This window comes from Campylobacter sp. CFSAN093229, from assembly GCF_011068225.1.
Lineage (GTDB): Bacteria > Campylobacterota > Campylobacteria > Campylobacterales > Campylobacteraceae > Campylobacter_D > Campylobacter_D jejuni.
In genome coordinates this window covers 1-56,966 of the sequence record NZ_JAAMXB010000013.1, presented here as the reverse complement: position 1 = coordinate 56,966, position 56,966 = coordinate 1, and the positions used below count along the sequence as shown (strand labels likewise).

General features: G+C 30.9%; 60 protein-coding genes, 1 other RNA gene and 6 pseudogenes (1 of these 67 running past the window's edge). 44 read left to right on the top strand and 23 right to left on the bottom strand.

Translation table 11 applies throughout. The features are described from left to right. A protein-coding gene (locus FBE93_RS07570; protein WP_165434342.1) for a flagellar assembly protein A crosses the window boundary here: on the bottom strand, nt 1–902 show its 5' end (the start). 970 nt of this gene lie to the left of the window's left edge; only the first 902 of its 1,872 coding nucleotides appear in the window; its start codon is at nt 900–902; its stop codon lies off the left edge, out of view. A gap of 2 nt (nt 903–904) precedes the next feature. Beyond that, nucleotides 905–1,582, bottom strand: coding sequence for a bacteriohemerythrin (locus FBE93_RS07565; protein ID WP_002933268.1), 678 nt, complete (start codon nt 1,580–1,582; stop codon nt 905–907). A gap of 187 nt (nt 1,583–1,769) precedes the next feature. Here FBE93_RS07565 and ffs point away from each other — a divergent pair. Both ffs and FBE93_RS07555 read left to right on the top strand, forming a co-directional pair. Next, an RNA gene (ffs, locus tag FBE93_RS07560) (signal recognition particle sRNA small type) lies at nt 1,770–1,867 on the top strand. A gap of 188 nt (nt 1,868–2,055) precedes the next feature. Then, a pseudogene (locus FBE93_RS07555) lies at nt 2,056–3,865 on the top strand (DASS family sodium-coupled anion symporter). 27 nt (nt 3,866–3,892) lie between these two features. On the opposite strand, the gene mnmA reads toward FBE93_RS07555, so the two are convergent. The 10 genes from mnmA to aroQ form a co-directional block, all read right to left on the bottom strand. Then, on the bottom strand, nt 3,893–4,909 hold the full coding sequence (gene mnmA, locus FBE93_RS07550) for a tRNA 2-thiouridine(34) synthase MnmA (RefSeq protein WP_002870919.1): 1,017 nt from the start codon (nt 4,907–4,909) through the stop codon (nt 3,893–3,895). Continuing rightward, on the bottom strand, nt 4,909–5,514 hold the full coding sequence (locus FBE93_RS07545; protein WP_002933921.1) for a TIGR00730 family Rossman fold protein: 606 nt from the start codon (nt 5,512–5,514) through the stop codon (nt 4,909–4,911). The genes mnmA and FBE93_RS07545 overlap by 1 nt, the downstream gene beginning before the upstream one ends. A 67-nt stretch (nt 5,515–5,581) precedes the next feature. Next, nucleotides 5,582–6,424: a flagellar motor switch protein FliY gene (gene fliY, locus FBE93_RS07540; protein WP_002860902.1), complete on the bottom strand. Its 843-nt coding sequence runs from the start codon at nt 6,422–6,424 to the stop codon at nt 5,582–5,584. Further along, nucleotides 6,421–7,500 (bottom strand): flagellar motor switch protein FliM, encoded by a 1,080-nt coding sequence (gene fliM, locus FBE93_RS07535; RefSeq protein ID WP_002851710.1) that lies wholly within the window; start codon nt 7,498–7,500, stop codon nt 6,421–6,423. Before fliM ends, fliY begins: the two co-directional genes overlap by 4 nt. Further along, nucleotides 7,500–8,192: an RNA polymerase sigma factor FliA gene (locus tag FBE93_RS07530; RefSeq protein WP_207307213.1), complete on the bottom strand. Its 693-nt coding sequence runs from the start codon at nt 8,190–8,192 to the stop codon at nt 7,500–7,502. Before FBE93_RS07530 ends, fliM begins: the two co-directional genes overlap by 1 nt. Further along, a complete protein-coding gene (locus FBE93_RS07525) occupies nt 8,173–8,529 on the bottom strand; it encodes a hypothetical protein (RefSeq protein ID WP_002933924.1) in 357 nt (118 codons plus the stop codon). Before FBE93_RS07525 ends, FBE93_RS07530 begins: the two co-directional genes overlap by 20 nt. An 18-nt stretch (nt 8,530–8,547) precedes the next feature. Further along, nucleotides 8,548–9,414, bottom strand: coding sequence for a flagella biosynthesis ATPase FlhG (flhG, locus tag FBE93_RS07520; protein ID WP_002854691.1), 867 nt, complete (start codon nt 9,412–9,414; stop codon nt 8,548–8,550). Continuing rightward, nucleotides 9,407–10,861, bottom strand: a complete 1,455-nt coding sequence (gene flhF, locus FBE93_RS07515) for a flagellar biosynthesis protein FlhF (RefSeq protein WP_002933926.1) — start codon at nt 10,859–10,861, stop codon at nt 9,407–9,409. The genes flhG and flhF overlap by 8 nt, the downstream gene beginning before the upstream one ends. Before the next feature lie 9 nt (nt 10,862–10,870). Beyond that, nucleotides 10,871–11,344, bottom strand: a complete 474-nt coding sequence (gene folK / locus FBE93_RS07510; RefSeq protein ID WP_002851803.1) for a 2-amino-4-hydroxy-6-hydroxymethyldihydropteridine diphosphokinase — start codon at nt 11,342–11,344, stop codon at nt 10,871–10,873. A 2-nt stretch (nt 11,345–11,346) separates the two neighbouring features. Continuing rightward, the gene (gene aroQ, locus FBE93_RS07505; protein ID WP_002852001.1) at nt 11,347–11,826 is read right to left on the bottom strand and encodes a type II 3-dehydroquinate dehydratase; all 480 of its coding nucleotides are present in this window, start codon (nt 11,824–11,826) and stop codon (nt 11,347–11,349) included. 90 nt (nt 11,827–11,916) lie between these two features. Between aroQ and FBE93_RS07500 the strand changes: the two genes are divergently transcribed. From FBE93_RS07500 to FBE93_RS07490, 3 genes and pseudogenes are all read left to right on the top strand, one after another. Further along, entirely contained in the window at nt 11,917–13,146 is a 1,230-nt protein-coding gene (locus FBE93_RS07500; RefSeq protein ID WP_002933932.1) for a metal-dependent hydrolase, read from the top strand. After that, a complete protein-coding gene (gene sppA, locus FBE93_RS07495; protein ID WP_165434338.1) occupies nt 13,134–14,030 on the top strand; it encodes a signal peptide peptidase SppA in 897 nt (298 codons plus the stop codon). Before FBE93_RS07500 ends, sppA begins: the two co-directional genes overlap by 13 nt. A gap of 78 nt (nt 14,031–14,108) precedes the next feature. Continuing rightward, nucleotides 14,109–15,138 (top strand): annotated as a pseudogene (locus FBE93_RS07490) (Cj0069 family protein). Between the two features lie 241 nt (nt 15,139–15,379). On the opposite strand, the pseudogene FBE93_RS08515 reads toward FBE93_RS07490, so the two are convergent. From FBE93_RS08515 to FBE93_RS07445, 8 genes and pseudogenes are all read right to left on the bottom strand, one after another. Then, a pseudogene (locus FBE93_RS08515) lies at nt 15,380–15,997 on the bottom strand (hemerythrin domain-containing protein). Between the two features lie 173 nt (nt 15,998–16,170). Then, nucleotides 16,171–16,827: a lactate utilization protein C gene (locus FBE93_RS07475; protein ID WP_002932947.1), complete on the bottom strand. Its 657-nt coding sequence runs from the start codon at nt 16,825–16,827 to the stop codon at nt 16,171–16,173. Further along, complete coding sequence (locus FBE93_RS07470) at nt 16,820–18,259, bottom strand: LutB/LldF family L-lactate oxidation iron-sulfur protein (RefSeq protein ID WP_165434337.1); 1,440 nt, start codon at nt 18,257–18,259, stop codon at nt 16,820–16,822. The genes FBE93_RS07475 and FBE93_RS07470 overlap by 8 nt, the downstream gene beginning before the upstream one ends. Further along, nucleotides 18,256–18,996: a (Fe-S)-binding protein gene (locus FBE93_RS07465; protein WP_072225814.1), complete on the bottom strand. Its 741-nt coding sequence runs from the start codon at nt 18,994–18,996 to the stop codon at nt 18,256–18,258. Before FBE93_RS07465 ends, FBE93_RS07470 begins: the two co-directional genes overlap by 4 nt. A 119-nt stretch (nt 18,997–19,115) precedes the next feature. After that, on the bottom strand, nt 19,116–20,798 hold the full coding sequence (locus FBE93_RS07460; RefSeq protein ID WP_165434336.1) for an L-lactate permease: 1,683 nt from the start codon (nt 20,796–20,798) through the stop codon (nt 19,116–19,118). A 171-nt stretch (nt 20,799–20,969) separates the two neighbouring features. Beyond that, a pseudogene (locus FBE93_RS07455) lies at nt 20,970–21,535 on the bottom strand (cytolethal distending toxin subunit A/C). 20 nt (nt 21,536–21,555) lie between these two features. After that, nucleotides 21,556–22,171, bottom strand: a pseudogene (locus FBE93_RS08370) (endonuclease/exonuclease/phosphatase family protein); the annotation flags it as partial. A gap of 10 nt (nt 22,172–22,181) precedes the next feature. After that, a complete protein-coding gene (locus FBE93_RS07445; protein WP_002932941.1) occupies nt 22,182–22,370 on the bottom strand; it encodes a hypothetical protein in 189 nt (62 codons plus the stop codon). 159 nt (nt 22,371–22,529) lie between these two features. On the opposite strand from FBE93_RS07445, the gene FBE93_RS07440 reads away from it, so the two are divergent. The 3 genes from FBE93_RS07440 to cydB are packed head-to-tail and all read left to right on the top strand — an operon-like array spanning nt 22,530 to nt 25,450. Then, nucleotides 22,530–22,763: a DUF4492 domain-containing protein gene (locus FBE93_RS07440; RefSeq protein ID WP_002860921.1), complete on the top strand. Its 234-nt coding sequence runs from the start codon at nt 22,530–22,532 to the stop codon at nt 22,761–22,763. After that, nucleotides 22,764–24,326, top strand: coding sequence for a cytochrome ubiquinol oxidase subunit I (locus FBE93_RS07435; RefSeq protein WP_002932940.1), 1,563 nt, complete (start codon nt 22,764–22,766; stop codon nt 24,324–24,326). It abuts the gene before it with no gap. Then, nucleotides 24,326–25,450, top strand: coding sequence for a cytochrome d ubiquinol oxidase subunit II (gene cydB, locus FBE93_RS07430; RefSeq protein ID WP_002932939.1), 1,125 nt, complete (start codon nt 24,326–24,328; stop codon nt 25,448–25,450). The genes FBE93_RS07435 and cydB overlap by 1 nt, the downstream gene beginning before the upstream one ends. 193 nt (nt 25,451–25,643) lie before the next feature. Here cydB and FBE93_RS07425 read toward each other — a convergent pair whose 3' ends face one another. Further along, nucleotides 25,644–26,132, bottom strand: coding sequence for a Crp/Fnr family transcriptional regulator (locus FBE93_RS07425; protein WP_260629382.1), 489 nt, complete (start codon nt 26,130–26,132; stop codon nt 25,644–25,646). Nucleotides 26,133–26,366: 234 nt separating this feature from the next. On the opposite strand from FBE93_RS07425, the gene FBE93_RS07420 reads away from it, so the two are divergent. Then, nucleotides 26,367–26,567 (top strand): DUF2892 domain-containing protein, encoded by a 201-nt coding sequence (locus FBE93_RS07420; RefSeq protein WP_165434334.1) that lies wholly within the window; start codon nt 26,367–26,369, stop codon nt 26,565–26,567. Here the strand turns inward: FBE93_RS07420 and FBE93_RS07415 are convergent. Together FBE93_RS07415 and ung are read right to left on the bottom strand one after the other, a co-directional pair. Further along, nucleotides 26,564–27,256 carry an aspartate/glutamate racemase family protein gene (locus tag FBE93_RS07415; RefSeq protein WP_165434333.1) on the bottom strand — a complete coding sequence of 231 codons (693 nt, stop codon included), beginning with the start codon at nt 27,254–27,256 and terminating at the stop codon, nt 26,564–26,566. The two genes, FBE93_RS07420 and FBE93_RS07415, sit on opposite strands and share 4 nt — an antisense overlap. A 119-nt stretch (nt 27,257–27,375) precedes the next feature. Next, nucleotides 27,376–28,071, bottom strand: coding sequence for a uracil-DNA glycosylase (ung, locus tag FBE93_RS07410; RefSeq protein ID WP_002934136.1), 696 nt, complete (start codon nt 28,069–28,071; stop codon nt 27,376–27,378). Between the two features lie 270 nt (nt 28,072–28,341). Between ung and aspA the strand changes: the two genes are divergently transcribed. The 35 genes and pseudogenes from aspA (at nt 28,342) to ybeY (ending at nt 56,950) form a co-directional block, all read left to right on the top strand. Continuing rightward, nucleotides 28,342–29,748, top strand: coding sequence for an aspartate ammonia-lyase (gene aspA / locus FBE93_RS07405; protein ID WP_002894249.1), 1,407 nt, complete (start codon nt 28,342–28,344; stop codon nt 29,746–29,748). Nucleotides 29,749–29,783: 35 nt separating this feature from the next. Further along, nucleotides 29,784–31,121: an anaerobic C4-dicarboxylate transporter gene (locus tag FBE93_RS07400; protein ID WP_002934138.1), complete on the top strand. Its 1,338-nt coding sequence runs from the start codon at nt 29,784–29,786 to the stop codon at nt 31,119–31,121. A 104-nt stretch (nt 31,122–31,225) separates the two neighbouring features. Further along, nucleotides 31,226–32,587, top strand: coding sequence for a COG3014 family protein (locus tag FBE93_RS07395; RefSeq protein ID WP_165434332.1), 1,362 nt, complete (start codon nt 31,226–31,228; stop codon nt 32,585–32,587). 9 nt (nt 32,588–32,596) lie between these two features. Beyond that, a complete protein-coding gene (locus tag FBE93_RS07390) occupies nt 32,597–32,965 on the top strand; it encodes a YcfL family protein (protein WP_002934140.1) in 369 nt (122 codons plus the stop codon). A gap of 23 nt (nt 32,966–32,988) precedes the next feature. After that, nucleotides 32,989–33,612 carry a penicillin-binding protein activator LpoB gene (gene lpoB, locus FBE93_RS07385; RefSeq protein ID WP_057042346.1) on the top strand — a complete coding sequence of 208 codons (624 nt, stop codon included), beginning with the start codon at nt 32,989–32,991 and terminating at the stop codon, nt 33,610–33,612. Nucleotides 33,613–33,693: 81 nt separating this feature from the next. Then, nucleotides 33,694–35,030 (top strand): annotated as a pseudogene (locus FBE93_RS07380) (DUF6844 domain-containing protein). Nucleotides 35,031–35,039: 9 nt separating this feature from the next. Continuing rightward, nucleotides 35,040–36,242: a CsgG/HfaB family protein gene (locus tag FBE93_RS07375; RefSeq protein WP_165434331.1), complete on the top strand. Its 1,203-nt coding sequence runs from the start codon at nt 35,040–35,042 to the stop codon at nt 36,240–36,242. A gap of 158 nt (nt 36,243–36,400) precedes the next feature. Then, complete coding sequence (rplU, locus tag FBE93_RS07370) at nt 36,401–36,709, top strand: 50S ribosomal protein L21 (RefSeq protein ID WP_002778820.1); 309 nt, start codon at nt 36,401–36,403, stop codon at nt 36,707–36,709. Between the two features lie 10 nt (nt 36,710–36,719). Next, on the top strand, nt 36,720–36,974 hold the full coding sequence (gene rpmA, locus FBE93_RS07365; RefSeq protein ID WP_002800974.1) for a 50S ribosomal protein L27: 255 nt from the start codon (nt 36,720–36,722) through the stop codon (nt 36,972–36,974). A 106-nt stretch (nt 36,975–37,080) separates the two neighbouring features. After that, a complete protein-coding gene (gene obgE / locus FBE93_RS07360) occupies nt 37,081–38,118 on the top strand; it encodes a GTPase ObgE (RefSeq protein ID WP_002934144.1) in 1,038 nt (345 codons plus the stop codon). A 122-nt stretch (nt 38,119–38,240) separates the two neighbouring features. Then, nucleotides 38,241–38,996 carry a glutamate 5-kinase gene (gene proB / locus FBE93_RS07355; protein WP_002851769.1) on the top strand — a complete coding sequence of 252 codons (756 nt, stop codon included), beginning with the start codon at nt 38,241–38,243 and terminating at the stop codon, nt 38,994–38,996. A 73-nt stretch (nt 38,997–39,069) separates the two neighbouring features. Further along, on the top strand, nt 39,070–39,987 hold the full coding sequence (gene fmt, locus FBE93_RS07350) for a methionyl-tRNA formyltransferase (protein WP_002934145.1): 918 nt from the start codon (nt 39,070–39,072) through the stop codon (nt 39,985–39,987). Next, a complete protein-coding gene (locus tag FBE93_RS07345) occupies nt 39,950–40,603 on the top strand; it encodes a biotin--[acetyl-CoA-carboxylase] ligase (RefSeq protein ID WP_002867821.1) in 654 nt (217 codons plus the stop codon). Before fmt ends, FBE93_RS07345 begins: the two co-directional genes overlap by 38 nt. Beyond that, entirely contained in the window at nt 40,600–41,385 is a 786-nt protein-coding gene (locus FBE93_RS07340; protein WP_002934146.1) for an AAA family ATPase, read from the top strand. Before FBE93_RS07345 ends, FBE93_RS07340 begins: the two co-directional genes overlap by 4 nt. 5 nt (nt 41,386–41,390) lie before the next feature. After that, entirely contained in the window at nt 41,391–42,227 is an 837-nt protein-coding gene (locus FBE93_RS07335; RefSeq protein ID WP_165434330.1) for a ParB/RepB/Spo0J family partition protein, read from the top strand. Between the two features lie 60 nt (nt 42,228–42,287). Continuing rightward, on the top strand, nt 42,288–42,713 hold the full coding sequence (locus FBE93_RS07330) for a FoF1 ATP synthase subunit B' (RefSeq protein WP_002857723.1): 426 nt from the start codon (nt 42,288–42,290) through the stop codon (nt 42,711–42,713). A gap of 10 nt (nt 42,714–42,723) precedes the next feature. Continuing rightward, nucleotides 42,724–43,236 (top strand): F0F1 ATP synthase subunit B, encoded by a 513-nt coding sequence (locus FBE93_RS07325; protein ID WP_002851681.1) that lies wholly within the window; start codon nt 42,724–42,726, stop codon nt 43,234–43,236. Between the two features lie 2 nt (nt 43,237–43,238). Then, the gene (locus FBE93_RS07320; RefSeq protein ID WP_002851861.1) at nt 43,239–43,760 is read left to right on the top strand and encodes a F0F1 ATP synthase subunit delta; all 522 of its coding nucleotides are present in this window, start codon (nt 43,239–43,241) and stop codon (nt 43,758–43,760) included. A 13-nt stretch (nt 43,761–43,773) separates the two neighbouring features. Beyond that, nucleotides 43,774–45,279 (top strand): F0F1 ATP synthase subunit alpha, encoded by a 1,506-nt coding sequence (atpA, locus tag FBE93_RS07315; RefSeq protein ID WP_165434329.1) that lies wholly within the window; start codon nt 43,774–43,776, stop codon nt 45,277–45,279. 8 nt (nt 45,280–45,287) lie between these two features. Beyond that, nucleotides 45,288–46,172 carry an ATP synthase F1 subunit gamma gene (gene atpG, locus FBE93_RS07310; protein WP_002860587.1) on the top strand — a complete coding sequence of 295 codons (885 nt, stop codon included), beginning with the start codon at nt 45,288–45,290 and terminating at the stop codon, nt 46,170–46,172. A gap of 24 nt (nt 46,173–46,196) precedes the next feature. Further along, the gene (gene atpD / locus FBE93_RS07305) at nt 46,197–47,594 is read left to right on the top strand and encodes a F0F1 ATP synthase subunit beta (RefSeq protein ID WP_165434328.1); all 1,398 of its coding nucleotides are present in this window, start codon (nt 46,197–46,199) and stop codon (nt 47,592–47,594) included. A 3-nt stretch (nt 47,595–47,597) separates the two neighbouring features. Beyond that, a complete protein-coding gene (gene atpC / locus FBE93_RS07300) occupies nt 47,598–47,987 on the top strand; it encodes an ATP synthase F1 subunit epsilon (RefSeq protein ID WP_002866728.1) in 390 nt (129 codons plus the stop codon). Next, nucleotides 47,987–48,541: a MotA/TolQ/ExbB proton channel family protein gene (locus FBE93_RS07295; protein ID WP_002854361.1), complete on the top strand. Its 555-nt coding sequence runs from the start codon at nt 47,987–47,989 to the stop codon at nt 48,539–48,541. Before atpC ends, FBE93_RS07295 begins: the two co-directional genes overlap by 1 nt. An 8-nt stretch (nt 48,542–48,549) precedes the next feature. Further along, nucleotides 48,550–48,939 carry an ExbD/TolR family protein gene (locus FBE93_RS07290; RefSeq protein ID WP_002866730.1) on the top strand — a complete coding sequence of 130 codons (390 nt, stop codon included), beginning with the start codon at nt 48,550–48,552 and terminating at the stop codon, nt 48,937–48,939. 2 nt (nt 48,940–48,941) lie between these two features. Next, a complete protein-coding gene (locus FBE93_RS07285) occupies nt 48,942–49,721 on the top strand; it encodes a TonB C-terminal domain-containing protein (protein WP_165434327.1) in 780 nt (259 codons plus the stop codon). A 9-nt stretch (nt 49,722–49,730) separates the two neighbouring features. After that, nucleotides 49,731–50,939, top strand: a complete 1,209-nt coding sequence (gene tolB, locus FBE93_RS07280; RefSeq protein ID WP_002860943.1) for a Tol-Pal system protein TolB — start codon at nt 49,731–49,733, stop codon at nt 50,937–50,939. 76 nt (nt 50,940–51,015) lie between these two features. After that, the gene (gene pal / locus FBE93_RS07275; RefSeq protein WP_002851617.1) at nt 51,016–51,513 is read left to right on the top strand and encodes a peptidoglycan-associated lipoprotein Pal; all 498 of its coding nucleotides are present in this window, start codon (nt 51,016–51,018) and stop codon (nt 51,511–51,513) included. A gap of 3 nt (nt 51,514–51,516) precedes the next feature. Next, a complete protein-coding gene (locus FBE93_RS07270) occupies nt 51,517–52,464 on the top strand; it encodes a tetratricopeptide repeat protein (RefSeq protein WP_002851738.1) in 948 nt (315 codons plus the stop codon). Between the two features lie 14 nt (nt 52,465–52,478). Next, nucleotides 52,479–53,051, top strand: coding sequence for a peptidylprolyl isomerase (locus tag FBE93_RS07265; RefSeq protein ID WP_165434326.1), 573 nt, complete (start codon nt 52,479–52,481; stop codon nt 53,049–53,051). 47 nt (nt 53,052–53,098) lie between these two features. Next, nucleotides 53,099–53,971, top strand: coding sequence for an ACP S-malonyltransferase (locus FBE93_RS07260; protein WP_230401232.1), 873 nt, complete (start codon nt 53,099–53,101; stop codon nt 53,969–53,971). Further along, a complete protein-coding gene (pfs, locus tag FBE93_RS07255) occupies nt 53,968–54,657 on the top strand; it encodes an aminodeoxyfutalosine nucleosidase (protein WP_165434325.1) in 690 nt (229 codons plus the stop codon). The genes FBE93_RS07260 and pfs overlap by 4 nt, the downstream gene beginning before the upstream one ends. After that, complete coding sequence (locus FBE93_RS07250; protein WP_002866734.1) at nt 54,654–55,409, top strand: tRNA 2-thiocytidine(32) synthetase TtcA; 756 nt, start codon at nt 54,654–54,656, stop codon at nt 55,407–55,409. Before pfs ends, FBE93_RS07250 begins: the two co-directional genes overlap by 4 nt. Nucleotides 55,410–55,413: 4 nt before the next feature. Next, complete coding sequence (locus FBE93_RS07245; protein ID WP_002934157.1) at nt 55,414–55,935, top strand: cysteine hydrolase family protein; 522 nt, start codon at nt 55,414–55,416, stop codon at nt 55,933–55,935. Next, nucleotides 55,935–56,549, top strand: coding sequence for a recombination protein RecO (gene recO / locus FBE93_RS07240; protein WP_002934159.1), 615 nt, complete (start codon nt 55,935–55,937; stop codon nt 56,547–56,549). Before FBE93_RS07245 ends, recO begins: the two co-directional genes overlap by 1 nt. Beyond that, complete coding sequence (gene ybeY, locus FBE93_RS07235) at nt 56,546–56,950, top strand: rRNA maturation RNase YbeY (RefSeq protein WP_002857275.1); 405 nt, start codon at nt 56,546–56,548, stop codon at nt 56,948–56,950. The genes recO and ybeY overlap by 4 nt, the downstream gene beginning before the upstream one ends. The last annotated feature ends 16 nt before the right edge of the window (nt 56,951–56,966 follow it).

The window sequence follows — 56,966 nt, the reverse complement described above, 5'->3', positions numbered from 1 at the left end:
GTATTTGTTCTGATTGAACCGGTTGTTTTAAGTCCTACTTGTGATAATTTTAAATTATTTGTAACACTATATCCTGATCGGTCTTTATTTAAAAATCCATAATTTGCACTAAAATATTTAATTCTATCTTCTAGTTCTTCTGTATAAATGCTTTCATCTTTTATGATAAAAGGATTATCAAAAAAAGCTATTGGGTTTAAATGAAGGATTTCTCCTCTTAAATTTCTACCTTCTTTTCCAAGAATTCTATAAATGTATTCAAAAAGTAGCTCATTTTTTTCAATAGGTTTACAGTAGCTTCCTTCATCATAGCTAATATTTTCGTCAAAACATTCTTCGTTAACATCTCTATGATAAATAATTTCATCGCTTTTATGTTCAATCTTATCTACACCTTTGGCAATTTCAAGCTCTATTTCTTTAATAGATGGATTTTTTTGTATTGATAAGATAAAATCATCAATCTTGTCAAATAAATTTTTATCAAGTCTTAAGATTAAAAATTTTTGCTTGATCATTACTTTATAAATATTTTGCAAAATGTCAAATTTTAAATTTGGATAGTATTTAAAATTATCCAAAAAATTAATATCGACCTTAAGATAAGTTAAACTAGGATTAGATTTAAGCTTAACCACGAAACAATTTTTTTGTGTTTTTGGATAAATTTCTATAAGAAATTTTTGCACCATGGTATTGTAATTTTTTACAAAAAAATCATCCGCATAAAATAAGTCAAAATCCTTTCTTTCATAAGTTTTTGTTTTTGCTGGTTTTATATTAGAACACAGAAGTTTAAAATCTATAATTCTAAAATCAAGAATTTGATCTGTGCTGGCTTGTTCATATTTTAAACTTTCAAAAGGATTGAAAGTTTCTAAAGTTTTTATTTCATAGCTTATCATTACACTCCTATGTTTTCGAGGATATGATTTAACATTTCATAATTTTGATTTAAATCAATATGATCTAAATACACTAAAATTTGTCCACATTTTTCACATTTTAAAGTATTTTCTTTGCTAACAAGTTCTTCGTGTATGGTTTGTGGAACTGCATGAGTACGCAAATAACAGTTGCAAATATAATCATAGGTTTTTTCAGTCTTTAAATCTTGCCTAATTGATTTTAATTTTATGTATTGCTCTAGATTATAATGAATCTCTTGAAGATGTAGAGCTTTTTTTGTGAAGTTAGCTATCCATAAATCTTCAATAGCAAAATGATCTAAAATCCAATCTTTGGTTAATATGGAAAGTTCTTGAGACATTTTTACAATATTATCTGAATGCTCTAAAAGTTCTTTAGTCTTTTTTAATAATATTTGATGAGATTTTCTATGTTCTTCAATCAAAGGAAAATCAATGCTTTCCATAAATTTTTCTTCATCTTTGAAATGAATTTTTACATATTGGAATAACTTTGTAAGAATTTGTTTTAAATCATTTTTGTGTTGCACATCATTATCTTGAATTTTTAAAGCTAAATCGTTTGCAATTTCAGCAATTTCAAAAATTAGTTCGTGTTGTTTATCTAATTGTATGTTTTTAATGCTAAAATCTTTACTCCATTTGATTTCCATGATTTTTCCTTAAAAATTTATATAATATATCATAATCGTATTTCCTTGAAAAAAACAATAATTTTGCAAATTAAATTTAAAAATTTATATAAAATATAACCAATTTGTTACATGTTTATACATTTTTATATTTAGTTTTTATAGCTCAACACTTTTTAAGTATATTATGATATAATTTCTTTGCCTTTTCTTAGACCTGTGCAATGCTATTTTTAAGCACCGCTTCAGGGTGGGAACACAGCAGAGCACTTGATTTTAGTGTGTGCCGCAGTTATCTGGGGAAGGGTTTTCTTCATTTAAAATTCCCTATTTATTTTTCAATCAGGCTAGCTTCTTTATAAAGTAAAATTATGTATATTTGTAACAATAAATTAAAAATTTATTTAAAAATTATAATTTTAAGATTTATTAAAATATTGGTTAACTAGAATTTAAGCATTGTAAATTACATTACCAATATCAAAGGATAAACAATGGATAGAAAGAAAATTCCCTTGTTGGTGCTGTGTATTTTAATTGCAGCTGTGTTTTGGCTTATACCTGCTCCTGTAGGTTTGGAAGATAATTCTTGGCATTTTCTTGGGCTTTTTATTGCTGTGATTATGGCAGTGATTTTACAAGTAATGCCTTTGGGGGCTGTTTGTATGATAGCTATTGTCATAGTAGCTCTTAGCGGCATTACCACTACCCAAAGTTCTGTGCGTGCTACGCATATAAAAACTCTTGAGGGAATTGTTTTAAGAGATAATTCTAATATCTATAAAACAACTATGGATGAGGCAGTTGAAGCCGCTACTTTGCAGGCTTTAATCAATGCTAATATAAGTAGAAATTTAAAAGCAAAAGTTGATGAAATTTTAAAATCAAGCACAGATGTAAATTATCAAATTGAAAATCTAAGTAAAAATTTATACCAAAGCTACTTCAAAAACTTCTACGCAACAACTTATTGATGAGACTAAAATTTCAGCTTTAAATACTTTAGCACTTGATTTTTTATCTCAAAAGAGTATAGATGAAAAGGTAAATACTGCTATATCAAATTTAAAATCTAAAACGGGTATAAAAGACGCTTTAAGTGGTTTTTCAAATTCTCTTATTTGGCTTATAGTTATTTCTATTATTGTGGCTCGTGGAGTTATTAAAACAGGACTTGGAGAGCGTTTAGCTTATCATTTTATCAGTATTTTTGGTAAAAAAACCTTAGGTATTGCTTATTCTATAGCTTTTTGCGAAACCATTTTAGCTCCAGTTACTCCTTCAAATACTGCAAGAGCAGGGGCTATCATAAATCCTATAGTTCGAGCTATTGCAAGAAGTTTTAAATCTACTCCTGAAGATGGAACGCAAAATAAAATAGGCACTTATCTTTCTTTGGTAAATTATCAAGCTAATCCTATTTCATCAGCTATGTTTATCACAGCTACAGCTCCAAATCCTTTGGTGGTTGATCTTATAGCACAAGCTACAAATTTAGAAGTGCATTTAACTTGGGGGCAATGGGCTTTAGGTATGTTTTTACCTGGTATAGTTGCTATGCTTTTGATGCCTTTGGTGCTTTATTTTCTCTCTCCGCCAGAAATTAAATCCACGCCTAATGCTTCCACTTTTGCTAAAGATAAATTGAAAGAACTTGGAAAAATGAAAAATAGTGAAAAAATAATGCTCAGTGTTTTTGTCTCGCTTTTACTTTTATGGGCTGGAACTTTGGGCTTGTTTTTTGGAATTTCTCTTGATGCGACTAGCGTGGCTTTGCTTGGATTGTCTTTGGTGTTAATTAGTGGAGTTTTAACTTTTGGGGAAGTTTTGGCTGAAAAAGCTGCTTGGAATACTTTAGTATGGTTTTCGGCTCTTGTAATGATGGCAACTTTACTTGGCAAACTTGGTGTTACTCAGTTTTTAGCTGAAGTTTTAGGTGAATTTGCTTCCGCTATGGGACTTGGGGAAATTTCTATTATGATATTTTTAAGCCTTGCTTTTTTATATACGCACTATTTCTTTGCTTCCACTACAGCTCATATATCAGCAATGTTTTTTGTTTTTTATAGTGCAGGAATTGCCTTAGGAGCACCACCACTTCTTTATGCTTTTATTATGATAGCTTCAGGTAATGTTATGATGGCATTAACTCACTATGCAACAGGAACAGCTCCTGTTATTTTTGGAATAGGCTATGTAACTCTTAAAAAATGGTGGAGTATAGGTTTTGTGATTTCCATAGTTGATATAGTAGTGATGATAGCTGTTGGGCTTGTTTGGTGGAAAATTTTAGGATTTTATTAATAATTTCTAGGAATTAATTCCTAGAAATTATTCTATAAAACCGCTTGCTATGACTTTATCATGATCATAAAAGACTGCCATTTGTCCGCTAGCAAGTCCATAAACAGGATCTTTTAGAGTGATTTTTGCACTTTTATCTTCATAAATTTCTACCTTACAAGGTGTAGATTTTGAACGATAGCGGATTTTTACTTCGCAATCAAGCTCTTTAGTATCTATAAAAAGATTGATATTTTTTAGCTTAAATTCACTGATTTTAAGTTCTTCTTTGGTTCCTACGATGATTTGATTTTGCTTAGGATTGATTTTTAAAACAAAATGTGGTTCATGTGCCCCACGCACTTCAAAGCCTCTTCTTTTGCCTATAGTATAGTGCATATAGCCCTCATGTTTGCCTACTACTTTTCCGCTACTATCTAATACTTCTCCAGGAATTTTTGTATCCATAAACTGATCTAAAACTTGCACATAAGTATCTTCAACAAAGCAAATTTCAGAACTTTCCTTTTGAGTGGCAAAAGATTTTAAAACCTCTATAGTGGAAGCAAATTTTTTCACATCTTCTTTTTTCATTTCGCCTAGCGGAAAAATAAGATATTTTAAAGCTTCTTTATCTGCACTAGCCAAAAAATAGCTTTGATCTTTGCTTTCATCTACTGCGGTTTTTATTAAATTGTTTTCAAGTCTTGCATAATGCCCTGTGGCAAGTTTTTCACAACCTAAACTTTTAGCAAATTCTAAAAGTTTTCCAAGTTTGATAAAACGGTTGCATAAAGCGCAAGGATTTGGTGTTTTACCCTCTTTATAAGTATCCACAAAAGGCATATAAACTTTGTTTTTAAAATCTTCTTGTAAGTCTAAAATATGATAAGGAATTTGTAAAAAATTTGCAACTTTTTCTACTTTTTTGATATTTTCTTCGTGGTAATTTGGTTTGCCATGAAGCTTCATATAACAACCTATAACTTCATGACCTAAATTTTTAAGTTTATAAGCAGTGACTGTACTATCAACTCCACCGCTCATAGCGACTAGAATTTTCATTAAATTTCCTTTAAAGTATTAATTATAAAATCCAAGTCGTCAGTGATCTTATACTTTAACTCATCTCCTTTAGAAATCACTTCAAGTTTGAGTAAAGAATTTCTGACGAACTCATCAAAACCTCGCCAAAATTCACTCCCAAACAAAATAATAGGAACATCTTTTTTAAATTCTAATTGTTTTAATGTAAGAATTTCACACAATTCATCAAGTGTTCCAAAGCCGCCTGGGAAGATCACAAAAGCTAGACTCTTTTCAATAAGAGCCATTTTGCGTATGGCTAAGCTCTCAAAAGTAATATTATATTCTACAAAATCATTAAGTTTTTGCTCGTGAGGTAAAAATATATTAAACCCTACAGAACTCATTGAATTTGTATTATTTTTTTGTGAAAAAGCACCTTCGTTGGCTGCACGCATAATGCCTCCACCACCACCACTTATCACACAAAAACCATTTTGAGCACATTTTTGTGCCAAAATTTTAGCCTGCTGATAATAAAAATTATCTTCTTTAAGTCTTGCTGAACCAAAAAAAGTAACAGCCTTTTCTAGCTCGGGTATATTTTCAAATTTTTCAACATCTTTTATGATTTTTGTATCCATCAAATACCTTTTTGGCAAAACTATAAAAAATGATTATAGCTAATTTTTTTAAATTTATAGAGTAATTTTATCTTAATTGCTCTAATCTTTCTTTTTTAGATCCGATTTCTGTAATTTGAACACCAAAATTACCATCGACAATTACTACTTCACCATAAGCAATTCTTTTATCTCCGATTAAAATTTCAAGCGGATCGTTTGCAAGTTGATTAAGCTCCACAACTGAACCTATATCCATAGTTAAAACATCTTTTAAAAGCATTTTTTTATTGCCTATACGCACACGCACAGGCAAACGAACATCCATGATAAGATTGATATTTTTAAGTTCTTCGCTAAGCATTATCGCTTTTTCTTCAGCGTTGTGATTAGAATCAGTGCTTGTATTTCCTGTTTCAGCAGGTTTACCACTTAGGATGTTGTGAAGTGTTTGATCCATGGCTAAAGAAACTTGTTCTTCTAAATCGCCTATTTTTACATCATATAAAAATAATTTTTTAAAATCTTTAAAATCTACGCTTTCAGGCACAAATTCACAAGATTCTATACTAAAATCCATTTTTGGAATGTCTTTTTGAGCTCCTAAAGTTGTAGAAAATGCTGAAATGATATTTTGGATGGCTTCTTTAGCTGCATCCATTTCATCAGGACCTAGTTTATCGTTTTTGGTGATCTCTTCTTCGCCCATCATCCATTCACCAATAGCACTCATTAAAACAGCACCGGCTAAAATTCCTATTTTTCCACCATTTGCTATATCAAATATAGCATACACTAAAGGTGCTTTTAAAGTATCACTTGCATTGACATCAAATTCTTTATATTCGCTAAATTCAGCACTTTTTCCTGTTAAACCTTCAATGGTGCTGATGCATTCATTTGTAAACATTTTTAAAAAATCATTGATCATATTTCTTCATCCTCCTCTTCAGGCTCATCATAAACACTAGCTTTAGCTTTACGTTCTTCTTCGTATTTTTCCAAAATTTCTTTGATTTCATCTTTATCTGTGCGTATGAGTTCTAAAATTTTAATAGATTTTCTAAAACGATGCAATCCAATTTGTGCTAAGAAAACATCTTTTTTATCGATGCTTACTATAGCTTTATCATCTGCTTCTCTATCAAGTCTTAAGATATCGCCTTGTTTAAGTTCTAAAAATTCATGAACATTAATTAAGGTTTTTCCTAAAATTGCCTCATATACCACTTCAGCACGACCGATTAAAGTTTTAAGTTCTTTGTTGCGTGATTTTTTGGCTGAGGTTTCACCCATCATAATGTCGCGGTTTGCCAAACGGCTTAATATACTTTCTAAATGCACTACAGGATAGCAGATATTTACCATACCACTTGAATTTCCTATGATGATTTCCATTACTACCATGATAACAATCTCATTTTGAGATACGATTTGCACAACATTTGGACTTGATTCTTTAGCTTCTATACTAGGATAAATTTCAGTTACGGTAGCCCAGCTTTCTTTAAGTCTTTGCATAATGATACGCAAAATAGAATCAAGCAAATTAAGCTCAATATCCGTAAGCTCACGCGAAGCTTCATAGCTATCGCCTTGACCACCTAAAAGCCTGTCTATCATAGGAAAAGCTATGCTTGGATTGATTTCTAAAACACAGTTTCCATCTAAAGGTTTGATAGAAAAAACGTTAAAACTTGTTGGGCTTGGCAAAGACATTAAAAACTCTCCATAAGTCATCTGATCGACTGAATGAAGTTTAGTTTCAACAATACTTCTCATCATTGATGAAATTTGAGAGGCTAAATTTCTTGCCAATTTATCATGTATGCCTTTAATCGTCCTAAGTTGTTCTTTTGAAACTCTGTTTGGACGCTTAAAATCGTATACAACGATATTTCTTTCATCTTTTTCATCTTTTGAATTTGAGGCTATGGGTGTGTCGGTGTTATCATCGACAACTTCAAGTAGAGCATCAATTTCTTCTTGGGAAAGTATCTCAGCCATTACACCAGCCTTTCTCTAAGTTTTTTAAGAAGTTTTTTGTGAATTTGTGAAATTCTGCTTTCACTGATTTGTAAAATTTCACTGATTTCTTTTAGGCTTAATTCTTCATAATAATAAAGCTGAATAATTAACTGATCGCGCTCTTTAAGATCATCTAGCACTTCGTGAATTTTTTCTAAAAGTTCTTCTTTTTCAATTTTTTCTAAAGTATTGTCTTCGTTATAAAGTTCGATTTGCTCATCAATGGGCAGGGTATAGCTAATAGCATGAGCTGTTCTTACTTCTTTGATTTTTTCTACATCTAAATCAAGTTTTTTGGCTAGATACTCATCATCAGGTTCGCATTCATTCTCAAGGAAATATTCATCCATGATTGCATCAATATCTTTAATAATTTTGCGATTATTGCGACTCATTACATCAAGACTTCTAAGATAATCAAGCATAGAGCCGTTAACTCTTTTTCTTGCAAAACCCCAGAAGTTATCATTTTGTTCTTTATTGTAACGGCGTGAAAGCTTTATCATTTCTTCAACGCCTATGCTAATAAGATCATTAACATCTATACTTGAAGGCAAGCGTTCTTTTAGTCTAAAAGCCATAGCACGCAGAGCTGGCATGTAAGAAAGCACAAGCTCATCTTGCTCTTTCTTTAGCATTTGTGCATAAGCTTTAGGCGGTTCTTTTAGCATTTCTTCGTCTTTCTTTGGATTCATTTTTCTTTAGCTCTTCTCTTTCTTCATTGAGCTTTTCTAAAATTATATCCATTTTCTTTTCACGAATAACTAAATCGTTGATAATATTATTGCTAGTTTTTTCATAATCGTGTTTATTAAAGATTCTGCCACTAATTTTCTTTACATCTATAAAATTCATAATAGCAATATGAACAAAAACATAAAACATAAAAGTAATAAAACAAGTAAAAATCAGTATATCAAAGGCTTCATCTATACTAATAATGCTAAATGCAAGTCCTATAAAAAATCCACAAACAGTGAAAAATGCTACGTAATTTTCTGGCCTCATAATCTCTTCTCTTTATTGCTAAAATCTTTCAATAATTTTTCTAAAAAAACTTGAAAAACTACGATTTGAAACATTATCAAGCACTTTCCGTTCCAATCTATATAAAAGCTTGGAGGCTAGGGCTTTAAGCTCATCACTTGAGGCTGTGTTTTCATCGCTAAATAAAGTTCTTTTTTTAATACTACCACTTACATCTTTAGAAGCGCTTAAATGACCTAAGAATTCTAAATTTAAAGGATTTTTAATGTTTGCATCTGCAACTTTTTTAATATTTTCAAAAACTTTTAAAGCTTCATTTTCATTTTTTACAACATTAAAGAGCATTAGTAAATTTTCTTTTGTCTTAGAAGTTGTTTTTATGGTTGCATACGCATCGGTAATTGCTGCAGGATCAGGAACGGTTACTACTATAACTTCATCAGCCATTTCTAAAAAATTTAAAATATTTCCACCAATACCCGCACCTGTGTCGATAATAAGAAAATCAAGCTCATCTAAAATACTTGCTTGATTTAAAAATCTCTCGTAAATATTTTTATCATTATATTTTAAAATCTCATCTCCACTTTCGCCTGGGATGAGCCATAAATTTGGCTTAACTTCTATTAAAATATCTTCCAAAGAACATTCTCCGCGTAAAACATGCAAGAGATTTTTTTGTATGCGTACATTTAAAATGACATCCAAATTTGCCAAGCCAATATCAGCATCAAAAAGCCCAACTTTATAGCCATTATTTGCTAAAACATTGGCTAGATTTGCGCTAATCGTACTTTTTCCAACGCCACCTTTTCCACTTGTAATAGCTATAAAATGAGTGTTTTGGGATTTTTTGGTTCCATTTTGACTCATGAGATTGCGAAGTTTATTTGCTTGGTTATTCATTATTTTTTCCTTTGTTAAACCCTTCTAAAATACAATGAACTAGAAAATCACTATTGGCTACTTCTAAATCATCTGGCACTTCTTGTCCTGTAGAGAAAAAGCTTAGAGGAATATTTGTTTCATAAATAAGAGAGAAGATATTTCCAAAAACCTTTGTTTCATCAAATTTAGTAATAATCAAAGTATCAATATTTAAGAATGAAAAATTTTTATAAATTTCCATTAAATCTTCATGTTTGGTGTTTGCAGAAACCACTAAATTTACATCAATTTCTGCATTTGAGTGCATTAAAAATTCTTTAGTTTTAGCAAGTTTACTTTGATCGTATTGTGAATTTCCTATAGTATCAACTAAAATTACTTCGCAATTATTTAAGCTTTTTATCGCTTCATCTAAATCCTTTGGTTCTATGCTATCAATAATAGGAAGTTTCATCATTTTTGCATACTGAAAAAGTTGCTCAACCGCACCGATTCTATAAGTATCAAGCGTAATAATACCTGTTTTATAACGCTTATCTCCATAAGCATAGCGAAAAGCTAACTTAGCTAAGGTTGTTGTTTTTCCGACTCCTGTTGGGCCTACTAGCATCATGATTTTTTGTTTTTTTATATCGCTTTCAACACGACAAGGCAAGATATTTCTTAAAAGTGAGTGAAAATATCTTTGAACCGCATCTTTGTTGGTTTTCATAGCAGCTGGCATATTTTCTATAGTTGCTTTCATAATCGCTTCTAGATGATTTTCAAGCATTCCACTTTCTTTGGCTTGTTTATAAATACTTGCAAATTCAGGAGGTATCATAAGATTTTTTCTAGCTTCAGCTTTATCGTCCCACATCATATCTGCAAGAAGATCTATTTTATCGTTAAGCTTGTTGATTTGTTTTTCAAATTGCTTTTCAAAATTTTCTATTTTTTTATTATAATTTGGATTAGGGGTGTAATTTTCTAAAGGTGTGTTTGTGACTTTAGAAATTTCATTGCTAACTTCACTTAGTTTTTCTTTAAAATCATCAAAGCCTAGAGTCTTATTTTGATGAGGGTTGATTTTGTTTTGTGGAAAATCTTGATAGGTCTTTTTAGCTAAGTCATTGTTTTTTACAGTGTTTAAATTTGTATTTAAGCGAGTGTTTGAGAAATCCAAGACTACATCTTCATCTTCTTGAGGGATTTGAGATCTAATTTTTTCTTCTGCAAGAGAGGTAGAGGATGGTTTTGGCGAGCTTTTTTTTGCAGGTAAAGATTTTCCTTGTTTTTTTAAGTGTTCTTCATAGTCGCTTTCTTCTATGGCTACCATAACCTCATAAAGCGCACTGCGATTTAAGGTTTTAGGACGAATTTGTTTATTTGTTATAATTAAAGCTTTATCTCCGTAATCTTCTTTTACTTTGGGTATAATTTGTTCTGTATCTTCAACGGTAAAAGTATGTATAAGTTGTCCCATTTATATTCCTTATATCATGCCTAAAGGCAAAATTACACTCACTCTTTCTTTAGCCCCTTTATGAGGCACCTCACACCACTTATCACGCTTGACTTTTTGTGAAAAGTATAAAAGATCTAAATCAAGCGTTCTAGGAGCGTTTTTGAAAGTTCTCTTGCGTTTAAATTTTACTTCATAATAAAGTAAAACTTTCAAAAGTGCTCGTGCATGCAAATTAGTTTGTATCAACATAACAGCATTGGTAAAATCTTTTTGCTCTTTAAAACCAAAGGCTTCATTTATCAACATAGGAGATGTGGATAAAATTTTAAATCTTTTATCATCCATCATTACTCGAAAAAGCATATCAAATCTTTTTTTTTCGGGCTCTATATTGCTTCCTAAGCCTATAAGAGCTAAATATTTAAAAGATCGTATATTTTGACTAAAAAAAGGAAAAAAACGACTTTTTTCAAAGTGTTTTACTCCTTGAATTTTTAGCATTATTATTTATTCGTTTGTTGTGCTTGTTGCATCGCGCGCAAATTTTTTATTTGTTCGCAAATTTGAATTATACCCATTAAAGCCAAGTGATAGCCAAAAGGACCAAAACCAACAATAGTTCCAGAACATACAGGCGCTATAAGACTTTTTTGACGAAATTCTTCTCTGCGATAAACATTGCTAATATGTACTTCAATTGTAGGTAAAGCTACTGCTGCAATAGCATCGCGAATAGCTACTGAAGTATGAGTATAGCCTGCTGCATTGATAATAATTCCATCAACTGTTCCAAGGCATTCTTGAATTTTATCTACGATTTCACCTTCAAAATTACTTTGGAAAAAGTCAAGTTCTACATTGTTTTGCGATGCTGCAAGTTTCATTTGCTCATGAATTTCTTCCATTTTCATAGCACCATAAATTCCCACTTCTCTTACGCCAAGCATATTAACATTTGGGCCTTGGATAATCATTATTTTCATGGATTTAACCTTAAAAATTTATTTTTAACCTTTTATTATAACATTTTAAAAATAAATTTTTGCTACAATGTAATTTTTGAAAGGAAAATCGTGTTTATAGCTGCTGCAAGATATCTTTTTTTATGCGATGAAGATTTTACAATACTAGAAAATCAAGCCTTTGTTTTTGAAGATAAAATTTTAGAATTGGGTGAATTGGATAATTTAAGAAAAAAATATCCCAAGGCTAAAATTATCAAAACACCTAAAAATTCGGTTATTTTACCTGCTTTTATAAATCCTCACACACACTTAGAATTTAGTGCAAATTCAACAACTTTACATTTTGGAGAATTTTTAATTTGGCTTAAAAGTGTTATAAATTCTCGTTCCATGTTAAATGCGCAGGCCAAAGAAGAATTAATACTTCAAAGCATTAAAAAAATGCAAAAAAGCGGTATAGGCACTATAGGTGAAATTTCAAGTTTTGGGAGTGATTTAGATCCTTGTTTAAAGGCTAGTCAAAAGGGTATACGTGTAGTATTTTTTAATGAAATTTTGGGTACAAATGAAAATCAAGTTGAAGATAAAAAACAAGAATTTTTAAAAAGATTTGAAAATTCTTCGAAATTTAAAAATGATTTTTTTATCCCAGCAATTTCGATTCATTCTCCTTATTCAACTCATCCTAGTTTGGCTTATTTTGCTCTTGATTTAGCTAAAAAGCAAAATTTACTAGTTAGTACGCATTTTTTAGAAAGTAAGACTGAAAATATCTGGCTTAGAGAGTCTAAAGGGGGTTTTAAAAAATGGCTTGAAAATTTCACACTTCATCCTAAGCCTCTTTATACACCAAAGGATTTTGCTAAACTCTTTAAAGGAATAAGGACTCTTTTTACGCATTGTGTTTATCTAAAAGAATATGAATGGTTAGATAAAAATTTACATTCTATTACACATTGTGCATTTTCAAATCGCCTTTTAAGTCAAAAAAGCTTAGATTTAAAAACAGCTTTAAAAAGTGGATTGAATATCCATTTAGGAACCGATGGACTTAGCTCAAATATTTCATTGTCCTTACTTGATGAAATGCGCGCGAATTTGCTTATACATAAGAATTTTGATTTATTGGAGTTAGCTTCTAAGCTTTTGCAAATGGTAACACTTTATCCTGCAAGGGCTTTAAATTTAAATTTAGGAGAGCTTAAAAAAGGTAAAATTGCTGATTTTAGCGTATTTGAGCTAGGAGAATGTGATAAAAAGCAAGCTCCTTTGCAGTTTATTTTAAATGCTAAGGAAGTGGATAAATTATTTATAAAAGGAAAAGAATGCAAATTTTAAAATCATTTTTTAAGGCTTTAGGGCGTGGAATAAAATTTATCAATACTTATTTTAAAACCTTTGTTTTATTGTTGATTGTTATATGGATTTTAATGCCTAGTGTAAATTCAAGCTCCAATCTTGCAAATTTAGAACGCATTGATTTAAAGGGTGAAATTTTTGATAGCTCTGCGGTTTTAGAAAAAATTATCAATGCTAAAAATGATAGCAATATCAAAGGAGTGCTTTTTGTTGTAGACTCTCCTGGTGGAGCTTTTGCTCCTAGTATGGAACTAGCTCTAGCTATAAAGGATTTAAAAATTAAAAAGCCTGTGCTTGTCTATGCAAGCGGAACTATGGCAAGTGGAAGTTATTTAGCAGGAGTTGGAGCAAATAAAATTTTAGCCAATCCGGCAAGTTTTATAGGCTCTATCGGTGTGATTATGCAAGGAGCTGATTTAAGTGGATTGGCTAATAAACTCGGTATTAAAGAACAAACTATTCAAGCAGGTGAATTTAAAAGTGCTGGAACTTTTGCAAGAGCTTGGAATGAGAATGAAAGAAATTTTTTACAGGGTTTAATTGATCAAAGTTATGATCTTTTTACAGGTTTTGTTGCTAAGGAAAGAGCATTAGATCTTAACAAAAAAGATCAATGGGCAAATGCAAGAGTGTTTTTAGCTGCCAAGGCTAAGGAGCTTGGTCTTATAGATGAGCTTAGTAATTATGAAAATGCTAAAAAGGAGCTTGAAAAACTTGCTAATGTTTCAAATCCCGTTTGGAAAGAAGAAAATAAGATTGATAAATTTCTTAACCGCCTAGAAGGACAAGCATCAAACTTGATAAGTAAAAGCTTAATCGAAATCGCTTATAAGGCTAATAGCAGTTTTATAAACGCTAGATAAAATATATAAATATTTTTATTTAATTTTTGTAATATTTTTATGCAATAATTATTTATATTTTAGATAAGGAGTAAAATAATGAAAAAAAATATTGTTTTTTTTGAAGTTAAAGGTGGGAGTGATAAAGGTGAAGATGGTTATAGAAAAGATACTATACCTATGGTAAATGCCTTAAAAGCTAAGGGTTGGAATGCTGAGTGATTTTTTTTGAAGTGAGTAAAAAAGATGAAATTTACAAATATGTGAAAGAAAATTTTGATGGTTATGTTTCTCGCATCAATCCTGGCAATCTTAAAGAAGAAAATGAGTATTTTGATATGTTAAGAAAACTTTGTGCTGATAAGCTTGTAGGTATGCCTCATCCTGATGCTATGATAGGTTATGGTGCTAAAGATGCACTTACAAAATTAGCAGATACTGATCTTGTTCCAAGCGATACTTATGCTTACTATGATATTAAGACTTTTAAAGAAAATTTTCCAAAAAGTTTGGCTAAAGGTGAAAGGGTTTTAAAGCAAAATCGTGGTTCTACAGGAGAGGGAATTTGGCGTGTGAGTGTAGAGGGTAGCGTTAGTGGAGATAGTTTGCCTTTAAACACAAAAATCAAGTGTACGGAAGCTAAGGATAATCATGTAGAACATAGAGAGCTTGGGGAATTTATGGATTTTTGTGAGCAATATATCATAGGTGATAATGGTATGCTTGTGGATAGACTTTTTTACCGCGCATTAAAGAAGGTGAAATCAGACTTTTAATGCTTTATAACACTCCTGTAAATGTAGTACATAAAAAACCAGCCGAAGATGCCGATGCTTTTTCTGCTACGCTTTTTAGTGGGGCAAAATATCGTTATGATAAGCCAGAAGATTGGAAAACTTTGGTGGATATGTTTTTAGGCGAGCTTCCTAAGGTAAGGGAAAGATTAGGCAATTACGACTTACCATTGATTTGGACGGCTGATTTTATTTTAGATACTGATGAAAAGGGCAATGATAAATATGTTTTAGGCGAGATTAATTGTTCTTGTGTAGGCTTTACTTCTCATTTAGAGCTTGCTGATGAAGTAGCTTCAAATATTATTAATATTGTAAGTAAAACTAAGGCTTAGTTTTTAAGTTTAATGTCCATTTTATTATTGAAAAATGGACATTCTTTTTCTATTGTTTTTAAGTTTGAGCTATATTCTATTGGGAAAAAATTTTCACAAAATGAGCATTTTGTATCTTTGGTTAGTATAGGATAGGAATAGTCAAATTTATCCAAAATAAAATATTTTATTTTTTATCCATTAAATTTCCTTCTTTGACTAACTTATACTTTATTTATTATTTTAACGCATAAATAGTTAATTAGAAATTTTCTGAATATTTTTTATAAAACTGTATGGCTTCTTTACATTTTTTACATTTAAATTTTACACCCTTAAGTTGAATTTTTGATGAATTCCAAAAGGTACATCATGCATTTGTCCTACGCATTCACATGTATAAAGATAAACTGCATTTTCATCATCTTTTTCTTCTTTGACTTCTTCAAAGCTTACCTCCCCCATCATCTTCAGAAGCTAAAGAAGATCTTCTGTATTGTTCAACTTTCATATCTTCATAGAGTATATGTTCTAAAAGCAATTTTTTAGAAACTGTGTAAAGCTTCTCTTTTAAATCATTAGTGGTTTTTATGTTTTGTATAAGATAAGACATATCATGAATGATATTTTATACATGATTTTGTGTTCATTTAAACAAGGATAATGAATTTATTGCATATAATCTTCTTCGTTGCTAAAATGTTCTTTTATTATAGTTAAAAAGTTCTATTAAAATTTCTTTTAACTCATCTCTTTGAACAAATTTATAAACCATATTTTCTATTTTTGCTGCAAGTTCAAAAAGTTTTTGGTGTTGAATGTCAATCATTGTGTCATGAATACTGTATTTTTCATTCCAAGTTGGAATTAGTTTATCCAAAAGCACCTTCTTTAATTTTTGTATTTAAAATTAATTTCATATATTTGAGTGAAATATTATATTTTATTAAAATATTATTAATTGAAAATTATTTATTTTATTTATATTTGTATAATATAAAAAATATATATAATTAATATTAAAAATTAAGACTTACTGATTCTAGTATAGAATCAGTAAATAATAATATGTGCAATTTGTGGCCCATGAACACCAAAAATAGTGATAAGTTCTATATCTGCTGTTCTTGAAGGCCCTGCTATAAATAAGATATTAGTAGGTAAGATTTCATTTTCTTTTTTTACCAAATTTAAAGCCTCGCTAAGACTTTTAACAACATTTTCTTTTTTAAGTAGCACTATACAAAGTTTAGGTGCAAGGCTTAGCATTCTAGGTTGAGTTTTGCTTGAAGGTACAAGTGCAACTCCGTGAGAGCTTACCCCTGCTCTTGCATGAATGATGGAAAAATCACTATGAAAAACCTCAGATCTTAAATTTTCGATTTCTTTATCAAAGCAAATCTTTTTTTCTGCTTTGATTTGTTCTAAATTTAAATTTAAATCTAGCCCATAAATCATACTTTTAAAGTCATATTTTGCGATAATTTCATTGATTTTTTCTTCTAAGGTATCTTTTGTAGCATTTTCAACGATGTATTTGTTATCATTCATTTTTTGTTTCATTTCTGCAAGCATATCTTGGGTGGTTTGGATATGTTCTACAGGATCTATACTTTCAATGCGTGTGAACGTTGTTTCTTTGTAAGCTTTTTTAAGATGTTCTAAAATACTTGCTTTACTTTTGCTTGAAATTTCATCGATTTTACTCATAGCTTACTCCTTCTAGTTTTTGCACTTCTTTATAAAGATCCATTTTAATTTGAGGTAATTCTTTAAAAGCGTGCCATTTTTTAATCACAGGTAAAACGCTTGCGAAATTTTGTACCGTCCAGTTGAAATAATGTGCTTTTGAAAGTGAAAAACGCCATTTATTGCCATTGGTTGCGATATTTTTAAATTGTTTAAAAGCAAAGGCTTCTAAGGCATTGCGATGAACATTATTTGCTCCTAAAGGTGGATTTTTACCTTGTCCTATTTTATCACATCTTAATTTGCGAATAAGATCAGCCAAAGGAATTTGCACTGGACAAACTTCAGAACAACGCCCACAAAGTGAACAGAAATTTAAAATATCTCCTGTATGATCTATACCAAAAATATTAGGACTGATTACTTCTCCTATAGGTCCTGGATAAGTGGTTTGATAGGCATGTCCGCCGATTTGATCATAAACAGGGCAAAAATTCATACAAGCCCCACATCGAATACAACGCAAAGCCTCATAATAATCCTCATGAGCTAACATTTTAGAGCGATTGTGATCAAATAAAATCACATGCACTTCTTTAGGACCATCTAAATCCCCATTTTTTCTAGGGCCTGTAATGATATTATTATAAGTTGGTATAAATTGTCCTGTGGCTGAAGGAGTGAGTAAAGAAACCATAGTAGCCGCATCTTCAAAGCTTTCCATGACTTTTTCTATGCCGCAAAGTGCGATATGAATATCAGGTGCTGTAGTGCACATTCTACCGTTTCCTTCATTTTCTATAAGCCAAAAAGCTCCTTCTCTTGACATGGCAAAATTGACCCCACTAAGTCCAAGTTTTAAGCCTTCAAAATCTTTTCTTAAATGCTCTCTAGCTACCGCATTTAAACTTTCAGGTTCATTGTTTTCTAAATTCGCTCCTAATTTTTCTTTGAAAATTTCTCCGATTTCATGGCGGTTTCTATGTATAGCAGGTACAACTATATGTAAAGGAGGCTCTTCATTAAGCTGTAAAATAAGCTCTCCAAGATCGGTTTCTATAGCTTTTAAACCTTTTTTTTCTAGGTAGTGATTTAGGCCTATTTCTTCGCTTGCCATAGATTTACCTTTTAAAAGCTTGGTAATATTTTTTTCTTTCATGATTTCATAGACGATTTCACAGGCATCTTCATCACTACTTGCCCAATGCACTTTAATGCCATTTTTTGTAGCATTTTTTTCAAATTCTAAAAGCCTTTCTTCTAAACTCATTAAGGCATTGTTTTTAGCTTGTTTAGCTTTAGCTCTTAAACCCTGCCAGTCTTTAAATCTAGCATTAATAACATTGAGTCTATTTTTTTGTAAAGTATGCATGGCAGTCATTAAATTTTCTTGCATTTGCTTGTCATTGAGTTTAATTTGAACGATTTGTTCGTGAGGAATTTTTTGACTCATAGTCTTTCTCCTTCCAAACGTTTAAGTAAAAAGTCATATAAATGTATGCCTTTTATATCTAAACCCATTCTTTTCATTGTGCCATCTATGTTTAAAAGACAACCCCCATCGCCACTGATGAGATATTTTGCACCGCTATTTTGTATATCTTTAATTTTACTTCTTGCCATAGCATTTGAAATTTCAGGCTCTTTTACTGAAAAAGTTCCGCCAAAACCACAACATTCTTCCTCGTATTGAAGTTCTACTAATTCTACATTTTTTAGTTTTTTGATAAGATTTTTACTCGCTTGTATGCTTTTTTGCACTCTTAAAGCATGGCAATTAGAATGCCAAGTTACTTTTATAGGTGCACCTTTATCTTCATAATCTACTTTTAAAACTTCATCAAGGTATTGTGAAAGTTCTATGACTCTAGAGCTAAAATCTTTGACTTTAGAAAATTCAGGTTTGTTTTTAAAAAGTTCTTTATAGTCATGACTCATCATACCCGCACAAGATCCGCTTGGCACAACGATGGGGTAATCTTTATCAAATAAATCCACATTATATAAAGCAATCTCACGACTTTCATCGAAATAACCTGAGTTAAAAGAAGGTTGAGCGCAACAGGTTTGATTTTTTTTAAAAATCACTTCAATACCTTCACGCCTTAAAAGTTTTATTGCATTTAAAACGCTTTGTTGCATAGCAGCACTTCCTAAGCATGTGGCGTAAAAATACACCTTTTTCATCATCTCTCCTTTTGGGATAATTTAGGATAAATATTCTAATCCTGTAAAAATAAAAGCAAAGTAAAATTTCCAACAAATATTCTAAAAACGAATATTTGTTGAAATAAAACTTAAATTTTTAATTATTTCACTATAACTTCAGGGATGATTCCTTGTAAGAAAAAAGCTATAATGCAAGTCCAAATTCCTATTAAAACAATAAAAGCTACAGAATATTTTAATGTGAATTTGAAAAGATCAGATTCTTTTCCTACAAGTCCAACTGCTGCGCAAGCTATAGCAATGCTTTGTGGACTGATCATCTTTCCAACGACCCCACCTACTGAATTAGCTGCTAAAAATAAAGCTTCACTAACACCTAGTTTTTGAGCACTTACTTGTTGCAAGGTTCCAAAAAGTAAATTAGCACTTGTATCAGAGCCTGTTAAAAATACCCCTATCCAGCCAATGATTGGTGAAAAGAAAGAAAAAGCATCACCTGTATGTGCAAAAGCAAGCCCTAAAGTAGTGCTCATACCACTATTTTTAGAAATAAAAGCAAAAGCCACAACTAAACCTATGGTGATACAAGGTATAGCCATTTCTTTTAAAGTAGCCCAAAAGCATTCTGCTGCATCTTCAGCTTTGATTTTTAAAATAGCTATACTTAAAAAAGCTGCAAGCAAAATCGCTGTTCCTGCTTGAGCTACGGTTTTTCCATTGATTAAATCTATGCCTAAAGCCAAAGATAAAGGCTTAGCTTCTCCTATGCCTGTGATAGAAGGGCTTAAAATTCCAGTTGTGATATTGCTAAATTGTAAAGTAATGCTTGTATAGCTTAAAATTCCATCCTTATCAAAGAGAGCTTTAAACCAAGGTTGTGTCCAAATGATAATACAAACAATGAGTAAAATAAAAGGCGACCAAGCTTTTAAAATTTGATTAAAGCTTAGAGTGTTATCTTGAGTGAAATTGCTTTCATTATCAAATCTAAAAATATTTTTTGGTTTCCAAAATTTTAAAAATACAGTTGTAACCGCTAAAGAAACTACAGCTGAGATAATATCAGGTAATTCTGCTCCTAAGTGATTTGAGCTTAAAAATTGAGTAGTTGTAAAACTTAGTGCCGCAACTAAAATAGCTGGAAAAGTTTCTTTAACGCCTTTAAATCCATCCATTAAAAAAACTATGAAAAAAGGTATAGCAAGACTTAAAGGAACTAGCATTCTACCTACCATAGCAGAAACTGAATGCTGTTCTATGCCGACAAGATTTGCCATAGCAATAATAGGAATTCCCACCGCACCAAAAGCAACAGGAGCGGTATTTGCGATAAGACAAAGTCCTGCAGCTTGCAAAGGACGCAAACCAAGTCCTACTAAAAGTGCAGCAGTTATAGCCACAGGGCCACCAAAACCTATAGCACCCTCTAAAAATGAACCAAAACAAAAACCTATTAAAATCACTTGAATTCTATGATCTGGAGTAATGCTCATCACGCTTTTTTTAATGATTTCAAAAGAACCCGACTTGATAGAAAGTTTGTAAAGAAAGATTGCCGCAATGATAATCCAAGCTATAGGCCACATACCATTTGTAAAGCCTTGAATAAAACTTGCGCCCACTAAATTCCAAGGCATTTTATAGGCAAATAAAGCTACCAAAGTAGCAAGTATAACAGTTAAAAAACCTGCTTGATAACCTTTAAGTTTTAAAACAACCAAACAAACTAAAAAACATAGTATAGGTAAAAATGCCACTAAAGCACTTAGCCAAATGTTTGAAAAAGGGTCGTAAACTTGTTGCCATGTTAAAATTTGCTCCAATTTTTCCTCCTTGATAATTATTTATGTATAAATTTATTGTAACAAAAAATTAAATTAAAATAAAAAAATTATAGAGTAAAGTAAATTATATTGTGTTGTTATTGATTATTTTGTGTATTTTTGTAATATCATAAATATTAAATAAATATAAAAATAGAACAAGAAAAAATCTTATTCTAAAGGGGTAGAAGCTGTTAAAGATGGAGTTATAATCATTAGTTCGTTTACTTCATAAAAAATTAGGATCTAAGGTGCAAGGGGCTATTCTAAAGCGTTTTTGTGTAGGAATATTTGGATTAAAAAGTTACCATACATTCATCAGATTCCAAAACTAAAGAACAAATTTGCACAGCTGAAGTTGTTGTTGGCATTATAGAAAATACAGTTTCTAGTTTACTATCTTTTAGATTATCTTGACAAGATTTTGCTCCAAAGGTTCCATCTTCTAGAATGGCCAAACAAAGATCGCTTTCCTGTGGATTTGTAAATTGCACATAACCAAAAGGAAGTTCATTAGCTAATTTATCTTTTTGTTTTAACTCATTGCTTAAAACAATTTCTTTAATATTCCAATTTTGATCAATAGGATCTTTTGAGATATCTCTAAAGGCGCTTAAAAAAATTCCCGTTTCCAAGCTTCTTATAGAAACCATTTCGGTAAAATCTTTCAAATCTCCAGTAGGAGTTGCAAAGGCTAAAGTTATAAACATAAAAAATAAAGCAACAATTTTTTTCATATTTTTTCATATTAAATGTCCTAAAATTTTCTAAAATTAACTGGAAAATGATCTTAAACTTACAAGCATCAAAATCACAGCTAAAAGTGGTGGAGTATAGGCTTGTTGTCTGTTTAAATTTCCTGTAATTGCATAATCAAGAGCCCCTCCGTTTGCTTGAGTTGCACTAGTTGGAAAAACCACTCTAATTTTATTTGCTAATCCTCTATCCACTGTATTTGTTTATAGTAGAAGGATCACGGTTAAAATCCCCTGCTATCATCCAGTTAGCTTGAGGTATATTTACAAAATGTGTATTTACGGGCTGTGATAATTACTCCTACATCTGTTCCTCCATTGGCTAAAGCATAGATATTGAAAAAAGCATCACTTCCATCGCGAATTCCTATAATGGGCCTTGAAACTATAGCTAAATTTACACGATTAGCTCCTACATCAACGCGAGAATAATAAATTAAAAACCCTATCAGGTCTTGAAAGAGTCCTCAAATTCTACTCATATTCATCAATAGGCGTTCCACTTTGTTGCACATGGCGTCCTATTGGAGTGGCTATTCTTAGTAAAGTTCCTATTTCTTGTATCATTAAGATATCTAAGGGGTTTGCTCCACTTGCAAGTTGTCTTATTGCATTATTGTTGATGCTACTAGTTAAAGGTGGGGTAAATAGGAGTAATAAGTACTAAATCAGCATTGCTAATTAAACTTGGAATTTCTTGATTGGTAGGAAAAATAGGTTCAAGTCCTAGTTTTAAAGAAAAAGAATTAGTATCTTCAAATTCTCCAAATGAACGCCCCAAAGGATTTACATTTTCAAAATTTAGAAGAACATGCATTAAAGAAAAAAATCATAAAAAAAATAAAAACTTTAATTTTTTGCATTAAAAACCTTGATTATGTATTTAAATTTTTTAAGAAAATAATAACATAATTTTCATTATAATTTTCCGCTTCTTAAAATGTTTTATTTTGTTGTTTTTAAAGGTAGAATTTACATGCATCTTAAACACTTATATTTTAGTATTTCTCAAATTTTTAATTTTTACAAAGAAGGTTTTAAAAATTTAACTCTTGGAAAGACCCTTTGGAAAATTATCTTTATCAAACTTTTTGTTATGTTTGTGATTTTAAAACTTTTTGTTTTTGATGTAAATTTTAATTCTATTTTTAAAAGCGACAAAGAAAAAAGCACTTTTGTACTCAAAAATCTTACACTCGAAGGAAAATAAATGAACGAACTTAATAGCGTTGATTGGTCAAGAGCGCAGTTTGCTTTAACTGCACTTTATCATTTTTTGTTTGTGCCTTTAACCTTAGGCTTATCTTTTATCATTGCTATCATGGAGACTATCTATGTAAAAACTAAAAATGAAAGATGGAAAAAAATCACCAAATTTTGGCTTTCATTATTTGCTATAAATTTTGCTATCGGTGTAGCTACAGGTATTATAATGGAATTTGAATTTGGAACAAACTGGGCAAATTATAGCTGGTTTGTGGGAGATATTTTTGGTGCACCTTTGGCGATTGAAGGTATTATGGCATTTTTTTTAGAGGCTACTTTTTTTGCAGTTATGTTTTTTGGCTGGGATAAAGTAAGTAAGGGTTTTCACTTACTTTCAACTTGGTGTGTGGCTATAGGAAGCAATCTTTCTGCTTTTTGGATTTTAGTGGCAAATGGTTGGATGCAATATCCTGTAGGAATGAGCTTTAACCCTGATACAGCAAGAAATGAAATGCAAAGCTTTTTTGAAGTAGCACTTTCTCCTGTGGCTATTTCAAAATTTTTACATACCATAGGCAGTGGTTATGTGATTTCAGCTTTATTTGTAATGGGAATTTCAGCTTGGTTTATGTTAAAGGGACGCCATATTATAGAGGCTAAAAAAAGCTTAGTTGTAGGAGCTAGTTTTGGTTTGGTTTGTTCAATCTTTTTATTTTTCAGTGGAGATGAAAGTGCTTATCGTGTAACTCAAACTCAACCTATGAAACTTGCAGCTATGGAAGGGGTTTATCAAGGCGAACATCGTGCAGGGCTTGTGCCTTTTGGAATTTTAAACCCTAAAAAAACCATAGACAATAACGAAAGTGTGTTTTTATTTGACATTACTATACCTTACGCTCTTTCTATACTAGGAAACCGTGATCCAAATTCTTTTGTTCCAGGAATTGAAGATTTGATCTATGGAAATGAAAGCAAAGGTATAGAACCTATGCAAAATCGTATCGATAGAGGAAAAATCGCTATACAAGCTCTAAAAGACTATAAACTTGCTAAAGAAAACAATGATACAATAGCTATGGCAAATCACAAATCCATTTTAGAAACTCATTTTAAAGATTTTGGTTATGGATATTTAGAAAAACCAAGTGATACTATTCCGCCTGTGGCTTTAACTTTTTATAGCTTTCACATCATGGTTGCTTTAGGAAGTTTTTTCTTTTTACTTTTCATCGTTACACTTTATCTTACTATGGCAAATGATATTGAGAAATTTAGAAAAGTACTTTGGGTGTGTTTGTTATCCATTCCATTGGGTTATATCGCCGCTGAAGCAGGCTGGATTGTTGCTGAAGTAGGCAGACAACCTTGGGCAATTCAAGACTTACTTCCCGTACATATCGCAGCAACACAACTTGGAAAAGTCAATGTTCAAATTTCATTTTGGATTTTTGCAGTGCTTTTTACAGCCTTATTGATTGCAGAAGTTAAAATCATACTTACTCAGATTAAAAAAGGTTTTGACGCATATGCAGGACATACTCCACTTATGGGCAAAGGAGAAAAATAATGTTTTTTGGTTTAGAACTTGAAGGTTTGCAAATTTATTGGTGGTTGATTTTAAGTTTGCTCGGTGGACTTTTAGTTTTTATGTTTTTTGTCCAAGGTGGACAGACTTTAATCAATGAGCTTAGCAAGGATGAGCTTGAAAAAACCATGCTAGTCAATTCTTTAGGGCGTAAATGGGAGCTTGGTTTTACAACTCTCGTACTTTTTGGCGGAGCAGCTTTTGCAGCTTTTCCACTTTTTTATAGTACAAGTTTTGGTGGAGCTTATTGGGCTTGGCTTTGTATTTTATTTTGTTTTATTTTACAAGCTGTGGCTTATGAATATCGCAAAAAAGAAAATAATGTTTATGGCTCTAAAACCTATGAAATTTTTCTTAAAATCAATGGATATTTAGGTGTGTTTTTAATCGGAGTTGCAGTAAGTAGCTTTTTTAGTGGTTCTGAATTTATCTTAAATGAGCATAATTTTGTTTCTTGGCAAAATCCTTTGCACGGCTTAGAACTTTTACTCAATCCTTTTAATTATCTCTTAGGCTTAGCTTTGGTATTTTTAGCAAGACTTTTAGGCGCAGCGTATTTTATGAACAATATCAATGATGAGAATATCAAAATAAGAGCTATGAAAAAACTTATGATCAATAGTATTTTATTTTTACCTTTTTTCTTAGGTTTTTTAGCGTGGATTTTTTTAAAAGATGGTTTTAGCGTAGATGCCAATGGAGTTGTAAGCATGAGTGCGAATTTGTATTTATATAATTTCTTAAATCAAATGATTTTTGCTATCTTGCTTGCTATCGGTGTGATTTTAGTGCTTTTAGGTATGGTTCAAGGAGCAAAAGGTTGCTCTAAAGCTATTTTTACCCTAGGACTTGGAACGGTTTTAACGGTTTTTGCTTTATTATCAAGCATTGGTTTAGGTCAAAGTGCTTTTTACCCATCTTTAAGTGATTTGCAAAGTTCTTTAACTTTAAAAAATGCAAGTTCAAGCTATTATACTCTAAGCGTCATGGCTTATGTATCTTTACTTGTACCTTTTGTTTTAGCTTATATTATCTATGTTTGGAATGCAATGGATAAAGTAAAAATCACACGCGAAGAAATCGCAAACGATGATCACGCATATTAAGGAGAAAAAATGTTACATGCTTTGTTTTTATTGGCTTGGCCTTTAGTAATTTATCTAAGCTATAAATTTATAATGCTAAATATCAATCAATTAGAAAAAGATAGCAAACTATAAAGCAAGATAAGATTTAAACCGATATAAGTATAAATCTTTTCAAAATATTGCAATTTGCCCATTTTTGGGCATCTTTTAATCATAAATCTTTTAAAATTATAATTTCTTTACGATTTTGTTGAATAAAACCTTCTTTTTGCATCGTTTTAATAATTCTTGAGATAACCTCTCTTGAACTGCCCAAATGTAAAGCAATTTCTTCATGCGAAAGGCTAATTATTTTATTTTTAGCTTTTGCTTTTAAAAATTCATTCAATCTTACACTAAGCGGAGTAAAAAGGGCTTGTTCTAAAATATTTACTAAAGCATTAAAACGCATAGCCATAAGCTTTAAAACATAATCATAAATTTTAGGATACTTATCTTTTAACATAGTAAAAAGCTCTTTTGGTATTATTAAAATTTCGCATTCTTGGGTACTTTGAATAAAAATATTATAAGCAATTTTTTCAAAAACACAATCTTGACACATCATACAAGCATCATTTTTGTTTAATTCAAAAATAGTAATCTCTTTAGCCGTATTTGACATAATAAAGGCTCTAAAATTTCCACTTAAAACAATCACAAAGCCCAAACATTCATCTGCTAAGACATTTACATCTTTAGGAAGCTTTTTAAAATATGCTTGTTGTATTATTAAATTTAAATTTTCTTGATTTAAGTTATAATCTTTAAAAAAATTGCTAATAATTTCTTTTTTATCTATAAAAACTCCTAAAATTTCTTAAGTGACTTTATCACTGAAATAAATTTTTATTTTTATTATACTTCTTTTACAATTTAAAACAAAGGAAGAAAAATGTCAAATTTAGAAAGAAGTTTAAGAATTATTATAGCATTACTTATTTTTGCTGCGGGAATTTATTATTCATCGTTTTTTGCATTAGCGGGGCTTATCCCATTGCTTACGGCGATATTTAAAGTTTGTCCTATTAGGGTTTTAACAGGCAAACAAGCTTGCCCGCTAGGATTTTGCCCTATACCAAAAAAGAAAAATTAATCTTTTAAAGCTTCATTGGCAGCATCAAGGGCGTGAATAAGGCTTGTGTCAAAAATTTTAATATTTGTATCATTTTTGGATATTAATAAACCAATTTCAGTGCAAGCTAAAAGCACTCCCTTTGCCCCTTTTTCTTGTAGTTTATTTATAATATTTAAATATTTTTCTTTAGAATCTTGCTTGATTTTACCTTTGCAAAGCTCATTAAAAATAATATCATTAACGATTTTTATATCTTCATCACTAGGAGTAATAACGCTAATATTTTCTTCAATCAGCATTTTTTTATAAAAATCCTGAGTCATTGTGTATTTAGTACCCAATAAACCAATTTTTTGTATGTTTTCTTGTTTTAAAGCCTTAGCAGAACTTTTTGCAATATGCAAAATAGGGATATTTATATTTTGTTGAATTTCATCAAAAACCTTATGCATAGTATTAGTTGCAATTATTATAAAATTAGCCCCTGCAAGTTCTAATTTTTTAGCACATTGAGTCAAAATTTGTGCAGCTTCTTGCCATTTATCTTGGCTTTGTAAATTTTCTATTTCTTCAAAATTAACACTGTAAAGTAAAATTTTTGCAGAATTTAAAGATTTTAATTTATCATTTATAGCTTGATTTATTGTTTTATAATAAGTAATAGTGCTTTTAAAACTCATTCCGCCTATAATACCAATGGTTTTCATTTTTCTCCTTAAGAATTAATTTTTGAGTTATTTTATTACAATATATTTCATAGAAATATGATTTATTTTTAAATAAATAAATATATTTTAATATTTTTATTAAAATTTAAAATAATTTTTTAAACTATTTTCCAATCTATAGGAATTTTACCAACTTTTTTTAAAAATTCATTAGCCTTTGAAAAATGCTTACAACCTAAAAATCCTGTTCTAGCTAAAGGGCTTGGGTGGGCTGCTTTTAAAATCAAATGCTTAGTATTATCAATCAAAATCTCCTTGCTTTTTGCGTAATTTCCCCAAAGCATAAAAACAAGTCCTGATTTTTCATTGCTTAATTTATGTATTATAGCATCACTAAATTCTTGCCAACCCCACGAACTATGGCTAGCTGCTTTATTTGCTTCAACGCTAAGAATAGAATTTAAGAGCAAAACTCCTTGTTTTGCCCAAGAGCTTAAATCTCCGCTTTTTGCTGGAGTGATGTTTAAATCATTTTGCAATTCTTTAAAAATATTTTTAAGGCTTGGTGGGATTTTTACATTTTTTGGAACCGAAAAACTAAGCCCCATTGCTTGATTTGGTTGATGATAAGGATCTTGTCCTAGGATAATAATTTTAATTTCTTTTAAAGGACATAAATTAAAAGCATTAAAGATTAAATTTGCAGGCGGATAAATAATTATATTTTGATTAATCGCATTTAGGTATTGTTTTTTGATTTCTAGAAAATATTTTTTTTGAAATTCGTCTCTTAAAAATTCTTTCCAGTCATCATTTATTTTAATCTTATCTATGTTTATTGTAATTTCTTCCATATTATCCCTAATTATTTAAATTATTAAAAATTTTATTCTAACAAAAAAGCTTGCAAAAATATATTAATTTTTTTTGAAGTAAATAAAATTTTTTATATTAATAAAAATTAAATATAAAGACATAATAGGATATAAAAATACTTAATTTATTGTATTTGAAAGTAGTTTTCTTATTAACCAATTATTAACTAAAAATGCAATATCATTATTTTATGATTTAAATCAAAAATTTTTGATTTTAAATTAAAATACTTTTATGAAAGGTTCAAAATGGGAACAAGAAAAGAACATGATTTTATTGGGGAATTAGAAATCTCTGATGAGGTTTATTATGGAGTGCAAACTTTTAGAGCTGTTGAAAATTTTGATATTTCTCATGATAGATTAAAAGATTTTCCTCGCTTTGTTAGAGCTTTGGCTAGAGTAAAAAAAGCTGCAGCTATGGCAAATCATGAATTAGGTCTTTTGGATAAAAATATCCAAGATGCGATTATTAAAGCGTGCGATAAAATTTTAGAAGGCGGATATTATGATCAATTTGTAGTAGATATGATCCAAGGAGGTGCTGGAACAAGTACAAATATGAATGCTAATGAAGTTATAGCAAACATAGGACTTGAACTTATGGGTCATAAAAAAGGTGAATACCAATATCTTCATCCAAATGATCATGTTAATTTAAGTCAAAGTACTAATGATGCTTATCCTACAGCTTTACACCTTGCCTTGCATGATTATTTAAGTGATTTGGCAAAAGCTATGGAACATCTAAAAAAAGCTTATGAGAGAAAAGCTGAAGAATTTAAAGATGTTCTTAAAATGGGTAGAACCCAACTGCAAGATGCTGTACCTATGACTTTAGGTCGTGAATTTAAAACTTTTGCTGTAATGATAGGCGAAGATATACAAAGAGTATTAGAAGCTAGAAAATTAATTTTAGAGATCAATTTGGGTGGAACTGCTATTGGAACGGGAATTAATTCTCATCCTGATTATCCGAAGGTTGTAGAAAGAAAAATAAGAGAAGTGACAGGTTTTGAATATACTGTGGCTGAGGATTTGATCGAGGCGACTCAAGATACGGGAGCTTATGTACAAATTTCAGGTGTTTTAAAACGTGTTGCAACAAAACTTTCTAAAGTATGTAATGACTTAAGACTTTTAAGCAGTGGTCCAAAATGTGGTCTTAATGAGATTAATCTTCCAAAAATGCAACCAGGTAGTTCTATCATGCCAGGTAAGGTAAATCCTGTTATTCCTGAAGTAGTTAATCAAGTTTGTTATTTTGTTATTGGAGCAGATGTAACTGTAACTTTTGCTTGTGAGGGTGGACAATTACAACTTAATGTTTTTGAACCAGTTGCAGCGTATAGCTTATTTAATTCTATTGTAATGCTAGAAAAAGCAATGTATACTTTAGCTGATAAATGTATAGATGGTATTACTGCAAATGAAAAAATTTGTTCAGACTTTGTCTATAATTCAGTAGGTATAGTAACAGCTTTAAATCCTTATATTGGCTATGAAAATTCAGCTTCTATAGCTAAAGAGGCAATGAACACTGGAAAAAGAGTGGCTGATATTGTACTTGAAAGAGGGCTTTTAAGTAAAGAACAAATTGATGAAATTTTAACTCCATCAAATATGCTAAATCCTCACATGGAAGCTAAAAAATAGCACTTAGAAGCTAAATTAGCATTTAGGATTTTAATATGGATATAATGATAATTTTGCAAGTAATCGTCCTTTTTGGGGCGATTTTTATCGGTATTCGCCTAGGCGGTATTGCTATAGGTTATGCTGGAGGATTAGGTGTAGTTATACTAGGACTTGTTTTAGGTATGAAACCTGGTAATATTCCTTGGGATGTTATTTTAATTATTGCTGCAGCTATTGCAGCAATTTCTGCTATGCAACAAGCAGGTGGACTTGATTATATGGTAAGGGTGACAGAAAAAATTTTAAGATCAAGCCCTAAATTTATAAATTATTTAGCTCCAGCTTGTGGATGGTTGCTTACAATCTTAGCAGGAACAGGAAATGCAGTATTTTCTTTAATGCCTGTTGTAGTCGATGTTGCAAAATCTCAAAACATAAAACCTAGTGTTCCGCTTTCGTTAATGGTTGTTTCTTCGCAAATTGGAATCACTGCTTCTCCTGTGAGTGCAGCTGTGGTTTATATGAGCGGCGTTTTAGAGCCGCTTGGATGGAATTATCCAACTTTAATTGGAATTTGGATCAGTACAACTTTTATAGCTTGCATACTTGCAGCTTTTATAGTGAGTTTAATCACTCCTATGGATTTAAGCAAAGATAGCGTTTATCAAGAACGCTTAAAAGCAGGACTTGTTAAAGATGCAAGATCTATTTTACATGGTGAAGATAAACCAGGTGCTAAACTTTCAGTAGGAATTTTCTTGATCACTGTTTTGGCAGTTGTACTTTATGCAACCGCAATTTCAAGCAATATTAAATGGATTGATCCTGTTGTGGTTCCAAGAGATGCAGCTATTATGAGCTTTTTACTTACTGCAGCAACTTTGATCACTTGGCTTTGTAAAGTTGAACCAGGTAAAATTCTTGACACTAGTGTATTTAAAAGCGGTATGACTGCTTGTGTTTGTGTTTTTGGTGTAGCATGGCTTGGAAATACTTTTGTTTCAGGATATGAGGCTGCTATTAAAGAGGTAGCAGGTGATTGGGTAAAACAAACTCCTGCAATGTTAGCAGTTGCGTTTTTCTTTGCAAGTATGCTTTTATATTCTCAAGCAGCAACCGCAAAGGCCATTGTACCTGTAATTATCACCGCTTTAGGAATTTCAGCAGCAAATCCGCATGATTCTTATATGCTTGTAGCTTGTTTTGCAGCAGTTTCAGCACTTTTTGTGCTTCCAACTTATCCAACCTTACTTGGCGCTGTGCAAATGGATGATACAGGAACGACTAGAATTGGTAAATTTATATTTAATCACTCTTTCTTTATACCAGGAGTTTTAGCTATTGCAATTGCTGTAGCATTAGGCTTTGTATTAGCTCCTATGCTTATTTAAATCAAGCCCTAGGTTTTCCTCCCTAGGGTTAATTTTTTCATTAGTTTTTAAGTATATACTACGCTATAATATTCATTTTTAATTTTCTTTAAGAAAGGAATTTAATGGAGATAAAAGTTGGGTTGATTTTTTCAGGTATTGTTTGCCTTTTTTTAACAGCCTGTGTTAATCAGGTTAAACAAAATACAACATTTGAAAATGCTTTAACACAAAAATATTGTGGTGATGATTTTTTCAATCAAAATTTAGAAAAAATTAAAAAAAATGATGATGTCATTTATACAGGATTAAATGCAGGTTTGATTGCTAGAAATTGTGGTGATTTTAACAAAAGTAATGTATTTTTTGATGCTGCGGAAGAATCTTATAAATATGATGTGGATTTAGAAAATGTAGGCTCTAAAGCAGCTAAATTTGTTGGTACAACCTTGCTTAATGATAATACGGTAGATTATGATGGTTCTTTATATGAAAGAATTATGGTTAATGTATATAAAGCTCTAAACTATATGGAAGAAGATGATTATGAAAATGCAAGAGTTGAGTTTAATCGTGCTTTAATGCGTCAAGATAAGGCAAAAGAATATTTTGCTAAAGAAATTGAAAAAAATCGTGCCGATTTAGAAAAGGCAAAAGAAGATAAAAATTATGATAAAAATATGAATGAAAATTCAAAAGTTATAGAAGCGCAATATGACAACTTATTTAAAGAATTTGATACAACAAAAAATTTCATAAATCCTTATGCGACTTACCTTGCTTCAATATTTTTCTTTATGGATAAAGATTATAGAAAAGCTGCAGATTTATTTAGAGAAGTAGTTATTATTTATCCAAAAAATAAAACTATCAAAAAAGAGGCTAAAATTTTTAAAGAATATGCCACAAAAATAAAAGTCAAAAAAGCTAAAAAATATGTTTTTGTAGTTTATGAAAATGGATTTGGTGTAGTTAAGGATGAATTTGCTTTAACCTTACCTTTTATAGTGGATAAAAAAATTATTAGCACAAATATTGCTTTACAAACCTTGAAAAAAAGGGAAGCTTCTTTTGCAAATTTAAATATAAATGGTCAAAATACAAATGATTTTGTAGATTTAGACAATATTGTCGCTACTGAATTTAAAATAAATATGCCTGTAATGATTGCTAAAGCCTTAGCTCAAACTATAATTAAAACCACTTTAAATGTAGCTGTTGCAAATAATGACTCTACAGGTGGATGGCTAAGTCTTGCAACAGCAGTAGCAACTGCTGCAACCAACAAAGCTGATGTGCGTTCTTGGAGAGGTTTGCCAAAAAGTATTGCCATAGCAATAATAGAAAACGACGGAAATTTAGAAATCAAAGATCCACAAGGCAATATTTTGTTTCAAAAATCATTGGATAAAAATAAAAATGCTCTTGTGATAGTGCGTTCTTTTGCTCCGTATTTACCTGCAAGTGTTGCTATCATGGAAAAATAAGGCTAAAAGATGAAAAAAATTATTTTATTTATTTTAATGTTTTTACTTAGTGCTTGTGCACCAAGTTATCAAATAAATTCAAATCAAAATACTGTAATTTTAGGTTCAAATTTACCAAAAAGTTTAGTAAAACAGTTTCAAAAGCGTATAAATAGCAATGGTTATTTAGAATTTGAAGTGATTTTACGCAGTACTTTTGCTAAAGATTTAATTTATAAAGTGGATTGGTTAGATAAAGATGGTTTTGTGCTAAGAGATGTTTTAAATGAGGACTATCAAGCCCTTAGAATTCCAGCAGGACAAGAGGTGATTCTTCGTAAACTTGCATCTGATACAAGAGCGAAGGATTTTAGATTAGAAATTAAAGTAAAAAATTAATCTCATTTTAGGAAGGATAAATCATGAAAAAAACAAAAATTTTAGGAACAGCTCTTATTGGAGCTTTGCTTTTTAGTGGTTGTGCGCAAACAACTTATACAGATGGAAAGGCAAGTCAGGTGAAAAAAGGCGATGCTTTAACCTTGGGTCTTGATAGACAAGATTTTGAAAGTGCAGCTGAAACTATGATAAATAGTATGTTAAGCGATCCTGCTTTTGCAAATATTAAACCAGGTACAAGAAAGGTTATTGCTATTGGTAGGGTTGTGAATGATACCCCACAAAGAATCGATACTGAAAAACTCACCGCAAAAATCACTTCTGCATTAAGAAAATCAGGTAAATTTGTTCTAACTTCAGCAGTTGCTGCAGGCGGAGCACTTGATAGCATGAGTGAAGATGTAAGAGAATTAAGAGATAATGATGAGTTTAATCAAAAAACCATAGCAAAAAAAGGGACATTGGTATCGCCTGATTTTTCTCTTGCGGGTAAAATTAGACAAGATAATGTAAAACTTAGCAATGGTAAAACTCAAGTAGAATACTTTTTCTTGCTAAGACTTACTGATTTAACATCAGGTTTAGTTTATTGGGAAGATGAACAAACTATTGATAAAACCGGTTCTAGTAAATCAGTTACTTGGTAAAATAAAAATTAATTTATGAATAAAATTTTTAGCTCAAGTGTTTAGCTTGAGCTTTTTTTATGATTTTTAAAAGGATATGAAATGAAAAAAATATTATTTATCGGCTCTTTAGTTATGGCAAGTTTACTTTATGCACAAGGTTCCCAGCCTGTAGAAATTACACAACAAGATATAAATACTCAAAATGAAATGTCTGACGCAAGTACTAAGGATATTACCCCAAAATCAATTGAAGATTTTTTTGAAGAATTTGCCGATAATTTCGGTATAGAATATGGTATAACCAAAGATGAAAAAACTTTTTATACAGGAAAAAGTACTGTTGCTGTAAATGATACTGATCCACAATTTGCACAAGCTTTACAAAATGCTTATCAAAAAGCAATGTTAAATTTACAAAGCGAATTTATAAGAGATGCTTTTGGAAGAATTGCTACAAGCAAGATTCAAAATTATGAAGCAGATAATTCTACTAATGCTAAGGAATTTGATGAATTGCCAAAAGGTGATAAGGTTGATCAAATTTTAAATAAACTTACACAATTAGCTGGTGCTCAGCTTGATAAGGCATTAAAAGATTTAGGTATAGATACAAATTCTTTAAGCGAAGACAGAAAAAAGACTTTATTAAAGCAAGAATTTCTTAATAAAACTATGACAAATGCCATAGGTTCTATGAGTGGACTTGTTCCTGTACAAACTATAATTATACAAAGAAGGGGTGAGTATGATGTAGGTGTTATTGCTGTTATTTCCAATAAAACTCGCCAATTAGCAAAAGATATGGCACTAGCAAGACAGAGTGCTATTAAGGGTAAAGGCAAGGCAATAAGTGAGTATCTGCCAAAAGATACAAAAGGCTTTTTAAATGAATATGGAATTCGCTTAGTTTATGATGAAAATGGTGCGCCTATTATTTTAAGTTATGGAAACTGGGGTTATGTAGCAGATCCTAGCAATGCTAAAAAACAAATATTTTAGAAGATAGAGCCAAAGAAACAGCACTTACTATGGCTGATGCTGCTATTATAGAGTTTATTAATACAAATTTAAGTCTTAAAGATGAAAGAACAACTGGTGATACTTACGAGGAAATCATCAAACAAAGTATTAATGTTAATGATAGTTCCACTCAAGAACAAACTCAAAACATAACAAATATTATTGATAAAGTAAATAGTAAAATAAAAGCAAGCGCAAGCGGTAAAATTCGTGGTATTCGTACTCTTAAAAAATGGAGCTATACAAGTGAAAATGGTATTGAACATGTATGAGCTGTGAGATTTTATTCTTATGAAAATTTAGCTAACACAAATGAGGCTTTAAATTCAAAGTCAAATGCAACAAAAAATGAAGCTAAAAAATCTTCTAGCATACAAAGAAGCTCTAATGTTGTAAATAGTATGGATGATTTTTAAAGGTAAAAGATGAAAATAATTAAAATTCTTTTTTTAGGCTTATTTTTAAGCCTAAGTCTTAATGCTAAAGTTATAACCACAACTTCAACAAAATCAAGCACAGGCGAAGGCACAGGCTTGACTAGGGAAGATGCGATAAACAATGCTATTATAGAAGCTATAGGAAAAATGAGTGGAGTAAGCATCAATTCTCTTAAGAAATCTAACACTAGCGTTTCAACTGATAATTCAGATTCAAATATACAAGATAATTACAGCGAGCAAATTTCAAAAGCCACCAAAGGTAGAACTGATACTTATGAAATCAATAGTGTTGAACAAGATGCAAATGGTAAATATACAGCCAATGTAACGATTTTTAAAACCACAACAACAAAAAAGTATCAAGCTCCAGGTTTAAGTGCAGATAATAGAAGAAGTATTACTGTTTTTGATTCTACTCCAGATGCTGCAAAAAGAGGTATAGGCTCAGCTTTGCAACAAAAAATCATTTCTGATTTATTGCAAAGTCGTAAATTTAATGTTTTAGACCGTGATTCTAGTGGCTATTATGAAATGGAAAAAGCTTTAATCAAAAGTGGCGACGCAGCTAGCGATGAAGTTTATAAACTTAAAAATGTGTTAGCAACAGATTATATTTTATTGTTTTCTATTTCAGGACTTGAAGGTAAACAAAAAACAAGCAATTTAACAGGAAAAAGCAAAACTGAAATTGAAGTTATCGTAGATTATCGTGTGCTTTTATTTGCTACAAGACAAATTAAATTTTCTAATACTTTAAGTATGAAAGTTAATATTAAAGACAATAGTCTTAGTGCCAATGAAGCTGCGCTCAAACAAATTGCAAATCGTATTGCAGGAGATATTTTAAATGCAATTTATCCTTTGAAAGTTGCAAGCGTTGAAAACAATGAAGTAGTATTTTCTCAAAGCTTAAATCAAGGTGATGTTTATGAATGTTTTGCTCTTGGGAAGGTTATAAAAGATACTTATACAAAAGAAAATACAGGAAGAGCAGAAAGCAAAACAGGAAGTATTGAAATCACTCGCACAAGCCCTAAACTTTCTTATGCAAAAATCACAGAAGGTAGTGTAAAAGTGGGCGATATTTGTAGACCTTTAATTGGTAGCAATAGTGGAAATGGCTACACTATAGGTCGTGATGCAAATTATCAAACCCAAGAAGGTGGCGGAGTAAATCTAGGCTTTTAAATTTTTAGAGTTTGATTTTTCTCAAACTCTAAATCCTTTCTTAAATTCATCAAAAATTAAAGAAAAATTTTGTAAAATCGAAATTTTATTAAACCACTAAAGCTTTTAAATCCGTTATTGCGGTGCTTTATGGTACTACCAATTTATAAGGAAAAGCAATGTATGCTATTATCAAACACAGCGGAAAGCAATACAAAGTAAGTGTTGGCGATGAGCTAAAACTAGATCACTTTGAAGCTGAAAGCAAAGCAAGTATTGAAGTAAGCGAAGTTCTTGCTATCAATGATAAAGAATTAAAGGTAGGTGCGCCTTTCGTAGCAGGTGCAAAAGTTGTTTTGGAAGTGATCAATCACGGAAAAGATAAAAAAGTTGTGATTTACAAAAAAAGACGCAGAAAAGATTCTAAACTCAAACGCGGTTTTAGAAGACAATTTACTCGCGTTGTAGTAAAAGATATCAAAGCTTAAGGAGTAAAGAATGGCACACAAGAAAGGTCAAGGCTCAACTCAAAATAACCGCGATTCTATAGGTCGTCGTTTAGGTGTTAAAAAATTTGGTGGCGAGTTTGTTAGAGCTGGAAATATCATCATCCGCCAAAGAGGAACTGCAACTCATGCAGGTAACAATGTAGGTATGGGAAAAGATCATACTATCTTTGCTTTGATTGATGGTTTTGTAAAATTCGAAAGAAAAGACAAAGACAGAAAAAAAGTTTCTGTATATCCTGCATAAGTTTTTAGGACGCTTTTTAGCGTCTTGAAAACTTTAAATTTATAAATTTAACTTCTTTTATTTACTCAAATTTAGCTTTATAAATTTAAAGTCAAAGGCAATTTAAATGTTTATTGATAGTGTTAAAATTACTTTAGCTTCAGGCGATGGTGGTAAAGGTGCTGTAAGTTTTCGTCGTGAAAAACATGTTCCACTTGGTGGCCCTGATGGGGGAGATGGTGGAAATGGTGGTGATATTATTTTCGTATGTGATAATAATACCCACACTCTTGTAAATTTCAAAGGCAAAAGAGAATTACGCGCACAAAATGGTGCTGGTGGAATGGGACGCAATAAAAATGGCAAAAAAGGTGAAAATTTAGAACTTATAGTGCCTGAAGGAACGCAAGTTATCGATGCGCAAACTAATGAAATTTTACTCGATCTTACCAAAGAAGGACAAAGAGAGCTTTTTTTAAAAGGTGGAAAAGGCGGACTTGGCAACACTCATTTTAAACACGCCACCAATCAACGTCCTGATTACGCACAACCTGGTATAAAAGGAGAAAGTCGCTTAGTCAGACTTGAGCTTAAACTTATCGCCGATGTAGGACTTGTAGGTTTTCCAAATGTAGGAAAATCTACCCTTATAAGCGTTGTTTCAAATGCAAAACCTGAAATTGCAAATTATGAATTTACTACCCTTACTCCAAAACTTGGACTTGTGGATGTAGATGAGTATAATTCCTTTGTAATGGCTGATATTCCAGGGATTATCGAAGGAGCAAGTGGGGGTAAAGGCTTAGGACTTGCTTTTTTAAAGCACATAGAAAGAACGAGCTTTTTGCTTTTTGTACTAGATCCTATGAGAGAAATGCCTTTAAAAGAACAATTTGTAGTACTAAGAAAAGAACTTGAAAAATTTTCCAATGAACTTTTTGGGCGTAAATTTGGCATCATGATTTCAAAAAGTGATAGTGTTAATTTAGGAGAAGAATTTGCCGAGCAAATTGCTTTAAACATTAATGAGTTAGAAAATTATCTCAAAGAAATAAATAATCCGCAAAGCTTTTTAATCAAAGTCTCAAGCCTTGAAAAAACAGGACTTAAAGAACTTAAATTCATGCTTTTAGAAGAAATTAAAACTTTAAGAAATAATAAATAAAAATTTTAACAATCTAGGAAGTGTTTTATATTAAAAATTTCAAACACTCCCTATTTTTTCAAAAAATAACTAGTTTATATGAAATTTTGGCTAAAATTATAAAAATTTTTTAAGGAATAAGCATGAAAAGAATAGTTGTTAAAGTGGGTTCTCATGTGATTAGCGAAGAAAACACTTTAAGTTTTGAGCGTCTTAAAAATTTAGTCGCATTTTTAGCTAAACTCATGGAAAAATATGAAGTGATTTTAGTAACTTCAGCGGCTATTTCAGCAGGACACACCAAACTAGATATCGATAGAAAAAACCTCATTAATAAACAAGTTTTAGCCGCTATTGGACAACCTTTTTTAATCAGTGTTTATAACGAGCTTTTAGCCAAATTTAATAAACTAGGTGGACAAATTTTACTTACAGGTAAGGATTTTGACTCTAGAAAAGCTACTAAACACGCAAAAAATGCTATCGATATGATGATAAATTTAGGAATTTTGCCTATTATCAATGAAAATGACGCTACAGCTATAGAAGAAATTGTCTTTGGTGATAATGATAGCTTAAGTGCTTATGCTACGCATTTTTTTGATGCGGATTTGCTTGTGATTTTAAGCGATATTGATGGATTTTATGATAAAAATCCTAGTGAATTTAGTGATGCAAAGCGTTTAGAAAAAATCACTCATATTAAAGAAGAATGGCTACAAGCAACCATAAAAACAGGTAGTGAGCACGGAACGGGTGGTATAGTAACCAAACTTAAGGCAGCTAAATTTTTACTTGAACACAATAAAAAAATGTTTTTAGCAAGTGGCTTTGATTTAAGTGTGGCAAAGACATTTTTATTAGAAGATAAACAAATAGGTGGAACTTTGTTTGAGTGATTAATTTATTAAATTCTCTTTTAAAATCAAATAAGTTATAATTAAAACTTTTAATTTCACACAAAGCGAAAAAATGAAAAAAATTATTTTTATGGGTACTCCATCTTATGCAACTTGTATTTTAAAAGCACTAGTAGAAAATGAAAATTTTAAACTCGTAGCACTTTTTACCCAGCCTGATAAAGCCGTAGGTAGAAAGCAAATTTTAACTCCAAGTGATACTAAGGCTTTTTTAAGTCAAAATTATCCTAGTATTCCTATTTTTACTCCAAGTTCTTTAAAAGATGAAAATATTATAAGAGAGATTAAGGATTTAAATCCTGATTTTATCGTGGTTGCTGCCTATGGAAAAATTTTACCTAAAGCCATTTTGGATTTAGCACCTTGTGTGAATTTGCATGCTTCTTTACTTCCAAAATACCGTGGTGCCAGTCCGATCCAAAGTGCGATTTTAAACAAAGATGAAAAAAGTGGAGTTTGCACCATGCTTATGGAAGAAGGGCTTGATACAGGTGCTATACTTGAAAGCTTAGAGTGTGATATAAAAGATAAAAATTCAAGTGAAGTTTTTGAACTTTTAGCAAATTTGGCCGCTAAGCTCATCCTCACTACTCTTTTAAATTTTGATAAAATTACCCCTAAAAAACAAGAGGAAAGTCTAGCAACGCTTTGTAGAAAAATCAAAAAAGAAGATGGGCTTATAAATTTGCAAAATGCAAGAGAACTTTATCAAAAATATCTAGCTTTTACCCCTTGGCCTGGAGTTTTCTTGGAAAATGGACTTAAATTCTTAGAACTTGAACTTGTGGATGAATTAAAACAAAATGCTAGGATGGGTGAAATTTTAGAATTAGAAAAAGAAAGTTTTTTGCTTGCTTGCAAACAAGGAGTTTTGCGTATTAAAAAACTTCAAGAAAGTGGAAAAAAAGCTCTTGATGGTAGGACTTATTTAAATGGAAAAAGGCTTAAAAGTGAAGATAGTTTGTGTTGAAAGTATAGACTCAACTCATCTTTTTTTATGCGAGCAAATACGCAATGGAAAGATTGATGAAAATTTTGCTATTTATGCTTTAGAACAAACAAATGGAGTTGGAAGTAGGGAAAATTCTTGGCAAAGCTCTAAAGGAAATTTACATCTTTCTTTTTGTATTAAAGAAGAAGATTTACCAAAAGATTTACCTTTAGCTTCTGTGAGTATTTATTTTGCTTATTTACTTAAAGAAGTTTTACAAGAAAAAGGTTCTAAAATTTGGCTTAAATGGCCTAACGATCTATATTTAGATGATAAAAAAGCTGGAGGGGTTATAAGTGCTAAAATTTCAAATTTTATCATAGGCGGTATGGGTTTAAATCTCAAATTTTCACCCCAAAATACAGCTTTATGCGATATAGAAATTTCGCTTAAAGATTTAGTGAGTGAGTTTTTGCAAAAAGTAGAAAAAAAAATTTTATGGAAGAATATTTTTAGCAAGTATATGTTAGAATTTGAAAAATCAAGAAAATTTAGCGTCCATCATGAAGGTAAAGTTTTTTCACTTGAAAATTCTTTTTTGTATGAAGATGGTTCAATTTTACTAGGTGATAAAAGGGTGTATAGTTTAAGATGAGCGAAATTATTACAATAGCAAACCAAAAAGGTGGGGTAGGAAAGACTACAACAGCAGTAAATTTAGCCGCTTCTTTAGCCGTGGCTGAAAAAAAAGTACTTTTGATTGATGTTGATCCGCAAGCTAATGCGACTACAGGACTTGGTTTTAATCGTAATAATTATGAGTATAATATTTACCATGTTTTTATAGGAAGAAAAAAGCTTTCAGATATTATTTTAAAAACAGAATTGCCACAACTTCATTTAGCTCCTTCAAATATAGGTCTTGTAGGTATAGAACAAGAGCTTGCTAAAGGTGAAAATAATGAGAAAAAAATGCTGCTTAAAAATCAAATTCAAGAAGTGATTGATGAGTATGATTTTATTATTATTGATTCTCCGCCTGCTCTTGGAAGTATTACTATAAATGCTTTTGCAGCAAGTGATAGTGTAATTATCCCTATACAGTGTGAATTTTATGCGCTCGAGGGTGTAGCTATGGTTTTAAATACAATTAAAATTATCAAAAAAACTATTAATTCTAAACTCAGGGTTCGTGGATTTTTACCGACAATGTATAGCTCTCAAAATAATCTTTCTAAAGATGTTGTAGATGATTTGAAACAAAATTTTAAAAAACAACTTTTTACTATTAATGGAAACGAAAATGACTTTATTGTGATCCCTCGCAATGTAAAACTTGCAGAAAGTCCAAGTTTTGGAAAGCCTATAATTCTTTATGATATTAAATCGCCAGGTTCTGTTGCTTATCAAAATTTGGCGTATTCTATATTAGGATAATTATAATGGGGTTAAATAAAGATAGAGGTTTAAGTAGTTTAATCAGTGATATGGATACTGTTTATAGTAAAGAATTGGGTTTTGATAAAAATCAAAGCACTATGATAGAAATTGATCAAATTTCACCCAATCCATTTCAGCCAAGAAAGAATTTTGATCAAGAAGCTTTAGATGAGCTTGCTAATTCTATCAAAGAATTTGGACTTATTCAGCCTATTATTGTATTTAAAAAAAATAATAAATTTATTTTAATTGCTGGGGAACGTCGCTTAAGAGCAGTGAAAGCATTAGGAAAAAAAGAAATTCTAGCTTTTATTGCTGATATTGATGAGAATAAGCTTAGAGAATTGGCTCTTATTGAAAATATACAAAGAGAGAATTTAAACCCTATTGAGCTTGCTAATTCTTATAAGGATTTAATGCAAGTTCATAAAATTACTCAAGAGAATTTAGCAGAACTTATTCATAAGTCTCGTACTCAAATAACAAATACTTTAAGACTTCTGAATTTAGATATTAGAACTCAAGAGTTGATTGCTTCTGGAAAAATTTCTCAGGGTCATGCTAAAGTTTTGGTTGGTTTAGATCAAAAAGATGAAAAAATGTTGGTTGATAGTATAATAGGTCAAAAACTTAATGTTAGAGATACTGAAAAAATAGTTAAAAAAATAAAAAATAATGAAAGCTTACCTAATCAAGAATTTGAAGATGAAATAAAAAAATTAAAACAAATACTAAATCGCTTTGGATTTGACTGCAAAAATAAAAATAATGATTTTGTAATTTATTTAGAAAATATTGATAAAATTAAAAAATTAACCAAAATGCTTGAAAAGCTTTAACCAAAATCTTAGCTTTTTTATGGTAAAATAGTCCTTCGAAAATTCTAACCAAGGAGAATTATGTTTGAAGATATGCATCCTTCCATAATGCTTGCTACTATGGCTATTTTTTTAGCTATGATAGTTATTTTAAATAGTATGCTGTATAAGCCGCTTTTAAAATTTATGGATGAAAGAAATGATTCTATAAAAAATGATGAGAATAAAGTAAAAGAAAATTCTCAAGAAGTTTTAGGTGTGAATGATGAATTAGAAGCTATTCATATTAACACTAGAGAAGAAATTCAAAAAATTAAACAAAGTGCTATAGCTGCTGCTAAAGAAGAGGCAGAGCAAATTCTTAGAAGCAAGAAAGAAGAATTAGAAAGAAAAATGGCCAGTTTTTATGCAGATTTAGCCGTTCAAAAAAAAGAGTTGCAAGAACATTTAAACATACATTTACCTGAGCTTAAGCAAGCTTTGCAAAATAACATAAAGAAAATTTAAGAGGAGAGAAATGAGTAAGTTATTCTTTATTATATTTTTGCTACCTTTGTATGCTTTTGGTGCATCAAACGGTAGTGGAGAATATGATATTATTCCAAGGACTATTAATTTTCTAATTTTTGTGGCTATATTGTATTATTTTGTTGCAACTCCATTTAAAAATTTTTACAAAAACCGTATTGTAAAAATTTCTTCTAAACTTGATGAAATTCAAAAAAAACTTTTAGAAAGTAAAGCTAAGAAATTAGACACCATGAAAAAACTTGAAGAAGCTAAGGCAAGTGCTGCTGCCGCTTTAATTACAGCAAAAAAAGAAGCTGAAATTTTAGTTCAAAATATTAAGAAAGAGACTCAAGATGAGTTAGATTTACTTCAAAAACATTTTGAGGAACAAAAAGATTATGAATTTAGAAAAATGGAAAAAGAATTGGTATCAAATACTTTAAATGAAATTTTTTCTGATCCAAATATGACATTAAAACAGAGTGAAATAATAGAACTTATGATGAAGAAGGTATCTTAAATATGGAAAATATAATTGCAAGAAGATATGCAAAAGCGATAGCTTCAAGAGCTGATATAAATGATTTTTATCAGAATTTGTGTATTTTAAATTCTGCTTTTGTTTTGCCAAAATTTAAAAATATTATAGAATCTAATGAGATTAAAAAAGAAAGAAAAATGGAATTTCTTGATTCTTTTTTTGATATTAAAAATTCTAGTTTTCAAAATTTTTTAAGACTTTTGATTGAAAATTCAAGATTAGAATGCATTCCTCAAATAGTTAAAGAACTTGAAAGACAAAAAGCTTTTAAAGAAAATATTTTTGTTGGTATTGTATATTCTAAAGAAAAATTAAGTCAAGAAAATCTTAAAGATCTTGAAGTCAAACTTAACAAAAAATTTGATGCAAATATTAAACTAAATAATAAAATCAGTCAAGATGATAGTGTTAAAATAGAATTAGAAGAATTAGGTTATGAACTTTCTTTTTCTATGAAAGCTCTTCAAAATAAGCTAAACGAATATATATTGAAAATTATCTAAGGAGAAAAAGTAAATGAAATTTAAAGCTGATGAGATCAGTTCAATAATCAAAGAAAGAATTGAAAATTTTGATTTAAATCTTGAAATTGAAGAAACAGGAAAGATTATTTCTGTAGCTGATGGTGTTGCTAAGGTATATGGACTTAAGAATATTATGGCTGGAGAAATGGTAGAATTTGAAAATGGTGATAAAGGAATGGCCTTAAACCTTGAAGAGTCGAGTGTAGGTATTGTTATACTTGGAAAAGGAGAAGGTTTAAAAGAAGGTGCTTCTGTAAAAAGACTTAAGAAATTACTTAAAGTTCCAGTAGGTGAGGCTTTGATTGGTCGTGTTGTAAATGCTTTAGGTGAGCCAATTGATGCTAAAGGTGTGATCAATGCTAATGAATATCGTTTTGTTGAAGAAAAAGCAAAAGGTATTATGGCGAGAAAAAGTGTTCATGAGCCTTTACATACAGGAATTAAAGCTATTGATGCGCTTGTGCCAATTGGTCGTGGTCAAAGAGAGCTTATCATAGGTGATAGACAAACAGGTAAAACTACTGTTGCTGTTGATACTATTATATCTCAAAGAGGTCAAGGAGTTATCTGTATATATGTTGCAATTGGTCAAAAGCAAAGTACAGTGGCACAAGTGGTTAAAAGACTAGAAGAACATGGTGCTATGGAATATACTATTGTTGTAAATGCTGGTACTTCAGATCCTGCGGCTTTACAGTACTTAGCTCCATATACTGGTGTAACCATGGGTGAATTTTTTAGAGACAACGCAAAACATGCTTTAATTGTTTATGATGATTTGAGCAAGCATGCTGTAGCTTATCGCGAAATGTCTTTGATTTTACGTCGTCCTCCAGGTCGTGAAGCTTATCCAGGCGATGTTTTTTATCTTCATTCAAGATTGCTTGAAAGAGCAAGCAAGCTAAATGATGAATTAGGTGCTGGTTCTTTGACGGCATTGCCGATAATTGAAACACAAGCAGGAGATGTTTCTGCTTATATTCCAACTAATGTTATTTCAATTACAGATGGACAAATTTTCTTAGAAACTGATTTATTTAACTCAGGAATTCGTCCTGCAATTAATGTTGGTTTATCAGTATCTCGTGTAGGTGGGGCTGCTCAAATTAAAGCTACAAAACAAGTTTCAGGCACATTAAGACTTGACCTTGCTCAATATAGAGAGCTTCAAGCTTTTGCACAATTTGCTAGTGATTTAGATGAGGCAAGTAGAAAACAACTTGAACGTGGACAAAGAATGGTTGAACTCTTAAAACAACCACCTTATTCTCCGCTTAGCGTTGAAAAACAAGTAGTTTTAATTTTTGCAGGAACCAAAGGTTTCTTAGATGATATTGCTGTTTCTAGAATTAAGGAATTTGAAGATGGAATTTATCCTTTTATTGAGGCAAAACATCCAGATATTTTTGAGCAAATTCGCTCTAAAAAAGCTTTAGATTCTGATTTGGAAGAAAAACTAGCTAAAGCCATTAATGAGTTTAAAGCAAATCATTTATAAGGTCTTTTATGTCTAATTTAAAAGAAATTAAAAGAAAAATTAAAAGTGTTCATAACACTCAAAAGACTACAAATGCTATGAAGCTAGTTTCTACTGCTAAGTTAAAAAAAGCAGAAGAAGCAGCTAAAAGATCAAAAATTTATGCACAAAAAATCGATGAAATTTTGAGTGAAATTTCATTTCAGATCAATAAAATTGTTCACAATGAAGATGATGTGCGTTTATCTTTGTTTCATAAAAAAGAACAAATTAAAACCGTAGATTTAATATTTATTACTGCAGATAAAGGCTTATGCGGTGGTTTTAATATTAAGACTTTAAAAACAGTAAGTGAAATGCTAAAAGAATATGAAGCAAAAAATATTAATATTCGTCTTAGAGCTATAGGTAAAACTGGGATTGAATATTTTAATTTTCAAAAAATAGAATTGTTAGAGAAATATTTCCATCTTAGTTCTAGTCCTGATTATGAGAAAGCATGTGAAGTAATTCATGCTGCTGTAGATGATTTTTTAAATGGAAATACAGATGAAGTGATTTTAGTTCATAATGGTTATAAAAATATGATTACCCAAGAACTTAAAATTAATCATCTTATTCCAGTTGAACCAAAGAGTATTGAACAGACTCATAATTCTCTTTTAGAGCTTGAACCAGAAGGAACTGAGCTTTTAGAAGATTTAATGAAAACATATTTCGAGTATAATATGTATTATGCATTAATCGATTCTTTGGCGGCAGAGCATAGTGCAAGAATGCAAGCTATGGATAATGCAACTAATAACGCAAAGGCAAGAGTGAAACAACTGAATTTAGCTTATAACAAAGCAAGACAAGAATCTATTACCACTGAGCTTATAGAAATTATCAGTGGTGTTGAATCAATGAAATAGTAAATTTTAAGGAGAAGATAAATAATGCAAGGATTTATTTCACAGGTATTAGGTCCGGTTGTTGATGTAGATTTTAACGACTATTTACCTCAAATTAATGAAGCAATTGTTGTAAATTTTGAAAGCGAAGGAAAAAAACATAAACTTGTTTTAGAAGTAGCAGCTCATTTAGGAGATAATAGAGTTAGAACTATTGCTATGGATATGACAGATGGTTTGGTAAGGGGCTTAAAAGCTGAGGCTTTAGGTGCTCCTATCAGTGTTCCTGTTGGTGAGAAGGTTTTAGGAAGAATTTTCAATGTTACTGGAGATTTGATCGATGAAGGTGAAGAAATTTCTTTTGATAAAAAATGGGCAATTCATAGAGATCCACCAGCTTTTGAAGATCAAAGCACAAAAAGTGAGATTTTTGAAACAGGGATTAAAGTTGTGGATTTACTTGCTCCTTATGCAAAAGGTGGTAAAGTAGGTCTTTTTGGTGGTGCAGGTGTTGGTAAAACTGTTATTATTATGGAGCTTATTCACAATGTTGCATTTAAGCATAGCGGCTATTCTGTATTTGCAGGTGTGGGTGAGAGAACTCGTGAAGGAAATGACCTTTATAATGAAATGAAAGAAAGTAATGTTTTAGACAAAGTTGCTCTATGTTATGGACAAATGAATGAACCACCAGGGGCAAGAAATCGTATTGCTTTAACAGGTTTAACAATGGCTGAGTATTTTAGAGATGAAATGGGTCTTGATGTGCTTATGTTTATTGATAATATCTTTAGATTTTCACAATCAGGTTCTGAAATGTCAGCACTTTTAGGAAGAATTCCATCAGCTGTGGGTTATCAACCAACCTTAGCAAGTGAAATGGGTAAATTCCAAGAAAGAATTACTTCAACTAAAAAAGGCTCAATTACTTCAGTTCAAGCTGTTTACGTTCCAGCTGATGACTTAACCGACCCAGCTCCAGCAACTGTTTTTGCTCACTTAGATGCTACAACGGTTTTAAATAGAGCTATTGCTGAAAAGGGTATTTATCCTGCAGTTGACCCACTTGATTCAACTTCAAGAATGCTTGATCCAAATATCATTGGAGAAGAACATTATAAAGTTGCTCGTGGTGTTCAATCAGTGCTTCAAAAATACAAAGATTTACAAGATATTATCGCTATTTTAGGTATGGATGAGCTTAGCGAAGAGGATAAACTTGTGGTTGAAAGAGCAAGAAAGATTGAAAAATTCTTATCACAACCATTTTTCGTTGCAGAAGTTTTTACAGGTAGTCCAGGAAAATATATAAACCTTGAAGATACAATAGCAGGCTTTAAAGGAATTTTAGAAGGTAAATATGACCATTTGCCAGAAAATGCTTTCTATATGGTTGGAAATATAGATGAAGCTATTGCAAAAGCGGATAAATTAAAAGGTTAATTTATGAATGATTTGATTAATTTCGAGATAGTTACACCTTTAGGTGTAATCTATCAAGGAGAAGTAAAATCTGTTACTTTACCAGGTAGCGAGGGAGAATTTGGCGTACTTAAAGGACACGCTACTTTGGTTTCTTCTTTAAAATCTGGAGTAATTGATATTGAAAAGGCTGATTTAAATCATGAGTTAATTGCCATTGATGCAGGACATGCAAAGGTGGATGAAGATAAAATTTGTGTATTAGCAAAAGGTGCGGTTTGGGTTTGTGGAAGTGATGAAAGTGAGATTGAAAAAAATCTTGCTCAAGCAAAAGATTTGATTAAATCTATGAGTTCTGATAATGCAGCTTTAGCAGCAACTTTTTCAAAACTTGATAATGCAAGGATGCATTAATGAATTTTGAAGCTATATTTCATTTTTTCAATAGTTCAAGTATTATTACTTATATAGTTTTATTATGGCTTTCTTTATATTTTATTTTAGCATTTAGTATTTTGTTTGCTAGATTGACTTATTTGGCTACATGGAGAAATAAGGAAAAAGAAAGTTTAGAAACTTTGCTCTTGGGTGAGAAGGATTTAAGTCGTACTGATTCGATTTTAAGAAAATGCAATGATACAACTTCAAATCATTTAGAAATCTATAAAAATTTAGCAAGTCGCCGCGCTTCTGCTGGACTTACTTGGCTTAGTATTATTGCTTCAACTTCACCTTTTATAGGTCTTTTTGGGACGGTTATTTCTATACTTGAAACTTTTGGTGGGCTTGGAACTCAAAATTCTTTAAGTATCATAGCTCCTAAAATCAGCGAGGCTTTAGTTGCTACAGGTTGTGGTATTTTAGTAGCAATTCCTGCTTATACATTTCATCTCATCATTAAAAGAAAAGCTTTTGAACTTTTAAGCATTATTGATAGCGAGATTAAAGTTATAAGTTCGAGTAAATAAGGTTAAAAATGCCATTTGATGATGAAAAACCTGAACTTAATATCACACCTTTAGTAGATATTATGCTTGTATTGCTTGCGATTTTAATGGTAACAGCTCCAAGCATTACTTATGAAGAAAAAATTAATCTTCCACAAGGTAGTCAAAAAAATACTAGCGCTCCAACTGTTAAGAGTTTAATTATTAGTATTAATGCAAAAAAAGAAATTTTTTTAAATCAAGAAAAATACGATTTTATAAGTTTTGCTGACAATCTTGCTCAAAGAAAAGCACAATTTAATACCGAAGATCCGGTTTTTATACGCGCTGATAAAAGCTTAAAATATGACGATGTTATTTCAGTCTTAAGAAGTGTAAAAAATTTAGGATTTAATAAAGTTGCTTTACAGACTGAATAATCATGAAAAATTATGGTTTGAGTAATTTAAATTCGTTTTTACTTGCTTTAGCAATATATATTAGTATAGTAATTCTTGTTTTTTTTAGACTTGTAAGCGAGGTTGAACCTGCTATACAATATACTGATATAAAAGATAGTTTTGTAGATATTGAACTTGCTGAACCATCAAAACAAGTTATTACTCAAAGCAACACTCCTAAAGAAATACAAAAACCAACAGAGCAAATTGATATAGAAAAGCTTTTTGCTCAGACTACAAATAAAACAGTTAAAACAGAAGATATTGACCAAAAGGCAAGTAATTTTAATGAGCTTTTTGGAAATATCAAAGAAATACAAGAAGAAAAGACTACAAAAATTCAATCAAGTGCTAAATCAGGAGCTTCTAGTGCCCCAAAACCTCAAGCTTCCGAACTTGTAAAACAACTTAATGATAGTTTACTTCAAGAAGAAAGTTCAATGCAAGGCGAAAGCACAAAGGCGCAAAAGATTGGAATTTATGATGAATTTTTAGGGAAAGTTGTGCGTATTATCACTCAAAGATGGACTCAGTATTATCCAAATAGTGAAAAAATTTCTGTTAAGGTAAAAATTTTTATTGATGAAAATGGAAAATTTGGCTATACTTCAGTTGAAAAAAGTGGGAATCCTTTATATGATGCTAAAGTGGCTGAATTTTTAGAAAGTCAAAAAGGTAAATTTATTACTTATCCTCCGCAAAATAAAAATATAAGCATTACCATGAATTTAAGAGATGAAGCAAAAGTTAAAAATGATTAGGAGAAAAAAATGAAAAAAATTGTAGCAATTTTTTTAGTCTTTTTAGGAAGTCTTTGGGCAGAAGATCCAGTGATTGATGTTGTTAATTCTGGTGTAGTTTTACCAAAGATTATCGTTAAAGATAATTCAAATTTAAGTGATGAGAATTTAAAGAAAAGCTTTTATAATATCATTGTGAACGATTTGAAAGTAAGTTCAAACTTTGAAGTTGTTGCTAATGCAACTGAAACAAGTAATTATACTTTTGAATACGCTTTAAATAAAAATGGTAACACTTTGAGTTTAAATGTAAAAATAAAAGCTGGCGGTTCTGATAAGTCAGAGCAAACTTATACTTTAAATGGTTTAGAGCAATATCCATTTTTGGCACATAAAAGCGTCAAAGCTTCTGTAAATGCGTTAGGACTTGCACCTGTTGATTGGATGGATCATAAAATTTTGATCGCGAGAAATTCCAGCTCTAAAAAAAGTCAAATTATTATGGCTGATTATACTTTAACTTATCAAAAAGTTATTGTTGATGGTGGGCTTAATTTATTTCCAAAATGGGGAAATAAAGAACAAACTCTATTTTATTATACAGCTTATGATCATGATAAGCCAACTTTATACCGTTATGATTTAAATACCAATAAAGCTAGTAAAATTTTATCAAGCGGCGGTATGGTTGTAGCAAGTGATGTGAGTGTAGATGGAAGTAAACTACTTGTTACCATGGCTCCAAAAGATCAGCCTGATGTTTATTTATATGACTTAAATACCAAAAATCTAACACAATTAACTAATTATTCTGGTATTGATGTTAATGGAAATTTTATTGGCTCAGATGATAGTAAAGTGGTATTTGTAAGCGATCGTTTGGGATATCCTAATATTTTTATGCAAGATTTAAATAGTAATAGTGCTGAACAAGTTGTTTTTCATGGTAGAAACAATTCGGCTGTTTCGACTTATAAAGATTTTTTGGTTTATTCAAGTCGTGAACCAAATCAAGCAGGTGTTTTTAATATTTATTTGATGTCAATTAATAGTGATTATATTCGTCAACTTACAGCAAATGGAAAAAATTTATTTCCAAGATTTTCTAGTGACGGTGGAAGTATAGTATTTATCAAATATTTAGGTGCGCAAAGTGCTTTAGGTGTTATTCGTGTAAATGCAAATAAGACTTTTTATTTTCCTCTTAGGGTTGGAAAAATTCAATCAATTGATTGGTAAAAATTTCAATTTTAGGTTAAAATTAATTAAAAATTAGATATAATAGTAAGAATTTATTAACTTTGAAAGGTCATAAATGAAAAAAATTCTTTTTACTTCAATTGCAGCTCTTGCAGTTGTTATTAGTGGTTGTAGCACAAAAAGCACTAGCGTAAGCGGTGATAGTAGTGTTGATTCAAATCGTGGTTCAGGTGGAAGTGATGGTTGGGATATTGATTCAAAAATTTCTCAACTTAATGATACTTTAAATAAAGTATATTTTGATTTTGATAAATTCAACATTCGTCCTGATATGCAAAATGTTGTAAGCACGAATGCTAATATCTTTAACACTGAAGTAAGCGGTGTAAGTATTACTGTTGAAGGAAACTGCGATGAGTGGGGAACTGATGAATATAACCAAGCTCTAGGTTTAAAAAGAGCAAAAGCTGTAAAAGAAGCTTTAATCGCCAAAGGTGTAAATGCTGATAGAATTGCTGTTAAAAGCTATGGAGAAACAAATCCTGTGTGCACTGAAAAAACTAAAGCTTGCGATGCGCAAAACAGACGTGCTGAATTTAAATTATCAAGATAATTAATGAAAAAAATATTCACAGTAGCTCTTCTTGGAGCTACTTTACTTTATGCAGAAAGCTCAGCTTTTGGTGCAGGAGATATAACAAGCAATTCTTCTTATGGTTTAACTTCAAATGAAAAATTATTTAAAGAAAAGTTAGATAATTTAAATAATGAAAATATACAAACAAATGCTAGAATTAATGAAATTAACGAAAGAATCGAGGGTTTACAAAGCACTTTAGAAGGTATAAATTCTCAATATGCTAAATCAAATTCTAGATTAAGTCAAGTTGAAGAGAATAATCAAAATATTGAAAATAATTTTACTAGTGAAATTCAAAAATTAAAGGCTTATGTTGAAGAAAGTAGAAAAATTCAAGAAGCTAATAATAAGCAAGTAAAAAAAGTTTTAGCCGAACTTAGTTCTTTAGTAGATGCTATTAATGCAAATTATGTTTCTAAAAACGAATTAAATGATGCAAATTTAAGCGTTAAAACTATTACACCTAGTGTTGTTGTTTCAACTACAGATTCAAATAGTACCATTGAAAACAATAATACTCAAAATACCCAAGATGATAAAGCAAAACAAATTGATGAATCTTGGAAAAAGAAAAAAAATAATGAAATTTTAGAATTAGCGATAAAAGATGTTGATAAAAATGCTTTTGAAGATTCCAAAGCAAAATTAAATTTTCTCATAACAAAGCAGTATAAACCTGCAAGAGCAAATTTTTGGTTAGGGGAGATCGAGTATAAACAAAAAAATTATAACAATGCTATTGTTTATTATAAAAAAAGTTCTTCTTTGAGTACAAAAGGGGATTATTTCCCAAAACTTTTATATCATACTGCCATTTCATTGGATAAAACAGGTGATACAAAAACAGCAAATGGTTTTTATAAAGCTTTAAAAACTAATTATCCAAATTCACCCGAAGCAAAAGCTTCACCTAATAGAAAATAAATTAAGGAGATAAAATGGCTATAGAAAAAAATAGTGTAGTTTCAATGTTTTATGAGTTAAAAGACGCAAGTACAAATGAAGTTTTAGAATCAAATTTATACTCTCAACCTATTTCTTTTATTTTAGGCAAAGGTCAGATTTTAGAAAGCTTAGAAGAAGAAGTGATGAAGCTTGATTGCCCTAGCAATGCTGATGTGGTAATTAAAAAAGAAAAAGGTTTAGGCGAATACGATGAAAATGCCGTTCAAACTTTACCAAAAGAGCAATTTGCAGGTATTGATTTAAAAGTAGGTATGGAGCTTTTTGGCGAAGGTGAAAATGGCGAAACCGTTCGTGTAACTGTAAAAGAGATTGGCGAAAATGATGTCACAATTGATTATAATCATCCTTATGCGGGTCGTGATTTGCTTTTTTCTTTAAATATCGTAGATGCTAGAGCTGCAAGTGAAGATGAAATTCTTACAGGTATTATCGCAGGAAGTCATAGTTGTAGTTGCGGAAGCGGGCATGGACACGATCATCATCACGGGCATGGACACGGTGGCGGCGGTTGTTGTGGCGGTGGCGGCGGTTGCGGTTGTCATTAATGAATGCTGCGTTTATATTTCCAGGTCAAGGCTCGCAAAGTCATGGCATGGGAAAAGATTTTTATGAAAATTCTATAAAAGCCAAAGAATTCCTTCAAAGCGCAAGTGATTTTTGTAAAATTGATTTTAAACATTTGCTTTTTGAAGAAAACGACAAACTCAATCAAAGTGAATTTACCCAACCTGCCATCGTTTTAAATTCCTTAATGGCTTATAGTGTTTTACTTGAAAAAAAACCTGATTTAAGTTCGAAATTTGCTTTAGGGCATTCTTTAGGGGAATTTTCAGCTTTAGCTGTTAATGGTGCTTTTGATTTTTTAGAGGCTCTTTCTTTGGTCAATAAAAGAGGGCTTTTTATGCAAGAAGATTGTGCAAAAGTTGAAGCGGGTATGATGGTTGTTTTGGGGCTTGATGATGAAAGAGTTGAAGAGCTTTGTCAAAAAGCACAAAAAGAAAACAAGCAAATTTTTGCTGCAAATTATAACTGCGATGGACAAATCGTTATAGCAGGTTTAAAACCTGATTTAGCAATTTATGAAAGTATATTTAAAGAAGCAGGAGCTAAAAGAGCTATGCTTTTAAATATGAGCGTGGCAAGTCATTGTCCTCTTTTGGAAAATGCTTCAGCCAAGCTTTGTATGGAGCTTGAAAAGGTGTTAAAACCAAATTTTAAAGCCGTAATTTCTAATGCAAATGCCAAAATTTATACAAGCAAAGAAGAAGCCCTTGAGCTTTTAAAAGCACAACTTATCTCTCCTGTACTTTATAAACAAAGCATTAAGGTATGTGAAAATGAAGTAGATTATTTCATAGAATTTGGTGCAAGTGTGCTTAAGGGTTTGAATAAAAAAATTACTTCAAAAGAAACTTATGCTTTAACAAATATGAATGATATTGATGAATTTTTAAAGGTTATATGATGAAAATAGCAATTTTAGGAGCCATGAGTGAAGAAATCACTCCTTTACTTGAAACACTTAAAGATTATACGAAAATAGAACACGCCAATAATACTTATTATTTTGCAAAGTATAAAAATCATGAACTTGTTTTAGCGTATTCTAAAATTGGCAAGGTAAATTCTACTCTTAGTGCTAGTGTGATGATAGAAAAATTTGGCGCACAAGCTTTGCTTTTTACAGGAGTTGCAGGTGCTTTTAATCCTGAACTTGAAATTGGTGATTTGCTTTATGCAACAAAATTAGCTCAATACGATCTTGATATTACTGCTTTTGGACATCCTTTGGGTTTTGTTCCAGGTAATGAAATTTTTATCAAAACCGATGAGAAATTAAACAATCTTGCTTTAGAAGTTGCTAAGGAATTAAATATCAAATTGTGTGCAGGTATTATTGCAACGGGTGATGAGTTTATTTGCGATGAAGCAAAAAAAGCAAAAATTAGAGAAATTTTTAATGCGGATGCTTGTGAAATGGAAGGCGCAAGTGTGGCTTTGGTTTGTGATGCTTTAAAGGTGCCTTGTTTTATCTTAAGAGCTATGAGTGATAAAGCAGGGGAAAAGGCCGAATTTGATTTTGATGAGTTTGTGATCAATTCAGCTAAAATTTCGGCCAATTTTGTGCTTAAAATGTGCGAAAAATTATGATAAATCTTAGCAAAAAACTCATACGCCAAGTTGCACAAGCTAATGCTAAATTTGGACTTATTAAAGATGGAGATAGGGTTCTTTTAGGGCTTAGCGGTGGGAAAGATTCTTTGGCTTTAGCCCATCTTTTAAATCGTATGCAAGCTCACGCTCCTTTTAAATTTGAACTTGAAGCGGTAACTTTGAGTTATGGTATGGGTGAGGATTATTCTCATCTTCATGCACATTGTGAAGAGCACGGCATTAAACATAGTGTGCTTGATTCAAATATTTATGAAGTTTCAGGCGATACTATAAGAGAAAATTCAAGTTTTTGTAGTTATTTTTCGAGAATGCGTCGTGGGGCTTTATATACTTACGCCCTTGAAAAAGGTTTTAACAAGCTTGCTATAGCTCATCATTTAGATGATGCAGCCGAAAGCTTTTTTATGAATTTTATTCATAATGGAGCTTTAAGAACCTTAGCGCCTATTTATCAAAGCAAACGCGGTGTAACTGTGATACGCCCTTTGATTTTTGTGCGAGAAAGACAGCTTAGGGATAATGCTACGCAAAATGAACTTAGCGTGATAGGAAATGAATTTTGTCCTGGTATGAAACTCAGTGAAAAAAATGTAAAATTTCCACACGCTAGAGAAGAAGCTAAACAGCTTTTAGCAAATTTAGAAAAAGATCATCCTAAGCTTTTTACAAGTTTAAAAACCGCTTTTGCCAATTTACACACGGAGAGTTTTTGGCTTCAAAAGGCATAAAAGCATGAAAAAAGCTTTTGTTTTAGTGGATTATCAAAATGATTTTATTGATGGAAGTTTAGGTTTTGATAAGGCTTTAAAAATCAAAGAAAATATTCTTAAAGCCTTAAATCAAATCGATTTTAATAGCACGCATTTGCTTTTAACCTATGATACGCATGATGAGCATTATCTACAAAGCAAAGAAGGTTTAAATTTACCTGTAAAACATTGCATTAAAGAGAGTTTAGGTTGGCAAATGCCAAAGGAATTTGAACCTTTTTTACAAAAAGCTCATAAAATTTTTTATAAAAATACTTTTGGTAGCTTAGAATTAGCTAATTTCATACAAAAAAGCGATTATGAAGAACTTCGTTTTGCAGGGCTTGTTTCTCATATTTGTGTGTTTTGTAATATCATTTTAGCTTTTGGTGCTAAGCCTAATGCAAGGATAATTTTACACCAAAATTTAAGTGCAAGTTTTGATGAAAATTTAGAAAAATCCGCTTTTGATATGCTTAGAGCTTATGGTATTGAAATTGTTTAATGCAAGGCTTTATACTTCATACTCAAAAAGTTAAAGATGAGGATTTGATCGTTTATATTTTAAGTCCTAAAATGCTTATTAAGGCTTATCGTTTTTATGGACTTAGACATTCTAGTATTTTAAGCGGCTATAAAATCGACTTTGCTTTAGAAGAAAATCCTAGTTTTTTACCAAGACTTAAAGATGTATTGCATTTGGGATTTTTATGGATTATGCAAAGGGATAAAATGCTTATTTGGCAAGAATTTATCCGTCTTTTATATAGGCATTTAAAAGATGTGGAAGAGCTTGATAGTTTTTATTTTGATTTACTTGATGAGTGTGTGAAAAGGTTTGAAAAACAAAATCCAAAGCGTGTTATTGTTGATGCTTATTTAAAAATTTTGGAATTTGAAGGAAGATTGCATAAGGATTTTTTTTGTTTTACCTGTGATGAGAAAATTCAAAATTCCATTACATTACTAAGGGCTTTTTTACCTTCGCATTCTCAATGCGCTTTAGGATTTGAGTTTGAAGAGAAAAAACTAAAACAATTTTATAGCAGTAAAAATTGTGCGATTTTTGATGATGAAGAAATAGAAAATTTATATCATTTGATTAAGGAAGGTTTATGATATTAAGTGATGAAAAATGTGATTTTTTAGAGTCTATAGCAAGTTTTTTAAGTCCTAAAGATGTGGAGCTTGTTTTTGTGGATAGTAAAGAAATGCAAGAAATTAACTTAGAGCAAAGAAAACAAGATAAAACTACTGATGTACTTTCTTTTCCGCTTGAAAATATCGATGAGAGTTTGCCTTTGGGTTCTGTTGTGATCAATGTGGATTTGGCAAAAGAAAAGGCTAAAGAGTTAGGGCATAGCTACGAAGAAGAAATAAGCTTGCTTTTTATCCACGCTATGCTTCATTTGTTAGGTTTTGATCATGAAAATGATAATGGAGAAATGAGAGAAAAAGAGAAAGAACTTATAGAGTATTTTAATTTGCCTAAAAGTTTGATTGTAAGGACTTTGGGATAACTCCACCCCAAAACGG

Excerpts from the sequence above, each read along its gene's own strand:
- FBE93_RS07390 (WP_002934140.1), top strand. The coding sequence starts at position 32,597 with ATGAAAAAAATTATTTTATTTATTTTAATGTTTTTACTTAGTGCTTGT.
- ung (WP_002934136.1), bottom strand. The coding sequence starts at position 28,071 with ATGGAAGAAATTACAATAAACATAGATAAGATTAAAATAAATGATGAC.
- FBE93_RS07320 (WP_002851861.1), top strand. The coding sequence starts at position 43,239 with ATGGAAAATATAATTGCAAGAAGATATGCAAAAGCGATAGCTTCAAGA.
- FBE93_RS07290 (WP_002866730.1), top strand. The coding sequence starts at position 48,550 with ATGCCATTTGATGATGAAAAACCTGAACTTAATATCACACCTTTAGTA.
- atpG (WP_002860587.1), top strand. The coding sequence starts at position 45,288 with ATGTCTAATTTAAAAGAAATTAAAAGAAAAATTAAAAGTGTTCATAAC.
- FBE93_RS07260 (WP_230401232.1), top strand. The coding sequence starts at position 53,099 with ATGGGAAAAGATTTTTATGAAAATTCTATAAAAGCCAAAGAATTCCTT.
- atpD (WP_165434328.1), top strand. The coding sequence starts at position 46,197 with ATGCAAGGATTTATTTCACAGGTATTAGGTCCGGTTGTTGATGTAGAT.
- FBE93_RS07250 (WP_002866734.1), top strand. The coding sequence starts at position 54,654 with ATGATAAATCTTAGCAAAAAACTCATACGCCAAGTTGCACAAGCTAAT.
- mnmA (WP_002870919.1), bottom strand. The coding sequence starts at position 4,909 with ATGAAAATTCTAGTCGCTATGAGCGGTGGAGTTGATAGTACAGTCACT.
- cydB (WP_002932939.1), top strand. The coding sequence starts at position 24,326 with ATGTTTTTTGGTTTAGAACTTGAAGGTTTGCAAATTTATTGGTGGTTG.
- ybeY (WP_002857275.1), top strand. The coding sequence starts at position 56,546 with ATGATATTAAGTGATGAAAAATGTGATTTTTTAGAGTCTATAGCAAGT.
- FBE93_RS07420 (WP_165434334.1), top strand. The coding sequence starts at position 26,367 with ATGTCAAATTTAGAAAGAAGTTTAAGAATTATTATAGCATTACTTATT.
- FBE93_RS07545 (WP_002933921.1), bottom strand. The coding sequence starts at position 5,514 with ATGGATACAAAAATCATAAAAGATGTTGAAAAATTTGAAAATATACCC.
- sppA (WP_165434338.1), top strand. The coding sequence starts at position 13,134 with ATGCAAATTTTAAAATCATTTTTTAAGGCTTTAGGGCGTGGAATAAAA.
- FBE93_RS07395 (WP_165434332.1), top strand. The coding sequence starts at position 31,226 with ATGGAGATAAAAGTTGGGTTGATTTTTTCAGGTATTGTTTGCCTTTTT.
- FBE93_RS07295 (WP_002854361.1), top strand. The coding sequence starts at position 47,987 with ATGAATTTTGAAGCTATATTTCATTTTTTCAATAGTTCAAGTATTATT.
- atpC (WP_002866728.1), top strand. The coding sequence starts at position 47,598 with ATGAATGATTTGATTAATTTCGAGATAGTTACACCTTTAGGTGTAATC.
- flhG (WP_002854691.1), bottom strand. The coding sequence starts at position 9,414 with ATGAATAACCAAGCAAATAAACTTCGCAATCTCATGAGTCAAAATGGA.
- FBE93_RS07400 (WP_002934138.1), top strand. The coding sequence starts at position 29,784 with ATGGATATAATGATAATTTTGCAAGTAATCGTCCTTTTTGGGGCGATT.
- FBE93_RS07475 (WP_002932947.1), bottom strand. The coding sequence starts at position 16,827 with ATGAGTAAAATCGATGAAATTTCAAGCAAAAGTAAAGCAAGTATTTTA.
- atpA (WP_165434329.1), top strand. The coding sequence starts at position 43,774 with ATGAAATTTAAAGCTGATGAGATCAGTTCAATAATCAAAGAAAGAATT.
- FBE93_RS07340 (WP_002934146.1), top strand. The coding sequence starts at position 40,600 with ATGAGCGAAATTATTACAATAGCAAACCAAAAAGGTGGGGTAGGAAAG.
- FBE93_RS07445 (WP_002932941.1), bottom strand. The coding sequence starts at position 22,370 with ATGCATGTTCTTCTAAATTTTGAAAATGTAAATCCTTTGGGGCGTTCA.
- FBE93_RS07265 (WP_165434326.1), top strand. The coding sequence starts at position 52,479 with ATGGCTATAGAAAAAAATAGTGTAGTTTCAATGTTTTATGAGTTAAAA.
- rpmA (WP_002800974.1), top strand. The coding sequence starts at position 36,720 with ATGGCACACAAGAAAGGTCAAGGCTCAACTCAAAATAACCGCGATTCT.
- FBE93_RS07245 (WP_002934157.1), top strand. The coding sequence starts at position 55,414 with ATGAAAAAAGCTTTTGTTTTAGTGGATTATCAAAATGATTTTATTGAT.
- FBE93_RS07530 (WP_207307213.1), bottom strand. The coding sequence starts at position 8,192 with ATGCTAAAAGAACCGCCTAAAGCTTATGCACAAATGCTAAAGAAAGAG.
- FBE93_RS07470 (WP_165434337.1), bottom strand. The coding sequence starts at position 18,259 with ATGAGTCAAAAAATTCCTCACGAACAAATCGTTCAAATTAAACTCAAT.
- lpoB (WP_057042346.1), top strand. The coding sequence starts at position 32,989 with ATGAAAAAAACAAAAATTTTAGGAACAGCTCTTATTGGAGCTTTGCTT.
- FBE93_RS07325 (WP_002851681.1), top strand. The coding sequence starts at position 42,724 with ATGAGTAAGTTATTCTTTATTATATTTTTGCTACCTTTGTATGCTTTT.
- FBE93_RS07565 (WP_002933268.1), bottom strand. The coding sequence starts at position 1,582 with ATGGAAATCAAATGGAGTAAAGATTTTAGCATTAAAAACATACAATTA.
- rplU (WP_002778820.1), top strand. The coding sequence starts at position 36,401 with ATGTATGCTATTATCAAACACAGCGGAAAGCAATACAAAGTAAGTGTT.
- FBE93_RS07345 (WP_002867821.1), top strand. The coding sequence starts at position 39,950 with ATGGAAAAAGGCTTAAAAGTGAAGATAGTTTGTGTTGAAAGTATAGAC.
- recO (WP_002934159.1), top strand. The coding sequence starts at position 55,935 with ATGCAAGGCTTTATACTTCATACTCAAAAAGTTAAAGATGAGGATTTG.
- tolB (WP_002860943.1), top strand. The coding sequence starts at position 49,731 with ATGAAAAAAATTGTAGCAATTTTTTTAGTCTTTTTAGGAAGTCTTTGG.
- FBE93_RS07525 (WP_002933924.1), bottom strand. The coding sequence starts at position 8,529 with ATGAGGCCAGAAAATTACGTAGCATTTTTCACTGTTTGTGGATTTTTT.
- FBE93_RS07270 (WP_002851738.1), top strand. The coding sequence starts at position 51,517 with ATGAAAAAAATATTCACAGTAGCTCTTCTTGGAGCTACTTTACTTTAT.
- proB (WP_002851769.1), top strand. The coding sequence starts at position 38,241 with ATGAAAAGAATAGTTGTTAAAGTGGGTTCTCATGTGATTAGCGAAGAA.
- FBE93_RS07435 (WP_002932940.1), top strand. The coding sequence starts at position 22,764 with ATGAACGAACTTAATAGCGTTGATTGGTCAAGAGCGCAGTTTGCTTTA.
- FBE93_RS07285 (WP_165434327.1), top strand. The coding sequence starts at position 48,942 with ATGAAAAATTATGGTTTGAGTAATTTAAATTCGTTTTTACTTGCTTTA.
- folK (WP_002851803.1), bottom strand. The coding sequence starts at position 11,344 with ATGCTAAAAATTCAAGGAGTAAAACACTTTGAAAAAAGTCGTTTTTTT.
- fliY (WP_002860902.1), bottom strand. The coding sequence starts at position 6,424 with ATGATCAATGATTTTTTAAAAATGTTTACAAATGAATGCATCAGCACC.
- FBE93_RS07330 (WP_002857723.1), top strand. The coding sequence starts at position 42,288 with ATGTTTGAAGATATGCATCCTTCCATAATGCTTGCTACTATGGCTATT.
- flhF (WP_002933926.1), bottom strand. The coding sequence starts at position 10,861 with ATGGGACAACTTATACATACTTTTACCGTTGAAGATACAGAACAAATT.
- FBE93_RS07440 (WP_002860921.1), top strand. The coding sequence starts at position 22,530 with ATGCATCTTAAACACTTATATTTTAGTATTTCTCAAATTTTTAATTTT.
- FBE93_RS07375 (WP_165434331.1), top strand. The coding sequence starts at position 35,040 with ATGAAAATAATTAAAATTCTTTTTTTAGGCTTATTTTTAAGCCTAAGT.
- fliM (WP_002851710.1), bottom strand. The coding sequence starts at position 7,500 with ATGGCTGAGATACTTTCCCAAGAAGAAATTGATGCTCTACTTGAAGTT.
- aspA (WP_002894249.1), top strand. The coding sequence starts at position 28,342 with ATGGGAACAAGAAAAGAACATGATTTTATTGGGGAATTAGAAATCTCT.
- aroQ (WP_002852001.1), bottom strand. The coding sequence starts at position 11,826 with ATGAAAATAATGATTATCCAAGGCCCAAATGTTAATATGCTTGGCGTA.
- pal (WP_002851617.1), top strand. The coding sequence starts at position 51,016 with ATGAAAAAAATTCTTTTTACTTCAATTGCAGCTCTTGCAGTTGTTATT.
- obgE (WP_002934144.1), top strand. The coding sequence starts at position 37,081 with ATGTTTATTGATAGTGTTAAAATTACTTTAGCTTCAGGCGATGGTGGT.
- FBE93_RS07465 (WP_072225814.1), bottom strand. The coding sequence starts at position 18,996 with ATGATGAAAAAGGTGTATTTTTACGCCACATGCTTAGGAAGTGCTGCT.
- FBE93_RS07335 (WP_165434330.1), top strand. The coding sequence starts at position 41,391 with ATGGGGTTAAATAAAGATAGAGGTTTAAGTAGTTTAATCAGTGATATG.
- pfs (WP_165434325.1), top strand. The coding sequence starts at position 53,968 with ATGATGAAAATAGCAATTTTAGGAGCCATGAGTGAAGAAATCACTCCT.
- FBE93_RS07415 (WP_165434333.1), bottom strand. The coding sequence starts at position 27,256 with ATGAAAACCATTGGTATTATAGGCGGAATGAGTTTTAAAAGCACTATT.
- fmt (WP_002934145.1), top strand. The coding sequence starts at position 39,070 with ATGAAAAAAATTATTTTTATGGGTACTCCATCTTATGCAACTTGTATT.